The organism is Frigidibacter sp. MR17.24 (assembly GCF_037095655.1).
GTDB lineage: Bacteria > Pseudomonadota > Alphaproteobacteria > Rhodobacterales > Rhodobacteraceae > Frigidibacter.
The window spans coordinates 56474-101299 of sequence record NZ_JBAWKE010000011.1 but is presented as its reverse complement, the minus strand read 5'-3'; the positions used below and the strand labels follow the sequence as shown (position 1 = coordinate 101299).

The 44826-nt window shown below is 70.9% G+C and carries 39 protein-coding genes (1 of these 39 running past the window's edge); 23 read left to right on the top strand and 16 right to left on the bottom strand.

All coding sequences use genetic code 11. The features are described from left to right. Window positions 1–78 precede the first annotated feature (78 nt). Genes V8J39_RS21280 through V8J39_RS21255 form a run of 6 tightly spaced genes read right to left on the bottom strand, consistent with a single transcriptional unit; the run spans window position 79 to window position 6594 of the window. Window positions 79–477 (bottom strand): nuclear transport factor 2 family protein, encoded by a 399-nt coding sequence (locus V8J39_RS21280; protein WP_336462987.1) that lies wholly within the window; start codon window positions 475–477, stop codon window positions 79–81. A gap of 3 nt (window positions 478–480) precedes the next feature. Further along, window positions 481–1953, bottom strand: coding sequence for a 4-hydroxyphenylacetate 3-hydroxylase N-terminal domain-containing protein (locus V8J39_RS21275; protein ID WP_336462986.1), 1473 nt, complete (start codon window positions 1951–1953; stop codon window positions 481–483). A 9-nt stretch (window positions 1954–1962) separates the two neighbouring features. Then, window positions 1963–2895: an ABC transporter permease gene (locus tag V8J39_RS21270; protein WP_336462985.1), complete on the bottom strand. Its 933-nt coding sequence runs from the start codon at window positions 2893–2895 to the stop codon at window positions 1963–1965. 2 nt (window positions 2896–2897) lie between these two features. Continuing rightward, window positions 2898–3980 (bottom strand): putative B6 ABC transporter permease subunit 2, encoded by a 1083-nt coding sequence (locus V8J39_RS21265; RefSeq protein WP_336462984.1) that lies wholly within the window; start codon window positions 3978–3980, stop codon window positions 2898–2900. Then, the gene (locus V8J39_RS21260) at window positions 3977–5569 is read right to left on the bottom strand and encodes a putative B6 ABC transporter ATP-binding protein (protein ID WP_336462983.1); all 1593 of its coding nucleotides are present in this window, start codon (window positions 5567–5569) and stop codon (window positions 3977–3979) included. Before V8J39_RS21260 ends, V8J39_RS21265 begins: the two co-directional genes overlap by 4 nt. After that, window positions 5569–6594, bottom strand: coding sequence for a putative B6 ABC transporter substrate-binding protein (locus V8J39_RS21255; RefSeq protein ID WP_336462982.1), 1026 nt, complete (start codon window positions 6592–6594; stop codon window positions 5569–5571). Before V8J39_RS21255 ends, V8J39_RS21260 begins: the two co-directional genes overlap by 1 nt. Before the next feature lie 321 nt (window positions 6595–6915). Here V8J39_RS21255 and V8J39_RS21250 point away from each other — a divergent pair, with 321 nt between their 5' ends. Next, complete coding sequence (locus V8J39_RS21250; RefSeq protein WP_336462981.1) at window positions 6916–7599, top strand: FadR/GntR family transcriptional regulator; 684 nt, start codon at window positions 6916–6918, stop codon at window positions 7597–7599. Window positions 7600–7655: 56 nt separating this feature from the next. On the opposite strand, the gene V8J39_RS21245 is transcribed toward V8J39_RS21250, so the two are convergent. After that, entirely contained in the window at window positions 7656–8180 is a 525-nt protein-coding gene (locus V8J39_RS21245; protein ID WP_336462980.1) for a flavin reductase family protein, read from the bottom strand. 31 nt (window positions 8181–8211) lie between these two features. Beyond that, the gene (locus V8J39_RS21240) at window positions 8212–8868 is read right to left on the bottom strand and encodes a FadR/GntR family transcriptional regulator (RefSeq protein WP_336462979.1); all 657 of its coding nucleotides are present in this window, start codon (window positions 8866–8868) and stop codon (window positions 8212–8214) included. 463 nt (window positions 8869–9331) lie between these two features. On the opposite strand from V8J39_RS21240, the gene V8J39_RS21235 reads away from it, so the two are divergent. From V8J39_RS21235 to V8J39_RS21180, 12 genes are all read left to right on the top strand, one after another. After that, entirely contained in the window at window positions 9332–10807 is a 1476-nt protein-coding gene (locus V8J39_RS21235) for a 4-hydroxyphenylacetate 3-hydroxylase N-terminal domain-containing protein (RefSeq protein ID WP_336462978.1), read from the top strand. 13 nt (window positions 10808–10820) lie between these two features. After that, on the top strand, window positions 10821–11855 hold the full coding sequence (locus V8J39_RS21230) for a leucyl aminopeptidase (RefSeq protein WP_336462977.1): 1035 nt from the start codon (window positions 10821–10823) through the stop codon (window positions 11853–11855). 9 nt (window positions 11856–11864) lie between these two features. Beyond that, window positions 11865–12779, top strand: coding sequence for an ABC transporter permease (locus V8J39_RS21225; protein WP_336462976.1), 915 nt, complete (start codon window positions 11865–11867; stop codon window positions 12777–12779). Window position 12780: 1 nt separating this feature from the next. Beyond that, entirely contained in the window at window positions 12781–14811 is a 2031-nt protein-coding gene (locus tag V8J39_RS21220) for an ATP-binding cassette domain-containing protein (protein ID WP_336462975.1), read from the top strand. 71 nt (window positions 14812–14882) lie between these two features. Next, window positions 14883–15953, top strand: a complete 1071-nt coding sequence (locus V8J39_RS21215; protein ID WP_336462974.1) for an extracellular solute-binding protein — start codon at window positions 14883–14885, stop codon at window positions 15951–15953. 117 nt (window positions 15954–16070) lie between these two features. Then, window positions 16071–17171 carry an extracellular solute-binding protein gene (locus tag V8J39_RS21210; protein WP_336462973.1) on the top strand — a complete coding sequence of 367 codons (1101 nt, stop codon included), beginning with the start codon at window positions 16071–16073 and terminating at the stop codon, window positions 17169–17171. 51 nt (window positions 17172–17222) lie between these two features. Continuing rightward, window positions 17223–17882, top strand: coding sequence for an isochorismatase family protein (locus V8J39_RS21205; protein ID WP_336462972.1), 660 nt, complete (start codon window positions 17223–17225; stop codon window positions 17880–17882). Continuing rightward, on the top strand, window positions 17875–18714 hold the full coding sequence (locus V8J39_RS21200) for a hypothetical protein (protein ID WP_336462971.1): 840 nt from the start codon (window positions 17875–17877) through the stop codon (window positions 18712–18714). Before V8J39_RS21205 ends, V8J39_RS21200 begins: the two co-directional genes overlap by 8 nt. Further along, window positions 18711–20138: an amidase gene (locus V8J39_RS21195; RefSeq protein ID WP_336462970.1), complete on the top strand. Its 1428-nt coding sequence runs from the start codon at window positions 18711–18713 to the stop codon at window positions 20136–20138. The genes V8J39_RS21200 and V8J39_RS21195 overlap by 4 nt, the downstream gene beginning before the upstream one ends. Continuing rightward, window positions 20135–21424 carry an amidase gene (locus V8J39_RS21190; protein ID WP_336462969.1) on the top strand — a complete coding sequence of 430 codons (1290 nt, stop codon included), beginning with the start codon at window positions 20135–20137 and terminating at the stop codon, window positions 21422–21424. The genes V8J39_RS21195 and V8J39_RS21190 overlap by 4 nt, the downstream gene beginning before the upstream one ends. A 5-nt stretch (window positions 21425–21429) precedes the next feature. Next, on the top strand, window positions 21430–22509 hold the full coding sequence (locus tag V8J39_RS21185; RefSeq protein WP_336462968.1) for an AbrB family transcriptional regulator: 1080 nt from the start codon (window positions 21430–21432) through the stop codon (window positions 22507–22509). Window positions 22510–22614: 105 nt separating this feature from the next. Next, complete coding sequence (locus V8J39_RS21180; RefSeq protein ID WP_336462967.1) at window positions 22615–23709, top strand: NAD(P)-binding domain-containing protein; 1095 nt, start codon at window positions 22615–22617, stop codon at window positions 23707–23709. 5 nt (window positions 23710–23714) lie between these two features. On the opposite strand, the gene V8J39_RS21175 is transcribed toward V8J39_RS21180, so the two are convergent. Genes V8J39_RS21175 through V8J39_RS21155 form a run of 5 tightly spaced genes read right to left on the bottom strand, consistent with a single transcriptional unit; the run spans window position 23715 to window position 27996 of the window. Next, window positions 23715–24461: a maleate cis-trans isomerase family protein gene (locus V8J39_RS21175; RefSeq protein ID WP_336462966.1), complete on the bottom strand. Its 747-nt coding sequence runs from the start codon at window positions 24459–24461 to the stop codon at window positions 23715–23717. A gap of 8 nt (window positions 24462–24469) precedes the next feature. Further along, window positions 24470–25285: an SDR family NAD(P)-dependent oxidoreductase gene (locus tag V8J39_RS21170; protein ID WP_336462965.1), complete on the bottom strand. Its 816-nt coding sequence runs from the start codon at window positions 25283–25285 to the stop codon at window positions 24470–24472. Further along, a complete protein-coding gene (locus tag V8J39_RS21165) occupies window positions 25282–25995 on the bottom strand; it encodes a GntR family transcriptional regulator (RefSeq protein ID WP_336462964.1) in 714 nt (237 codons plus the stop codon). Before V8J39_RS21165 ends, V8J39_RS21170 begins: the two co-directional genes overlap by 4 nt. Before the next feature lie 26 nt (window positions 25996–26021). Next, window positions 26022–26768 (bottom strand): maleate cis-trans isomerase family protein, encoded by a 747-nt coding sequence (locus V8J39_RS21160; protein ID WP_336462963.1) that lies wholly within the window; start codon window positions 26766–26768, stop codon window positions 26022–26024. 25 nt (window positions 26769–26793) lie between these two features. Next, a complete protein-coding gene (locus V8J39_RS21155; protein WP_336462962.1) occupies window positions 26794–27996 on the bottom strand; it encodes an FAD-dependent oxidoreductase in 1203 nt (400 codons plus the stop codon). A 281-nt stretch (window positions 27997–28277) separates the two neighbouring features. Between V8J39_RS21155 and V8J39_RS21150 the strand changes: the two genes are divergently transcribed. From V8J39_RS21150 to V8J39_RS21140, 3 genes are all read left to right on the top strand, one after another. After that, entirely contained in the window at window positions 28278–29228 is a 951-nt protein-coding gene (locus tag V8J39_RS21150; RefSeq protein WP_336462961.1) for a TAXI family TRAP transporter solute-binding subunit, read from the top strand. A gap of 190 nt (window positions 29229–29418) precedes the next feature. After that, window positions 29419–31329, top strand: coding sequence for a TRAP transporter permease (locus V8J39_RS21145; protein ID WP_336462960.1), 1911 nt, complete (start codon window positions 29419–29421; stop codon window positions 31327–31329). Continuing rightward, the gene (locus V8J39_RS21140; RefSeq protein ID WP_336462959.1) at window positions 31326–32393 is read left to right on the top strand and encodes an AbrB family transcriptional regulator; all 1068 of its coding nucleotides are present in this window, start codon (window positions 31326–31328) and stop codon (window positions 32391–32393) included. The genes V8J39_RS21145 and V8J39_RS21140 overlap by 4 nt, the downstream gene beginning before the upstream one ends. Window positions 32394–32434: 41 nt before the next feature. On the opposite strand, the gene V8J39_RS21135 is transcribed toward V8J39_RS21140, so the two are convergent. Together V8J39_RS21135 and V8J39_RS21130 are read right to left on the bottom strand one after the other, a co-directional pair. Next, a complete protein-coding gene (locus V8J39_RS21135) occupies window positions 32435–33316 on the bottom strand; it encodes an MBL fold metallo-hydrolase (RefSeq protein ID WP_336462958.1) in 882 nt (293 codons plus the stop codon). Between the two features lie 153 nt (window positions 33317–33469). Then, window positions 33470–34396 (bottom strand): LysR substrate-binding domain-containing protein, encoded by a 927-nt coding sequence (locus tag V8J39_RS21130; RefSeq protein ID WP_336462957.1) that lies wholly within the window; start codon window positions 34394–34396, stop codon window positions 33470–33472. Between the two features lie 298 nt (window positions 34397–34694). On the opposite strand from V8J39_RS21130, the gene V8J39_RS21125 reads away from it, so the two are divergent. After that, window positions 34695–35375, top strand: coding sequence for an isochorismatase family protein (locus V8J39_RS21125; protein WP_336462956.1), 681 nt, complete (start codon window positions 34695–34697; stop codon window positions 35373–35375). An 18-nt stretch (window positions 35376–35393) separates the two neighbouring features. On the opposite strand, the gene V8J39_RS21120 is transcribed toward V8J39_RS21125, so the two are convergent. After that, a complete protein-coding gene (locus tag V8J39_RS21120; protein ID WP_336462955.1) occupies window positions 35394–36869 on the bottom strand; it encodes an amidase in 1476 nt (491 codons plus the stop codon). Window positions 36870–37128: 259 nt separating this feature from the next. On the opposite strand from V8J39_RS21120, the gene V8J39_RS21115 reads away from it, so the two are divergent. The 6 genes from V8J39_RS21115 to V8J39_RS21090 all read left to right on the top strand — a co-directional run. Then, a complete protein-coding gene (locus V8J39_RS21115; protein WP_336462954.1) occupies window positions 37129–38265 on the top strand; it encodes a M20/M25/M40 family metallo-hydrolase in 1137 nt (378 codons plus the stop codon). A 102-nt stretch (window positions 38266–38367) separates the two neighbouring features. Further along, window positions 38368–39417: a phosphotransferase gene (locus V8J39_RS21110; protein ID WP_336462953.1), complete on the top strand. Its 1050-nt coding sequence runs from the start codon at window positions 38368–38370 to the stop codon at window positions 39415–39417. Then, window positions 39414–40766 carry an aspartate aminotransferase family protein gene (locus V8J39_RS21105; protein ID WP_336462952.1) on the top strand — a complete coding sequence of 451 codons (1353 nt, stop codon included), beginning with the start codon at window positions 39414–39416 and terminating at the stop codon, window positions 40764–40766. Before V8J39_RS21110 ends, V8J39_RS21105 begins: the two co-directional genes overlap by 4 nt. 16 nt (window positions 40767–40782) lie before the next feature. Further along, window positions 40783–42066: an ArgE/DapE family deacylase gene (locus V8J39_RS21100; RefSeq protein ID WP_336462951.1), complete on the top strand. Its 1284-nt coding sequence runs from the start codon at window positions 40783–40785 to the stop codon at window positions 42064–42066. A 300-nt stretch (window positions 42067–42366) separates the two neighbouring features. Continuing rightward, entirely contained in the window at window positions 42367–43953 is a 1587-nt protein-coding gene (locus tag V8J39_RS21095; protein ID WP_336462950.1) for an ABC transporter substrate-binding protein, read from the top strand. A gap of 7 nt (window positions 43954–43960) precedes the next feature. Beyond that, window positions 43961–44826, top strand: the 5' portion of a protein-coding gene (locus V8J39_RS21090) for an ABC transporter permease (protein WP_336462949.1). 76 nt of this gene lie beyond the right edge of the window; the window shows 866 of its 942 coding nt (coding positions 1–866); the start codon lies at window positions 43961–43963; the stop codon falls past the right edge of the window.

Below are 44826 nucleotides of genomic sequence, written 5' to 3'. Positions count from 1 at the left end.
CGGTCGCCGCGCGCCCCGGGGGCGCGGCGACCGCGACCAGCGCGACCGCCAGCGTCAGCCCGGGCGCGAGGGCCGCCCTCATGCCGCCACCTGCGCGCGGAAATCGTCCATGTCCCAGAAATCGGTGGTGCGGCGGATCGCGCCGTCCTCGATCTCGAACAGGTGGACGCCGCGCAGCGCCACGGCCTTGCCGCGTGCGGGCAGCGGCCCGAGGTCGCGATTGACGGTGCCGTGCATCACATAGGTCACCACCGCCTTCGACCCCGCCCGCACCGGCGGCTGGGTGTCGAAGCGCAGCCCGTCGAACATGCCCAGAAAGCCCGCAAGCCCCTTCTGAAGCGCCGCCGCCCCGGTGCGCGACTGGCCCGAGGCGGCCTCGACATGCGCGCCGTCGCCCGCGTACAGCGCGACGGCCGCCGCGGCGTCGCCGCTGTTATAGGCGCGGTAGAAGGCCGCGATCAGCTCTGCCTGCCCCACCGGTCACACCCCGGCTAGCTTGCGGGCGAGGGCCACATGCTCGGACCGGTCGTATTCCGAGAACAGGCGCATCCGCAGCATCGGCGCGGCCCCGGCATTCACGTTCTCGAACAGCGCGACGCGGCCGGCATGGGACGAGGTGGTCAGGTCCCAGACGAAGTTCATCACCCGCTCTTTTTCCATCCCCGTGACGCCGTGGCCGGGCAGCAGATCCGCCAGGTGGTGGCCGATGTCGGGGCTGTCGAACGCCTTGCGGCCGAAGCGCATCACCAGCCCTTGCCCGCACAGCTCCTGCAGGGTGTGGATGATGTTCGGGTAGTGCTGGATCGAATACATCCGGCCCGCCGTCAGCAGCGGGATGTCGGGCGCCATCACCCCGTTCTCGGTCGGGCGGGCCTGCGCCTCGGCGGCGAGGACGAAGGCCCGCAGGGTCTGGGCATACTGGATGATGTCGGCCATCAGCGCCTGCACGGGCTGGATCTTGCCGGTGCCGAGAATGTCGAGCACCACCTGCGCGGTGCCCACGAACAGCTGCGCCTTGACCATCAGCCGGGTCAGGATGTGCCAGTGCGCCCAGTTGCAGGTCTTGCCGTACATCGTCACCAGCTGCGGGTCGCCAAGGTTGAAGATCCGGTCCTTCGGCACGAAGACGTTGTCGAAGATGCACAGCTGGTCCGCCTCTTCGCCCTTGTGGTTCAGCGGGTGGTCGAACGGGTCGGCGCCCGGGTTCGACAGGCATTCGCGGCTGACCAGCTTCAGCCCCTCGGTCGCGATCGGGACCGAGCCCCAGATGCAGGCCTCGGGCGGGGTGCCCTCGTAGGCGAGGTTGGTGAAGAACAGCTCGTTGGTCTGGGCCGCGATCGAGCCCACGGATTTCGCGCCCGAGATGTAGACGCCATCCTTCGTGGCCTTCTTCACCCGCAGCAGCGAGGCCGCCTGTGCCATCGGCTGCGAACGGTCGTTCTGCGGGCCGGTCAGGCTTTCGGCGCAGGTGATGTTGTTGAGCCGCCCGTATTCCATGTAGCGCTCGATGTTCTCGGCGAAATCGGGCTGGCATTCGGCGAAGGCCGAGCTGCGCGTCCTGAAGGTCGGCAGGTAGGCCCAGAGCCCCATCGCGATCGTCGGCCCGAGATCGGGCGGCCGGCCGTAGGTGCCCGCGGTCTTCCGCGCGGTGTATTCGATCATCATCCGCCGCTCGACCAGCTCCTCGGGCGACATCGGCGCCTGCCACGACCGGGTGACGACCTTGCCGACCTTGGGTTCGTAATAGGTGGTGGCGGCCTCGTGCTCGGGTGAGAACTGGTCGTCGAACATCTCGGCAAGCAGGTCGATGCCGGCGGCCAGGTGCGGCGCCTCGAAGACGTCGCCCAGCAGCTCGCCGTCCAGCCAGACCTTGCGGCCGTCCTTCAGCGAGGCCTTGTATTCGGCGCCGGTGCGCAGCTGGCGTTCGGCGCGGGGTCGGGTCATGTCGTTCATGGCGATCTCCTATCGTTGGCCGCGGTGGTAGGGCTGGCCGAGGGCCGAGGGCAGGCGCGCGCTGCGCCCGAACAGGACCAGCACCGCCATCACCGCGAGGAAGGGCAGCATCTGGATGAAATCGGTGGGCACCTCGATGCCGGCGACCTGCAGCGCGGTCGTGGCGGCAAGGCACAGGCCGAACAGCACGCCGCCGCCCACCACCCAGGTGGCGCGGTCGCGGGCGAGCATGGCCAGCACGATGGCGATGTAGCCCGCGCCGCCGGTCATGTGCGGCACGAAGATGCCCGAGCCGACGACGGCCATGTAGGCGCCGCCCAGGCCCGCCATCGCCCCCGCCACCAGCACCGCGGCCGAGCGGGTGCGCACCACGTCGATGCCCGCGACATCGAGCGCGTCGGGCTTTTCGCCCGCGGCGGCCAGGTTGAGCCCGAGGAAGCTGTGCCGGTAGACCGCCGCGAAGGCCAGCGCGAGCGCGAGCGCCGCCCAGGTCGCCGGGTGGTGGGTGAAGAGGCCGGGCCCGATCACCGGGATCTGCGACAGGCCGGGCAGCGCGATGCGCTCGGCCGCGTCGAGCCGGGGGTAGCTGCGCGCGAACCAGGCATTGTGCATCAGCGAGGTGACGCCGGTCGCGCCGAGCGTGATCGCGATGCCGGTGATGATCTGGTTCATCCCCTGCCGGACACAGAAGATCACCATGATCACCGCGACCGCCGCCCCGGTCAGCGCGCCGGCGCCAAGCCCGCCCCAGATGCCCCAGCCCGCGAGCGTGGCCGAGAAGCCGCCGAAGGCGCCGGCCAGCATCATCCCCTCGAGCCCGATGTTCATCACGCCCGCGCGCTCCGACATCTGCTCGCCCAGGCCCGCCAGGATCAGCGGCACCGCGGCGATGAGCGCGCCCGACAGCAGGGCCGCAAGGAAGGCCTCGTTGAAGATCGCCATGCTCACAGCCTCCGGGTGCGCAGGCGCTCGCCGGCATATTCCGACAGCGCGAGGAACAGCAGCAGGAAGCCCACCAGCACCAGGGTGAAGTCCTGCGGCACGCCCAGCCGCGTCGCGGCCGAGGCCGAGCCGATCTGAAGCACCGAGAAGGCGAAGACGAACAGGATCAGCGCCCAGCCGTTCATCCGCGCCAGGAACACCAGCGGCACGATCGCGAAGCCGTAGCCGGGGTGCCAGCTGGCCTGCATCTTGCCCAGCACGCCCGTGACCTCGACCGCGCCGGCAAGCCCGCCGAGCGCGCCCGACAGGCACAGCACCGACAGCGTCAGCCGCGGCACGCCGAAGCCCGCGTGGGTCGCGGCCAGCGGATTGAGCCCGAGGATGCGGAACCGCAGCCCCGGCGCGGTGCGCAGCATCACCAGGTGGCAGGCGACCAGCACCGCAAGCGCGATGACGAGGCCGATGTTGACGTCGGTCGCGCCGATCAGCGGCAGCCGGTCCTCGACCGGCAGGGTCAGGGTCTGCGGTTCCAGCGAGGCCGGGTCCTTCAGCCACAGCTTGATCGCCGCAGCGGCAAGCGAGCTTGCGATCAGCGACATCATCAGACCCGAGATCACCTCGTTGATGCCGGCGGTGGCGCGCAGGATCGCGGGCGGCAGCGCCCAGGCGGCGCCGACCGCGGCGCCCGCCGCCATCGCCAGCGGCAGCGCGACCAGCGGCGGGACCGCCTGCACCAGCAGCGGCGCCGTCGCGCCCGCGGTCAGCGTGCCCAGAAGGTACTGCCCGTCGATCCCGAGGTTCCACAGACCCGAGCGGAAGCTGACGATCAGCGCCCCGCCAAGGATCAGCAGCGGCACCATGTTGACAAAGGTCGCCTGCAGCCCGCGCCAGCGCAGCAGCCCGCGCTCGATCACGTAGGCATAGTAGTGCAGCGGGTCCGAGCCGAGGACCAGCAGCACCAGCCCCGCCGCGACCAGTGCGGCCAGGACCGGCAGCAGCGCCAGCGCCAGCGGCACCAGCGCCGCCAGGCGCGCCGGGGTCGCCGGGGTCCGGGCCGGGGTTGCGATCGTGGTGCTGTCGGTCATGCCGCCTCTCCTTCGGTGACGCCGGCCATCATCCGACCGACCGCCAGCCGCGCGCCGGGCCCGTTCTCGACGATGCCGACCATGCGGCCGCGCACCATCACGCCGATGCGGTCCGACAGCGCCAGCACCTCGCCGAGGTCGGTCGAGATCAGCACGGTCGCGACGCCCTTGGCCGCGGTCTCGCGGATGCGGGTGCGCGTGGTCTCGATGTTGCGCAGGTCGAGGCCGTGGGTGGGTTTGGAATAGACGATGACCCTGGGGCTGCCCGACAGCTCGCGCGCCAGCAGCACCTTCTGGATGTTGCCGCCCGACAGCCGCCCGACCGGGGTCGCGATCGAGGGGGCCCGGACGTCGAAGTCGCGAAACAGCGTGCGGGCATGGGCGTCGATCGCGGCCCGCCGCTCGATCCCGCGGCGCCAGAACGGGGCCGCGCCGATCTCTTTCAGCACCATGTTGGTCGCGATCGGCAGCTGGCCCACCATGCCCTCGCCGTTGCGGTCGTCGGTGGCATAGCGCAGGCCGAGCGCGTAGCGGCGCGCGACGCTGGCCCCCGCAAGCTCGCGCCCGTCAAGCACCACGGCGCCGGTGGCGGGGATCTGCCCCGCGAGCGCCTCGGCCAGCGGGGTCTGGCCGTTGCCGTCGACGCCGGCGATGCCGAAGACCTCGCCCCGGCGGACGGTGAAGCTGACATCGGCGAAGCTGGCGCCCGAGCGCGGCGAGCGGCCGGAGAGCCCGATGACCTCGAGCATCCTCGGCCCCCGCGCGGCGCGTGGCGCGGCCGGCGCCACGGGACCCGCAGCGGGAAGATCGGCCGCGGGAAGATCGGCGGCGGCGAGGTCCGCCCCGGCAAGGCCCGTGCCGAACATCAGCCGCACGACCTCGGCCATGGCGGCGGGGCGGTCCATCGCGGCGAGCGCGGTGGGATCGATGCCGCCGACGGACCGGCCGCCGCGCAGCACCGAGACCCGGTCGCCGAACTCGAGCGCCTCGGTCAGGTGGTGGGTGATGAAGACGATGCCGATGCCCTGCGCCTTCATGCGCGCCATCATCGCGCCCAGCTCCTCGACCCCGCGGGGCGAGAGCATCGCGGTGGGTTCGTCCAGCACCAGCAGGCGACCGCCGCGCCAGAGCGCGCGGATGATCTCGACCTGCTGCTGTTCGCCCAGCGACAGGTCGCGCACCACGGCATCGGGATCGACCTGCACGCCGAAGGCCCCGGCCGCCTGGCGGAAGCGCGCACGCAGGCCCGCCAGCGCCGGGCGCCGCCACCAGGGCGCGCCGAGCGCGAGGTTCTGCGCCACCGTCAGCGTCGGCACCAGCATCCGGTGCTGGTAGACCGTGCCGATCCCCAGCCCCAGCGCGTGGCGCGGCGAGGCGATCGCCACCGGCGCGCCCGCCACCTCGATCGCGCCCTCGTCGGGGCGCTGCACACCGGCGAGCATCGAGATCAGCGTCGACTTGCCCGCGCCGTTCTCTCCCAGCAGGGCATGCACCTCGCCGGGGAAGAAATCGAGCGTGACCCGGTCGTTGGCCACCACGCCCGGAAAGCGCTTGGTGACCCCCGACAGCGAGACAATCGGCGCGGCCATCACTCGGCCGCGGCCAGGGTGGTCGACATCATCGCCCGGGTGTCGGCGGGCTCGGTCACCACCGTCACCTCGATCGTGCCGTCGATGATCTGCTGCTTGACCGTTTCGATCTCGTCCCAGACCTCGGCGGGGATGTGGTCGGTCTTCAGCAGGCGCTGGCTGCCATCTTCAAGCCGCAGCGCGTATTCCTTGGTGCCGAAGCTGTCGTCGCGCACGTCGGCGACCATCTGCTCGAACACCGGGGCCATGTCCCAGATCACCGAGGACAGCAGGTGCCCCTTGTCGATCGAGGTCTTGTCGCCGATCACGTCGATGAACCAGACCTTCTCGCCCGAGGGCGGGGTCACCGTCTCGACCGCCTGGATCATGCCGAAGGACGAGCCGTTGCCCTGGCCGAAGATGATGTCGGCATCCGAGGCGATCACGCTTTCGGTCACGCGCCGGGCGCCGGCGACGTCGGCATAGGCGGCGGGGCCGATGATGGCATAGCGCAGCTCGATCTCGGGCGAGACGTGGCGCACGCCCTGGGCAAAGCCTGCGGACTGCGCGTTCCAGTTCGGGCTTTCGGACGACACGACGATGCCGATGACCTTGGTCCTGGTCATCTTCGCCGCCAGCACCCCGGCGAGGAACGCGCCCTTTTCGCCCATCAGCTCGTACTTGCCGATCAGCGGCGGCTCGGAGGGATTGCCGGTGGCGACATGCACGCCCATCTCGCGGCCGACCTCGATCGCCTCGGTGGCATAGCCCGAGGCATGGGCGATGATCAGCTGGGCCCCGTCCTCGGCCAGTTCGCGCAAGGTGGGCCGCACGTTGCCGTAGCCAAGCCCCTGGGCGACGATCGCCTCGGTGCCGGTCGCCTCGGCCGCGGCCTCGAGCCCCTCGATCCCCTGCTGGTTCCAGCCGAAGTCGGTGCCCTGTTCGGGCGTGACGATGGCGATCGTGTCGACATCGGCGGCAAGCGCGGGGGCGAGCGGGGCCATGAGGGCGAGGACCGCGGCAGAGGTGCGGAGCAGCTGAGGCATGGTGGGAGTTCCCTGTCTGGAGACCAGTGGCTGGCGATCGGCGCGATCGTTGGCTGTCGCGGCCGTTGCGCCGATTGCGGGCCAGCCCGGCGATCAGGTCAACGGGATGCAAAACCAGAATTTTGGTTGAACCAGTGGTTGAGCGCCGCGCCCACCGGAGATGCCCACATAACAGGCGCGATGCCCGCCCGATTGACGCCTGTGGCGGCACTGCGCACCCCGGCGCGAATCGCGCGCCAACCAGACAACCAAATCGGCTATCTGGTTGAAACCCCGCCGCCGGCGGGCCAGACTGGCGGCAGCACAGGCGAAGGAGTGCAGATGACAGCCGATCGGGACGAGACCGGAGGCAGGGACGGGACCGGCGGGCCGGAGGTGGCGGATCCCTGGATCGCGCATCTCTCGGCCGAGATCCTGCACGTGGCCGGAGCCGAGGGCCGGCTGCCGGCCGAGCGGGCGCTGGCCGACCGGCTGGGGGTCAGGCGCCACCAGCTGCGCCGCGCGCTGCAGGCGCTGCGCGACCGCGGCGCCCTGCCCCGGCCGGCGCCACGGGCCGCCGCACGGGCCGCGCCCGACGCGGCGCGGGCCGATGCGCTGGCCGGCGACACCAACCCGGTCGAGGTCATCGAGATGCGGCTGATGATCGAGCCGGCGCTGGCGCGGCTTGCGGCGCTGCGCGCGACGCCCAACCAGATCGCCGAGATGCGCGCGGCCTTCGGCGGGACCGGGCGCGGCCCGCAGGCGGCGCGCCCGGCCGACCTGCACCGGATGATCGCCGCCGCCGCCGGAAACGGCCTGGCCCGGCGGCTGCACGACCTGCTGCGCGCGATCGACCGCGAGGTGAGGGTCAGCTCGCAGGTCGCGCACATGCACCCCGAACATGACGCCGAGGAGCATCACGCCATCGTCGCCGCGATCGCCCGGCGCGACGCCGACGCCGCCGAGACCGCGATGCGGCTGCACCTGCAGTCGATCCACCGCATCCTGTCGGCCGTGCTGGCCTGACCCGGCGCCGGGCGCGGTCGCAGCACCGCAGTCGGGGCCGCAGTCGGGGGGGGCCGTCAGGGCGCGAGCGCCGCGGGAAAGGCGAAGCGGCCGGCGGAATAGACCAGGCTGCGCCGCGCGTCGTCATGCAGGATGCCAAGAACGCGCCCGACGAGGATCGCATGGGTGGGGCTGTCGTGCTCCTGCTCCAGCGCGCAGTCGAAGATGGCGAGCGCGTCGCGCAGCACCGGGGCGCCCGAGGCGAGCGTGCCCCAGTCCCCCTCGTCGAAGCGTTCGGCGCCGTAGATGCGGGTGCGCCCGGCAAACCGCTCGGCCACCGCGGCCTGGGCGTCGGTCAGGAAGTTCGCGCTGAAGCAGCCGGTCTCGCGGATCACGGCAAGGGCCGGGGAGGACTGGTTCACGCAGGCCAGGATCATCGGCGGGCTGTCCGACAGCGAACAGACCGCCGAGGCGGTGAGGCCCGAGCGGGCGGCCCCGGTGCCGGCGGCGATCACCGTGACCGAGGTCGCGGGCAGCCGCATCGCGGCGCGGAAGCCGCCGGCATCGGGCGGCAGGACGGGGGTGGGGCTGAGGTCGGTCATCCGGGCCTCCGGTCTTGTGCTGGGGGATGGGTCACTTCAGGGCATAGCGCCCGGGATCGGCGCCGCCGTTCAGCCATTGCAGGATCGCGGTCAGGTGCAGGCGCATCGCCTCCTCGGCCTCGGTCGCGTGGCGGGTGCGGATCGCGTCGACCAGCATCTGGTGGTGGCGCCAGCCGGTTTCGGCGGTGAAGGCGGGGAATTTCTGCCGGAACGCCGGATCGCGGGTCACGTCCATCACCTGCTCCATCAGGTGCAGCGCCAGCGCGTTGTGGCTGGCGACGGCGATGGCGCGGTGGAAGGCGATGTCGATCTCGAGATCGAAGACCGCCGCCTGCGACCGCGCATGGGCGGCCGCGATCGCCTCGATCTCGGCCGTGGTGCCGCGCACCGCGGCCAGCCGCGCAAGCTCGGGCTCGAGCGAGAGGCGCACCTCCCACAGCTCGGCCGGGCTGGTCAGCTCGGCGATGTCATGCGCCGCGATCCCGGCGGCGCGGCGCTTGCCGCGGTTGCGCGGCTGGCTTGCCGGGATCTCGTCGCCGGCGCGCAGCTGGCCAAGCGCCTTGCGCAGCACGTAGCGGTTCACCCCCAGCCGGTCTGCCAGCGCGCGTTCGGCCGGCAGCCGCCCCTCTCCCGACAGCGCGCGGATCCGCTCTGCCACCTCGTCGATCATCGCCTGGGGGTCGTTCATCTGCGCCGTCCGTTCCGTCAGGGGCCCCGGGATCGCGGCACCGGCGGGTCTGCCGGCCGGATCGCGGGGGTCTTGCCCAAGCTTCGACCAACCGCGGGCCAAAAGGCAAACCAAATTGAGCCATTCGACCTTCATCTTTGGTCGATGACCCGGAACCACTTTGGTTGCGATTTTGGTTGATGCGTTTTCCCGCCGCTGCCAGATCCGGCACGCCCTAAATTCAGGCGAAAGATGAACGGATAAAATACCTTACAAACAGCAATTTATTGATATTCGGCGCGGACTTTCAGGCCGTCATTTTCCCGTCATCGTTGCGATCTGCGAAAACTCTCCGCTTTTTTGCAATCAACAACCAGACCTATGGTTGGGCATCAGGACGATTTGGTTGACGCCGAATCGCTCGACCAACCAACCTCCGGCCAACCGCGACCTCTGCCGATGCCGGACCGATGGACACCCTCGCATGAACAGTCTCGCCCCCCAGACCAAGCCCGCCCATGCGCTGAAGACCGGCGCCCAGTTCAAGGCCTCGCTCGACGACGGCCGCCAGCTTTGGGTGAATGGCCGCAAGCTTGCCCGCGTCACCGACGAGCCGGCGCTGGAAGCCGGCATCGACCTGATGGCGTCGATCTTCGACGACCAGTTCGACCCGGCCTTCGAGGAGGCGACCACGACGATCGACCGCAAGACCGGCCTGCGCGTCGGCCGGTCGTGGCAGGTGCCCGAGACGATCGAGGACATCCGCGGCCGCCGCGAGATGATGGAGCACACCGCGCTGCGCTCGGTCGGGACCTTCGGACGGCCGATGGACCTTGGCCCGACGCTCGCCGTCGGCATCCTTGCCCATCTGCACATGTTCCAGGGCTTCAAGTCGGCCTTCGACGCCTGCCAGCCGGACTTCGCGCAGAACGTGCAGGACTATGTCGAGTTCGGGCGCATGAACTCGATCACCTGCGCCGAGAGCCTGACCGGCCCGCAGAACGACCGCTCGTCGCCGATGGCGCAGGCGGCATCGCTGCTGCGCGTGAAGTCGGTCGAGAAGGACGGGATCCGCATCTCGGGCGCGAAGTCCGTCGGCTCGATCGCGGCGCAGACCAACGAGATCTTCTTCTCGAACCTCGGCTATCCGGGCACCCCGCCCGAGGCCTGCGTCTGGGGCGCGGTGCCGATCAATTCGGACGGCATCAAGCTGGTGTCGCGCGAGATGCTGTCGAACCCGGGCGCCGACCCGTTCGACCATCCGCTGACCCACAAGGGCGAGGAAGCCGACCAGCTGGTGATCTTCGACAACGTCTGGGTGCCCAAGAACCGGATCTTCAATCTGGGGTCGGAACACGGGCTTGCGATTTCGGGCAAGGCCACGATCTTCGCGCACTGGCACGTGCTGACCCGGCTGAAGGTGAAATCCGAGATCTTCGTCGGCTGCGCGCAGATGGTGACCGAGATCCTCGGGACCGACCAGATCCCCGCCGTCCGCTCGATGCTGGCCGAGATCATCGAGTACAACCGCACGCTCGAGGCCTTCGTGCTGGCGGCCGAGGCCGGCGCCTTCGTCAACGACTCGGGCGTGATGGTGCCGGACGTGATGATGCTGACCACCGGCCGGCTCTATGCGATCCGCAACTATCCCCACATCATCCACGTCCTGCAGGAGATGTGCGGCCAAGGCCTGGTGATGCGTTTCGGCCGCGCTGCGTTCGAGAACCCCGACATCGGTCACCACCTGGCCGAGCTGCTGCCGGGCAAGGGCGTGAGCGGCATGCAGAAAGAGCAGCTGATGAACTTCATCTGGGACCTGACCTGCTCGTCGCTCGCCGGCCGGGTGGCGCTGTTCGAGAACGTCAACGCCAGCCCCGCCCCGCGGATGCGCGAGCGCCTGGTCAACGAATTCGACCGCTCGGGCCTTGTCGGCAAGGCCCGCATCGCGGCCGGTCTGTAAGGAGGAACCTGCCATGGCAAGCCAGGTCGAGATGGTGCGGCTGTTCACCGAACAGCTGAAACTGTGCAAGCTGCAGCCGCACGAGACGGTGATCGTGCTGTGCGAGGACGACATCCGCGCCGATTACGCGCAGGCGTTCCTGATCGCCGCGCGCGAGCTGGGGGCGACGCCGTTCCAGGTCACGGTGCCGCTGCGCGAGCGGCGCACCGACCGCCAGACCACGGGCAAGAACGCGCTTGCCGGCAACCGCCCGGCGATCGAGGCGCTGAAGAAGGCCGACCTGATCGTCGACGTGATGGGCACCCTGTTCTCGCCCGAGCAGGACGAGATCACCGCCGCCGGCGCGCGGATGCTGTTCGTGCGCGAGCCCTTCGACATCCTCGTGCAGAACTTCCCCAACCCCGACCTGCGCCGGCGGATCGAGTTCGGCGAGGGCCTGCTGAAGACGGCCGAGGTGCTGCGCATCTGGTCCGACGCCGGCACCGACTGCACCTTCGAGATGGGCGGCTACCGGGTGATGACCCAGTACGGCTATACCGACACCCCCGGCCGCTGGGACCACATGGGTACCGGCCAGGTGCTGAGCCAGGCGCATGACGGCCGCGTCAACGGCACGGTCATGGTGATGCCGGGCGACACGGTCACCGCCTTCCAGCGGATGATCGAGAGCCCGGTGAAGCTGACGATCACCGACGGCTTCGTCACCGGGATCGACGGCGACGGCATGGATGCGGCGCTGCTGTCGGACTACATGGCCAGCTTCAACGACCCGCGCGCCTATGCGATCAGCCACATCGGCTGGGGCCTGCTGGACAGCGCCACCTGGTATCACCGCGCGATCACCCGCACGCGGCCGGCCGAGATCTCGGTCAACTCGCTGAGCTATTACGGCAACGTGCTGTTCTCGACCGGGCCGAACACCGAGCTTGGCGGCAAGAACGACACGATGTGCCACATGGACATCCCGCTGCGGAAGACCTCGCTGTCGCTCGACGGGGTGACCATCGTCGACCGGGGCCGCATCGCGATCCCCGAGATGGCGGTCTGAGGAGGCTTCATGGCGCAGGCAGACCTCAACCCCGGGCTCGGCACGCTGCGCCCCTCGGCGCCGGTGGGCATGACCGCCTGGGACCGGCAGCGGCGGGGGCTGACGCTTTCGCTGATGGCGGTGCCGATGATCGCGATGGTGGTGCTGTTCGTGGCGCCGATCCTCGTGCTGGTGTGGATGAGCTTCGGCGGCGGGTCGTCGAACCCGCCGCTGGCGGGCTACGAGGCGCTGCTGCAGCCGGTCTACCTGCGGCTTCTGGGCTTCACGCTGCAGCTGGCGGTGATCACCACCGTCATCTGCGCGGTGATGGCCTACCCGATCGCCTACCTGATGGTGAACATCCCGTCGCGCTTCAACCAGTGGATGGCGGTGACGCTGTTCGTGGCGCTGTGGCTGTCGTTCCTGGCGCGCACCTTCAGCTGGATCATCATCCTGCAGCGCCGGGGCATCGTGAACAACTTCCTGGTCGGCACCGGCCTGACCGACCAGCCGCTGGAACTGGTCTACAACCAGTTCGGGGTTTATGTCGGCATGATCCACATCCTGCTGCCGTTCATGGTCGTGACGCTGATCCCGGCGATGAAGGCGATCGACCCGGCCTATGTCCGCGCCGCGCTGAGCCTTGGCGCGACGCCGGCGATGGTGTTCCGCCAGATCTACCTGCCGCTGTCGCTGCCGGGGCTGGTGGCGGGGTCGATGCTGGTCTTCACGCTGGCCTTCGGCTTCTTCATCACGCCCGCGATCCTCGGCGGCGGCCGCGCGCCGACCATCGTGCTGGCGATCCGCGACCAGATCCAGCAGCTGGGCAACCTGCAGCTGGCCGCCGCGACCTCGATGGTGCTGCTGGTGATCTGCCTCGCGCTGCTGGTGATCTACGACCGCATCGCCGGCGTCGACCGGCTTTATGACCGCGGAGGGCGCTGAGATGGAGCTTCTGGCCAAGGGGCGCACCCTGACCGCGATGAAGATCTACGGCTGGGTGGCGCTGGTGCTGCTGGCGCTGCCGGTGCTGTTCCTGGTGCCGATCTCGTTCGGGCAGGGACAGGCGATCACCTTCCCGCCGCGCGAGCTGTCGTTCGAATGGTACACCGAGCTGGTGGACGACCCGCGCTGGGGCCGCACCGCGTGGCTGTCGCTGCAGGTCGCGGGGCTGGCGACGCTGCTGGCCACGGCGATCGGCACCGCCGCCGCCGTCGGCATCCACCGCATCGAGGACAAGCGCGTGGCCAAGGTGATGAAGATGTTCTTCATCGCGCCGATGATCGTGCCGCTGATGGTGATCGGCGTCGGGCTCTATATCGTCTTCGCCAAGATGAAGCTTCTGGGCGCGGTCTGGCCGCTGGCCATGGCGCATGCGATCGTCGTGCTGCCCTTCGTGGTGATGCCGGTGATGAGCCGCCTCGCCTCGCTCGATGCGGCGCTGGAACGCGCCTCGGCCTCGCTTGGGGCGGGGCAGTGGCGCACGCTGGTCTTCGTGACGCTGCCGCTGCTGCTGCCCGCGATCCTGGCCGCCGCCGTCTTCGCCTTCGTCTTCTCCTTCGACGAGGTGGTGCTGGCACAGCTGCTGGCGGGCCCGCGGTTCGAGACGCTGCCGCGCAAGATCTACGAAAGCCTGACGCAGAACGGGCTCGACAAGACCATCACCTCGATCGCCTCGATCCAGCTTTACCTCGTGCTGGGCTTCCTTGCGCTGCACGCGCTGTGGCAGCGCCGCCGGCGCCGCGCCGCGCCGCGCTCTCTCTCGGCCGCGGCGACGGCCGAGCGCTTCGCCCCCGACACCACGGGCCTGCCCGGCACGCCCCCCCGCCCTTCCCCGTCCCCCCGCCCTTCCCCGACCGGACCTTCCCCGACCGGAAAGATGCCCCCGATGAAAGACACGATCTCCCCTCCGCCGCCCGCCCGGACCGAGACCCAGCGCGGCTTCGGCATCCAGTTCCAGCGCCTGACGAAGTTCTACGGCGACAAGGCTGCCGTGGCCGAGGCCGACTTCGCCGTGCAGCCCGGCGAGTTCCTGACCATCCTCGGCCCCTCGGGCTCGGGCAAGACGACGCTGCTGATGCTGATCGCGGGCTTCATCTCGCCCGATGCGGGCCGGCTGATGCTGGGCGAGCGCGACATCTCGCGCACGCCGCCGCACCAGCGCGACATCGGCGTCGTGTTCCAAAGCTATGCGCTGTTCCCGCACATGACTGTGGCGCAGAACGTGGCCTATCCGCTGAAGGCGCGCGGCGTGCCGAAGGCCGAGCAGGCGCGGCTGGTGGCCTGGGCGCTCGACCGGGTGCACATGGGCGATTTCGCCGACCGGCGTATCCCGCAGCTGTCGGGCGGCCAGCAGCAGCGCATCGCGCTGGCGCGCGCCATCGCCTTCTCGCCCCGGGCGCTGTTGATGGACGAGCCGCTCTCGGCGCTGGACCGCAACCTGCGCGTCGACATGCAGCGCGAGATCCGCAGCCTGCAGCGCGAGCTTGGCCAGACGGTGATTTTCGTCACCCACGACCAGGAAGAGGCGCTGAACATGTCCGACCGGGTCGCGGTGATGAACCACGGCCGGATCCAGCAGGTGGCGACGCCCAAGGACCTGTACCTGGCGCCCGCGAACAGCTTCGTCGCCGACTTCTTCGGCGAATCCAACCTGTTCCGCGGAACGGCGCTTGGCGGCGCGCTGTCGCTGGGCGGTCGGTCGCTGCCGCTGCCGGCACCGCGCAGCGGCGGGGCGGTGCTGTGCGTGCGCCCCGAGGTGATCCGCATGGACGATCCCGAGGCCCCGGGCTGGGCGCTGACCGGCACCGTCACCGACGCGCGCTTCCTCGGGTCGCTGCTGCGCATCCAGTTCGACACCGAGCTTGGACCCGTCATCGTCACCCGCCAGACCGACGGGCTGTCGGTGGCCCCGGTCCCCGGCGATGTCCGGCGCCTGTCCTGGGCCCCGGCAATGAGCCACGCGATGGCCAGCTGAGCCGCCGCGACCCGCCTTCCCGATACGAGGCCGGAAAACCGGCCCGCTTCCCCCGACAGGAGAACCCACACATGACCAAGCTTCGAGCCGCGCTCGCGCTCGCCACGGCCCTCGGCCTCGCCTCGCCCGCGCTGGCCCAGGACAGCATCCCCGACACGTTCAAGGGCTCGGGCACGCTGATCGTCAACAACTGGGGCGGCCCGACCGTCGAGAAGATGCACGAGGCCTGGTACGGGGACTTCCCCGAGGCGACCGGCATCGACATCTCGTTCACCTCGGTCCCCGACGTCGCCAAGCTGAAGATCATGGCCCAGGTCGGCAATGTCGAATGGGACATGGTCGATTTCGAGGGCAACCAGATGCTGATGGCGATGCAGGACGACCTGCTCGAGCCCATCGACTACGACCTGCTGCTCTCGCTGGTGCCGAAAGAGGATCTCGACCAGGCGGTGCTGACCAAGTACGGCGTCGGTTCGGTGTCGTTCTCGACCGTCATCGCCTGGAACAAGACGCTGTTCCCCGACGGCGGGCCGCAGACCTGGACCGAGTTCTTCGACACCGACACCTACCCCGGCCGCCGCGCGCTTTACGCCAATCCCAAGCCCGCGCTCGAGATCGCGATGATGGCCGCGGGCCACGCGCCCAACACCCTTTACCCGATGGACATCGACGAGGCCTTCGCGGCGCTCGACGCGATCGGGCCGAAGGTGGATCTGTGGGTCGAGAAGACCTCGCAGTGGGACGTGCTGATCCAGAACCGCGAGGTCGACCTGATGGGCTCGTCGCTGGCGCGCACCATGGCCCAGATCATCGCGGGCGAGCCCTATGACCTGACCTACAGCCAGTCGATCTCGGAGCAGTCCTACTGGACGATCCCGAAGGGGGCGCCGAATGTCGAGGACGCGCAGAAGCTGGTCGCCTGGACGGTGCGCGAGCAGGGCGCGAAGGCCGCGCTGGAGCTGCTGCCCTATTACGGCATGACCAACGTCGCGGTCTATGACGACCTCGCACCCGAGCTGAAGGCCAAGCTGCCCGGCGCGCCCGACAACGCCAAGACCGCCCACAAGATCGACGCCCAGTGGTGGCTCGACAACGGAGAAGAGGTGCGCACGCGCTGGCTCGACTGGCTGAGCCGTCAGTAACCGCCCGCCCGGGATCCCGGTCGCCCCCCTCGGGCGGACCGGACGACGCCGGCCGGTGACCCCTTTCACACCGGCCGGCGGTTTCGAGGCTTCCCCTTGCCACACGGAGTTTCGCCCATGATCCGCACGCCTTCCCGTCGCCAGATCCTTGCCGGTCTCGGCGCCACCGCCGGGCTTGGCCTGGCCGGCCTGCCGCCGCGCCGCGCCCTGGCGCAATCCGCCGCCCTCGACGCGCTGAAGGGCGACGGCTCGGTCGTCGTCTGCACCTGGGGCGGCGGCTATTCCGACACGATGCAGCGCGTCTGGTTCGATCCCTTCGCCGCGGCGACCGGCATCGACGTCTCGACCACCTCGATCCCCGACATGGCCAAGCTCGAGGTCATGGAGGGCGTCGGCAACGTCGAATGGGACCTGATCGACACCGAAGGCGTGCAGATGCAGATCGCCATCCAGAAGGGCCTGCTGCAGCCGATCGACTACGACCTCGTGTTCTCGGTCGTCCCGCGCGAGCAGATCGACCCGAAGGTGATCACCGAATACGGCATCGGCTCGGTCGCCTTCTCGACCGTGATCGCGTGGAACACCGATCTGTTCGGCACCGAGGGCCCGCAAAGCTGGGCCGAGTGGATGGACACCGGGCGCTTCAAGGGCCGCCGCGCGCTTTATGCCCAGCCGCGCCCCAGCTTCGAGATCGCGCTGATGGCCGCCGGCGTCGCGCCCGAGGACATCTATCCGATCAAGATCGACGAGGCCTTCGAGGCGCTGGACGCGATCCGGCCGAAGATCGACCTCTGGGTCGAGAAGACCTCGCAATGGGCGGTGCTGATGCAGAACGGCGAGGTCGACCTGATGGGCTCGTCGCTCGCCCGCACGCTGGAAGAGAAGAAGCGCGAGGGCGGCAAGGTCGACTTCACCTTCAATCAGTCGATCGTCGAGCAGTCCTATTGGACGATCCCGAAATCGGCGCCCTCGGCCGAACAGGCGCAGAAGCTGATCGCGTGGATGATGCAGCCCGAGGGGATGCTGGACTACGCCTCGGCCCTGCCGTTCAATGTCGCCAACACCTCGATCTACGGCGCGATCCCGCCCGAGATGCAGAGCCAGCTTCCCGGCTTCCCCGAGAACGCCGCCAAGAACATGCACATCGACGAGGCCTGGTGGGCCGAGAACACCGTTGCCGTCCAGCCCAGGTGGCTGGAGTGGATGTCGCGCAGCTGACCGAAGTCCGCCCGGGCGGCACCCGCCCGGGCATCACGCCCCGGAGACGACATGGAACTGTCCAACATGACCGCGCGCCAGATGTTCGAGGCCCTCGCCGCGAACCCGCGCCCCCGCTACGGCTTCGGCACCCGCCCGATGCTGATCAACGTCGACATGCAGTGCGCCTATACGCAGCCCGCCGTCTACAAGACCGCCTACGAGACCGATCCCCGCCAGATCGAATACACCAACAGGCTGGCCACCCACGTGCGGGCGATGGGGCTGCCGGTGATCTGGACCTATGTCGCCTTCTCGCCCTCGGGCGACGACTGCGGCGTCTTCGGCACCCGCGGCGACGATGTCGACGCGCTGAAGATGATCAAGATCGGCTCGGACCGCGCCGCGATCGACCCGCGCGCCGAGATCGGGCCCGAGGACGTGCTGCTGAACAAGAAGATGCCCTCGGCCTTCTTCGAGACCCATGTCGACAGCCTCGCGCGGTTCCACAAGATCGACACCGTGATCGTCACCGGCGGCTCGACCTCGGGCTGCGTGCGCGCGACGGTGGTGGACGCGCTGTCGCGCAGCTTCCGCACCATCGTGCCGATCGAATGCGTGGCCGACCTGCACGAAAGCCCCCATTTCGCCAACCTCTACGACATGCACAAGAAATACGCCGACTGCATCGCGGTGCAGGAGGTGTTCGACTGGCTGGAAACCCTTGCGTGACCTGCAAGACCCCCTGCACGACCCGGTGACCGCACCGCCGTTCGAGACCGACGGCACCCTGCCCCTGCCCGACCACCTGGCGGGGGCGGTGATGCTTCTGGGCAGTTTCGACGGGATGCATCGCGGCCACGCGGCGCTGGTCGCCGTGGCCCGCGCCGAGGCGGCGCGCCGGGCGGTGCCGCTGGCGATCCTGCAGTGCGATCCGCATCCGCGGCTGTATTTCGCCGGCCCGTCGCGGTTCCGGATCGCGGCCGGCAGCGCCCGCGACCGGCTGCTGGCCGCGGCGGGGATCGGGCTTGTCTATGCCCCGCGCTTCGACGCGGCCTTCGCGGCGACCCCCGCCGATGCCTTCGTCGACCGCATCCTGCACGACCGGCTGCGCCTTGGCGCCGTCGTCGTCGGCCCCGATTTCCGCTTTGGCCGCGGGCGCGAAGGCACGGTGGCGGGCCTTGTCGCCCGCGCCGGGCGCCACGGCATCGCGGTGCGGGTGCTGGACGAGCAGCGCGCCTGCGGCCGGCGCATCTCGTCCTCGGCGATCCGCGCGGCGATCCGCGACGGCCGGCTGGCCGAGGCGATCGCGCTTCTGGGCCACGGCTGGTCCACCCCGCTGCGCGCCGCGGCGCCCGGCGAGGGCACGCGCTGGCACTTCGCCCCCGACCAGCTGCTGCCGCCCGCCGGGCGCTGGCCGGTCACCGCCCGCGACGGCGCCGGCCGGACGCTGGCACGCACCACGATCGATCTTTGCCCCGACGGCAGCGCCCGCGCCGCGCTGCCGCGCGCGACCGACAGCCTCGACTGGCACGCGCCCCCATCCGACGGAGACCCGAAATGACCGACTACGATGCGCTCGACGCGCTAGGCATGGCCGCGCTGGTGCGCGCGCGCGAGGTCGCGCCCGACCATTTCGTCGCCGAGGCGCGCCGCCGCGCCGCCGCGGTGAACCCGGCGCTGAACGCCGTCGTGCACGACTTCGCGCCGATGGCCGCCCCGGCCGAGGGGACCTTTGCCGGCGTGCCGCTGTGGCTCAAGGACACCGGCGTCGCCATCGCGGGCGAGCCGATCACCTCGGGCACCCGCCTGCACGAGGGGCTGCGCGCCCCGGCCGACAGCACCACCGGCGCGCGCCTGCGCCGGGCGGGCTTCGTGTTCATGGGCCGCACCAACACGCCCGAACTGGCGCTGTCCTTCACCACCGAGGGCGATTTCCACGGACCCTGCCGCAATCCCTGGGACCTGTCGCGCACGCCTGGCGGCTCGTCCGGCGGGGCGGCGGCGCTGGTGGCGGCCGGGGTGGCGCCGCTGACGCAGGCCTCGGACGGGGCCGGGTCGATCCGGGTGCCCTGCGCCCATACCGGCACCTTCGGGTTCAAGCCCACGCGGCTGCGCACCCCCGCCGGCCCGGCGCAGGCCGAGGGCATGGCCGGGATGGCCACGCTGCACGGCATCTCGCGCTCGGTGCGCGACAGCGCGGCGCTTCTCGACGCCGTGCACGGGCCCGACATCGGCGATCCCTGGGCCTGCCCGGGAAGCAACCCGGCGCCGGCGGGGCGGTTTCTCGCCGCCGTCGCGCGCCCGCCGGGGCGGCTCAGGATCGGGATGCAGACGACCGGCCCCGACGGCTTCCCGCTGGCGCCCGAGGTCGTCGCCGCGACCGAGGAGGCCGCGCGGCTGCTGGCCGATCTCGGCCACGAGGTCGAGCCCGCCACCCCCGCCTATGACACCGAGGCGCTGCGCGCGGCCTGGTTCACCGTCGCCGCCGTCAACGTCGCCCGGGGCGTGAAGGGCCTGGCCGCCGCGCGCGGCATCGCCGACCCGCTGGCGCTGCTCGAGCCGGTGAACGCGGACTGGGTCCGCCGCTCGGCCGCGATCTCGGGCGAGGACTACCTTGGCGCGGTGCAGGCGCTGCACGCGACCTCGCGCGCGATGGGGGCCTTCTTCGCGCGCCACGACATCTACCTGTCGCCGGTCACCGCCGAGGTGGCGCCGCCGCTTGGCACGCTGGCCGGCGCCGGCATGGGGCCCGAACAGTTCTTCCACCGGTTCTGGTCGCATGCGCCGCTGACGGCGGTGTTCAACGCCTCGGGCTGCCCGGCGATGTCGGTGCCGCTGCACTGGACCCCGGCCGGGCTGCCGGTCGGCATCCATTTCGGCGCCGCGCAGGGCGCCGAGGACCTTCTGTTCTCGCTCGCGGGTCAGCTCGAGGCCGCGCGCCCCTGGGCCGCCCGCCGTCCCGCCCTGGAAAGTCTTGCCGCATGACCCGCTTCGATCCCGCCACCGCCACCGCCCGGGCCATCGCCGCCGCGGTCCGTGCCGGAACCCTCGCCCCCGAGACGGTCTGCGAGGCCTATCTCGACCGGATCGCGGCGCGCGAGCCCGACCTGCGGGCCTTCGCCCATCTCGACCCCGCCCGCGCCCGGGCCGAGGCCGCGACCCGGCGCGACGGCCTGCTGGCCGGGGTGCCGATCGGCGTGAAGGACGTGCTCGACACCGGCGACATGCCCACCGGCTACGGGTCGCGCGCCTATGGCGGCGTGCGGCCGGCGCGCGACGCGGGCGTGGTCCACATCGTGCGCCGCGCGGGCGCGGTCGCGATCGGCAAGACGGTGACCACAGAATTCGCCACCGCCGCGCCGGGCGCGACGACGAACCCGTTCGATGCCGCGCGCACGCCGGGCGGATCGTCCTCGGGCTCGGCCGCGGGGCTGGGCGCGGGGCTGTTCCCGCTCGCCTTCGGCACCCAGACCTCGGGCTCGACGGTGCGGCCGGCCTCGTTCTGCGGGGTCGTGGGCTACAAGGCGTCGCGCGGGGTGATCGACCGCACCGGGGTCAAGCCGCTGGCCGAAAGCCTCGACGTGGTCGGCCTGATGGCCCGCGACAGCCGCGACTGCGCGCTGCTCGCCGCGGCGGCGATGCGCCGGCCCGAGCTGCTGCCTGCCGATGACGCGCCGGCGCTGCCCCGGATCGGGCTGTTCGCGCCGCCGGACCCGGACGTGCCGTCCGATGTGGCGATCGCGGTGCTGGACCGGGCGGCGGGCCTCCTCGGCCGGGTCGAGACCCGCACCGCGCCGGCCTGGTGGCAGGGCCTCGGCCCCGCGCAGTCCGACGTCTTCGCCTGGGAGGGTTCGGCCTGCCTCGCGCCCGAGCGCGACCTGCACTGGGACAGCCTGCACCCGGCGACCCATGTCTTCCTGCGCGCGCAGGACGGCATCACCTTCGCCCGCTGGCAGGCCGGGATCGCGGCGCGCGACGCGGCGCTCGCCGATCTCGACGCGCTGTTCGGCGGGTGCGACCTGCTGATCACCCAGGCCGCCCCGGGCGAGGCGCCGCGCGGCCTCGGCTCGACCGGGCAGGCCGCCTACAACATCCGCTGGACGCTGCTCGGGACCCCGTCTCTCAGCCTGCCGGCGGGCCTCGGGCCCGAAGGGATGCCGGTCGGGATCCAGGTCGTGGCCCGCCCGGGGGCGGATGCGCAGCTTCTCGCGCTTGCCCCCGCCCTCGAGGACGCGCTACGGAGGGCCGGGCTGCCGTCGCGGCCGGAATGACATCCATGATCCAGACTGCCTTCCTGCCCTGGCCTCGGATCGGTCAGTGGGCGATGCTGCTTGGCGGCGGCGCCGCGCTGGCGCGGGTGTTCGAGATCGCCCATGTCCCGGCCGCGCTGATGCTGGGCCCGATCCTGTTCGGCGCGGTGATGGCGCTGCGCGGCGCCACGATCCGCATCGGCCGGGCGCCGCACCAGTTCGGGCAGGCGATCGCCGGCGTGCTGATCGCGCTGAACCTCGACCCCGCCGTGCTGGGCCGCACGCTCGAGATCTGGCCGACGGTCATCGCCTTCGTGGTGCTGACGCTGACCCTGGCCTGTGTCGTCGGGCTGGTCGCGGCGCGGCTGACGCGGCTTGACCGCGACGTGACGGTCTGGGGCTTCCTGCCCGGGATGGCGGGCACGATGATCGCCATGGCGCACGAGCGCGGCGTCGACAGCCGCATGGTGGCCTTCATCCAGATCCTGCGCCTGCTGATGGTGATCGCGACGATGATCGGCGTCGGCGCGGTGCTGGTGGGCGGGGCGCAGCCGCACGACGCGGGCGCCCCGCCGCCCGATGTCGTCTCGACCCTGATCGCGGCGGCGATGGGCGCGGTCGGGATCCTGACGGCGCGGTTCGCGCCGATGATCCCCGCCGGCGCCTCGCTGGTGCCGCTGCTGGTGGCAAGCCTGCTGTGGCTGAACGGCATCAACATCGCCGCGCCGCACTGGCTGGTGGCCCTGGCCTACCTGTTCCTCGGCGCGCAGGTCGGGCTGCGCTTCACGCCCGACCTGATGCGCAGCGGGGCGCGGGCGGTGCCGATGCTGGTGGTTTCGGTCGTGCTGCTGCTGGTGCTGTGCGCGGCCTCGGGCGCGGCGCTGTCGCTGATCGCCGGGGTCGACCTGATGAGCGGGATGCTTGCCACGGTGCCGGGATCGATCGACTCGATCGCGCTGATCGCGCTGTCGACCGGCAGCGACATCTCGTTCATCATGTCGCTGCAGACGGTGCGGCTGTTCGCGGTGGTGCTGCTGGGACCGCCGATGGCGCGGGCGCTGCTGCACCTGTGCCGCCGGCTGCAGCCGGCCACCGCGCGCCCCTGAGCCTCCCACCGGCGCTCCCCCGGTCTTCCCCCGGTCAGGCACTCTTGCGCCGGCGGGGGCGCGCGCCTACCTCGACCGGGCAGCCGCCAGACAGGATGCCCGACCGTGACGGCCCCGCGCGCAATTCCCAAGCTGAAGGTCGTCGTGATCGGCGGCGGACAGGCCGGCCTGTCGGCGGGGCACTACCTGCAGGCGGCGGGGCTGGCGGGCGATCGCGACTTCACCATCCTCGACCGTGCGCCGGGCCCCGGCGGCGCCTGGCAGTTCCGCTGGCCCTCGCTGACGCTGAGCACCGTGAACGGCGTGCACGACCTGCCGGGCGGGCTGTCGCTGGCCGAGGTCGCCCCGCCCGCGGCCGCGGGCGAGGTCCGCGCCTCCGAGGCGATCCCGCGCTATTTCGGCGCCTACGAGGATCGCCACCGCCTGCCGGTGCACCGCCCGGTCACGGTGCGGTCGGTCACCCGCCAGGGCCGCCGCTTCCGGCTTGAGACCGATCGCGGGCCGCTGGCCGCCGAGGGCATCATCAACGCGACCGGCACCTGGGACGCGCCGAACCGGCCCGCCTATCCCGGCGCCGGGCGGTTCCGCGGCCGCCAGATCCACGCCCGCGACTACCGCACCGCCGACAGCTTCGCCGGGCAGGCGGTGATCGTGGTCGGGGCCGGGATCTCGGCGGTGCAGATCCTCGAGGAGATCTCGCGCGTGGCGCAGGTGACCTGGGTCAGCCGCAGCCAGCCACTGTTCCACGAGGGGCCGTTCACCCCGGCGCATGGCCGCGCCGCGGTCGCGCGGGTCGAGCGGCGGGTGCGCGCGGGGCTGCCGCCGGGATCGCTCGTCTCGGCCACCGGGCTGCCACCCTCGCCCGCGATCGCGGCGGCGCGGGCGCGCGGGATCCTCGTGCCGCAGCCGATGTTCGAGCGGCTGACCGAAGACGGGGTGGCCTGGCCCGACGGTCGCCGCCAGCGCGCCGATGCGATCGTCTGGGCCACGGGCTTTGGCAATGCGCTCGACCATCTCGCGCCGCTGGGGCTGGTCAACGACCGCGGTGGGATCGAGATGACCGGGCGGCTCGCGACGCAGGTCGCGGCCGAGCCGCGGCTGCATCTGGTGGGATACGGCCCCTCGGCCTCGACGATCGGCGCGACCCGCGCCGGGCGCGCGGCGGTCGAGGAGCTTTTGCGCAGGCTGGCCGCGGACTGATCCCGTCAGGCGCCGCGCAGCAGCCGACCGCCGATGCCGATCCCCGCCCGGCCGCCCGGCGTATGGCCAAGGCAGGCCCAGAGCGTCGCGGTGTTCGAGCTGATCACCGGCACGCCCAGATCCTGCTCGAGCGTGTCGATCAGCGGCAGGCTGGGGAAATCGGTGCAGGTGATCAGCAGTGCCTCGCTGCCTGGCACGAAGGTGTCGGCCACCAGCGCGCGGATGCGCTCGATCGGGGTCTGCGCGATCAGCGGGAATTCCGACGCGCCGCCGGCGCCGATCCCGAGGCCGGCGATGGCCAGCACCTCGATCCCGTGCGCGGCCAGGAATTCGACCTCGTGGGCGTTGGTCTTCCGCGCATAGGGCGTGACGACCGAGATCCGCGCCGCGCCCAGCGCGCGCAGGGCGCGCACGATGGAATCGGCCGTCGTCACCACCGGCAGGCCGCAGCGCGCGGTCATCTCGGCGCCGAGCGTCTCGGACGGCACCAGCATCGAGCCCGCGGTGCAGGCATAGGCGACGACGTCGGGCTTCATCGGCGCCAGCATCGCCACCGTCGCGTCGAGGTCGTCCTTCAGCGCGGCGCGGCCCGCGGGGCTGGTGGTGTCGGTGTGCAGCGCCATGCGCTGGCTGTGCGCCGTCGCGCCCTCGGGCAGGATCCGCGCCCATTCGGCCTCGTTCACCGTGTTGGTCGGCGGCACGATCAGCCCGATGCGGGCACGGGTGGAATAGGTCGACAGCGGGCGGGTCATGGCGGGTCTCACAGGATCGCGGGGCGGGGAACGGGCGGGCAGGCGGCCGCGGGCGGGGGATCGCCGGGATCGGGCCAGAACCGGCCGATGAACCGCCGCCCCGTGGTCCCGTCGGACCATGGGCCGCACAGCCACACGATCCCGGCCGCCATCACCGCGGGCGACAGCAGGTTGCCATCGGCCCCGCGCCGGTCGGGCCCCGGCGGCAGCAGGTCGGTATCGGCGGCGCCGCCCGGCAGGAAGACGTTGCAGGTCACGCCGGTGCCCTGAAGATCCTGCGCCCAGATGCGGCTCGCCGCCTCGAGCGCGGCCTTCGACGGGCCGTAGGGCGCATAACCCCGCCGCACCATCGTCACGTCCGAGGTCGAGATGTTGACGATCTTGCCCGCGCCGCGCGCCACCATGCCGGGTGCCGCGGCCCGCGCCATGTGGAAGGCGCCGTTGACATTGGTCGCGACGATGCGCTGCCAGGCGGCCGGGTCGGCCTGCCAGAAGGGCGCGGGCTCGGTGGTGAACCGCTCCGAGATCAGGCGCATCCCGAGGCCCGCGTTGTTGACCAGCGCCGTCAGCGGCCCGAGCGCGGCCTCGGCCGCCGCCACCGCTGCGGCGCAGGCGGCGGCATCGGCGACATCGAAGCCATGGGTCGAGACCGCGCCCGCCCCCGCCGCCCGGGCCTCGGCCGCCACGGCGTCGAGCGTGGCGCCGCCGGTCGCGCCGCAGAGCGCGAGCCGCGCGCCCTGCCCCGCCAGTGCCAGCGCCATCGCCCGGCCCAGCCCGCGGCTGGCGCCGGTCAGCATCACCACGCCCTGCGACAGCGCGCTCACGGTCGCGGCCCGGGGGCGGCGGGCAGCGGGCAGACGCGGGGCCGCGTCGACAGGATGTGCCCGCGCATCGCCATCTCGGCCCAGTCGGGATTGCCGGCGGCCACCGCGCGCAGGATCTCGCGGTGCTGGTCGTTCGACGCGCGGATGCTCAGCGGCTGGCCCATGACGAAGCGCTTGATCATCGCCACCGGCGCCGCCACCACCGGGCGCATCATGATCCGGATCTGGGTCGAGTGGCAGGCCTCGATCAGCACGTCGTGGAACTGGCCGTTCAGCCGCAGGAACTGCTCGGTCGCGGCGTCGTGGTCGGCAAGGTCGATCGCGTCCATCGCCGCGATCAGCCCGGCCAGGCGGTCGATCTCGGGCGCGGTGATGCGCTCGGCCGCGACGCGGGCGGCATAACCCTCGATCCGGGCGCGCATGTCGAACATCACCATGATCTCGGAGATCGAGAAATCGGCGACGTAGCGGTGGCGGTTCTCTTCGGTCGCCAGCCCCTCGGCCACCAGCCGCCGCAGCGCCTCGCGCACCGGGGTGCGCGAGGTGCCGGTCATCTCGCACAGGGTCTCCTCGCGCAGGTGGCTGCGCGGGGGCAGGTCGTGCGACAGGATCGCGGCGCGGATCCCCAGGTAGGCGCGCACCGCCGCCCGGGCCGAGGGGTCGGCCTCGGCGCCCGGATCCGCCGGCGGCGTCATCGCGTCACGTGTCATGGCTTCCCCTCCCCCGCCGGCCGCGCTCAGAAGTGCGACATCAGCTTGCCGAAGCCCTGCACCTTGTCGGTGATCCCGGCGGTGCGCAACGCGTGCCAGTAGGTCGCCGTGTTGATCGCGATCACCGGCTTGTCGAGCCAGAACTCGGCCATCGCCGCGACGCGGGCCATGGCAAGGTTGGTGCCGGCCTGGATCACGGCATCGACGCCAAGCTCGTTCATCTCGATGATCGCGTCGCGCAGGGTCTGCGGCGTCTCGTGCGCGATCAGCATCGGGCCCTTGCACTTCAGGCCCTTCACGCCCGCGACCTCGTAGCCGCAGTCCTCGAAGAACTTCGTCACCATGTCGTCGCCGATCGGCATGTAGGGGGTGACAATGCCGATGCGCCGGATGTTGCCATAGGCCTCGAGCGCGGCGCGGCAGGCGTCGGAGCCCATGGTCACCGGCACGCCGGCGCGGTCCTCGACCTGGCCCTTGAGCGTGTCGGCGCGGCTCTTGCCGTCCCAGAACGTCTCGGCCGACATGCCCATGATCACCGCCTGCGGCTCGCAGGTCATGACGCTGTCGATCGCTTCCATGGTCTTGGCGCGGATGCGCATCACCAGCTCGTTGAAATCGGCGTCGCTAGCGACGGGATCGTTCGGGATCACGATGCGCGAGAAGTGGTTGGTCACGCCCACCGGGCGCAGATCGTCGAATTCGGGCTGCACGGACGTGTTGGTCGAGGGGGCGATCACCCCGAACTTCATGCGGTAGCCGAGCGAGTCGGTCATCGGGTCTTCTCCGGTTCAGAAAGGGTCAGGCGACGGCGTCGAGGTCGCGCAGCGACTGGATCATCGAGGCCTTCAGCAGGTGGGCGCGATGCTTGGCGCGGTCGGCGACGATGCCGCGCAGCTCGTCGTGATAGGCGGCGCGGGCGGCGGGGTCCTTTTCCGACATCATCTTGCGGTTGCGCAGGGTCGTGGCCTGCACCGTGTCGAGCGCGACCTTGCGGCGCTGCCGCTCGTAGCGGCCCAGCGTCTCGGCCGGCGCGCCGGCCAGCACGGCGATCAGCTTGTCGGTGAGGTTGAGCGCATCGTGGATGCCGCCGTTCATCCCCATCCCGCCCAGCGGATTGTTGAGATGCGCGGCATCCCCCGCCAGGAAGACCCGGCCGTGGACATAGGCCTCGGCCACGCGCTCGTGCACGCGGTAGGCGGTGGCGTGGACGATCTCGTAGCGGCCGGGCTTGGCCTGGATGCCCTGCAGCCGGCGCTCGATCGTCTCGGGATCGCGGATCTGCTCGTCCGACAGCGTGGCGTCGGTCGGCAGCAGCACCCGCCACAGGCTTGGCGTGCGCAGCAGCACGTTCCATTCGTCGGGATCCGAGACATAGGCGATCGGCGCAAGGTCGGGGATCACCGTCCCGAAGTCGAAGGTGGTCGAGACCGACAGGAAGATCTCGGGGATGGTCTGGCCGTCGAACTTCACGCCCAGCTGCTTGCGGATCGGGCTGTGCGCGCCGTCGGCCGCGATCAGGTAGCGGCCGCGGATCTCGCCCGGCGCGCCCGCGGGATCGGCGAAGGTGACGGTCACACCGGTCTCGTCCTGGACGAAGCCAGTCACCGTGTGGCCATAGCGCAGGTCGATGCCGCCGGCCTGCGCGAAATCCTCGCGCAGCATGTCCGACATCTTCCACTGCTCGCATTGCAGGCGGAACGGATAGGCGGTGTCGTCCGACAGCACGCCCAGATCGAAGGTCGCGACGACCCCGGTGTCGCGGTCGCGATACTGCCAGTGCGGGCAGACGAGGCCCTTTTCCACCAGCCGGTCGGCGATGCCGAACTTGGCCAGCATGTCGAGCGTCGGCGGGTGGAAGGTCGAGGCGCGCAGGTCGCGCGGCACGTCGGTCGTGCGTTCAAGCATCACCACGGGCACGCCGGCCCTGGAAAGGTTGGCCGCGGCGATCAGGCCGACGGGCCCGGCGCCGGAAATGATGACTGGAGCCTCGGGGCTGCCCATCTGCTGTCCTCGCAGTTTGTATCCAAGTCTGTTTGTGCCCAACGCCGGGATGGCAGAGCAATCAAGTTTTCCTCACCCTGTCCGCCACCACCCACCAGCCCGGCCCGGCATCGATTTCCCGAATTTTTCCCAGCGCACACAGCAAATCCGGCAAAGCGGAGGGGCCGATACACCTTGCCAGAGAAAAACTCATGGCAGGATCGGTGCGGAACTGTGCCAATGTTCAAGCACAAGAGATGTATACAAATATCGCCCAAAACAACGGCAACCGGGAGTAAAAGATGATCAACTTGACCAGGCTTGCACTGGCGGGCGCCGTGGCGTTCGGGCTGGCCGGGGCCGCCGGCGCGCAGACCGTCGCGCTGGGCACCACCTCGGGCGGCTCGACCGGCCAGGTCGGCACCGCGATCGCCAATGTCGCGACCCAGGCGGGCGAGATCCGCGTGATCCCGCAGGAAACCGCCAACACCGCCCAGTACATCCCGATGGTGGACCAGGGCCGGACCGAGTTCGGGATCGCGAACTATCCGCAGACCTATTTCGCCGTCACCGGCACCGGCATGTCGGCGGGCATGCCCGCGCCGAACCTGATGATGGTCGCCTCGCTGATGGACTTCACGTCGGGGATGCTGGTGCTGAAGGCATCGGGGATCGCTTCGGTCGCCGACCTCAAGGGCCACAAGGTGCCGCGCTTCCCCGACAACTCGCTGGGCGATCTGGTGATCCGCGCGGTCCTGGCCACCGCCGACCTGACCTATGACGACGTGACCCAGGTGCCGACCGCGAATTTTCCGGCGATGTTCGACGGGCTCAAGGACGGCTCGCTCGACACCTCGATCGCCACGGCCGGCGCGGCGCATGTGATGGACATCAAGGCCTCGGCCGGCGACGTGACGTTCCTGTCGCTCGACGGCCCCGAGGACGAGGCGAAGATGGACGCGGTGCTGCCCGGCACGCGGCTGTTCGACATCACCGGCATGCAGGCCGAGGGCGTCGAGGGGCCGACGAAGATCTTCGGCTACGACTACATGCTGTTCACCAACAAGGACACGCCCGACGCGGTGGTGACCGCGATGGTCAAGGCCCTGTACGAGGGCAAGGCCGCGCTCGATGCCACCGGCCCGCTGTGGGAAAGCTTCGCGCCCGAGCGCATGGGCCGCTCGAAGGGGCTGCCCTATCACCCCGCGGCGATCGCCTTCTACCAGGCGCAGGGCGTGCCGGTCGCGGAGTGACGCGCTGACAGGGTCGCGCGCGGGCCGCCTCTCCCCGGGCCCGCGCGCGGCCGCCTTTTCCCGACGACCCCGAAGATGATGGCTCAGGAGCTCCCCATGAGACTGTCCGCCGACAGCNCCGCCTCTCCCCGGGCCCCCCCGCGGCCGCCTTTTCCCGACGACCCCGAAGATGATGGCTCAGGAGCTCCCCATGAGACTGTCCGCCGACAGCCCCGCGATCACCGCCACCACCGCGCTGTTCGGCGCCGCGATCCCCGCCCTCGCGCTGGCCTGGGTGCTGAAGCTGCCGATGCGGATGGGGCTTCTGGTCTTTCCCGAACAGGTGGCCGCGCTGATGCTGGCGCTGTCGCTGGCGGCGGTCTACCTCAAGACGCTGGGGCGCGCGCAGCTGCCGGCGCTGGCCGACCTGCTGGGCGCGGCGCTGTCGCTGGTGCTGGGGGTCTGGGTCTTCGCCCGCTTCCAGGTGCTGTCAGAACAGGCCATGTTCCACCAGGCCGAGGCGCTGTGGCTGGGCGTGCTGGTCGTGGCGCTGGTGCTGGACGGGCTGCGCCGGGTGATCGGCTGGACGCTGATCGGCATCTTCGCGCTGTTCATCGCCTATGCGCTCTGGGGCGATCACCTGCCCGGCGCGATCGCGGGGCGGGCGATGTCGCTGACCGAGGTGCTGCAGTACCTGTCCTCGGACAGCTCGGCCACCTGGGGCAGCTCGCTGCAGGTCGCGGCCTATGTCGTGGTGATCTTCGTGCTGTTCGGCGGCTTCCTCCTGGCCGTCGGCGGCGGCGAGTTCTTCACCCAGCTGTCGATGCGCGTCTCGGGCAAGGGTCCGGGCGCCACCGCCAAGATCGCCGTCACCGCCTCGGGCCTCTTCGGCTCGATCTCGGGCTCGGCGGTGTCGAACGTGATGTCGACCGGCGTGATGACGATCCCGATGATGATCCGCTCGGGCATCAGGCCCGCGCAGGCCGGCGCGATCGAGGCCGTGGCCTCGACCGGGGGCCAGCTGATGCCGCCGGTGATGGGCGCGGCCGCCTTCCTGATGGCCGAGATCCTGCAGGTCTCGTACCGCGAGATCCTGGTCGCGGCGCTGCTGCCGGCGCTGATCTACTATCTGTCGGTCTACATCCAGATCGACTTCCTGTCGCGTCGCGACGGCACCGGCTCGCTGGTGGGCGAGCGGCGCGAGGTGATGGGGCGGATCCTGCTGCACGGCTGGCCGACGCTGCTGGGCTTCGTGGTGCTGCTGGGCGGGATCTTCGGGCTGAACCTGCAGGCCGAGGTCGCGGCGACCTGGACGATCTTCGCGCTGGTCGCAGCCGCGGTGGCGGCCCATGCCCTGCGCCCGGGCATGCCGGGGGCGCTGTCGCCCGCGGCGGTGTGGCGCACCTTCTGGCAGGTGGGGTCGAGCACGGCCGACGTGCTGCTGGTCACCGCCGCCGCCGGCATGATCGTGGGCATCCTGTCGGTGACGGGGCTTGGCTTCTCGATGTCGATCCTGCTGCTGGACCTTGGCGGGACCTCGATGTTCGGTATGCTGGTGGTGACGGCGCTGGTCGCGGTGGTGCTGGGGCTCGGGCTGCCGACGACGGCGGTCTACCTGCTGCTGGCCTCGCTCGCGGCGCCGGCGCTGGTGCAGGCCGGGATCCAGCCGATCGCGGCGCACATGTTCGTCTTCTACTACGGCATGCTGTCGATGATCACGCCGCCGATCGCGCTTGCGGCCTTCGCCGCCGCGACGATCTCGGGCGCGGGGCAGGTGCGCACCGGGCTCGAGGCCTTCCGCGTCGGCTGGGTCGCCTATTTCCTGCCGTTCCTGTTCATCTACAAGCCCGGCCTGCTGATGGAGGGCGGCGCGCTCGACATCGCCTATGTCGCCGTCAGCTCGACCGCCTCGCTGGTGCTGGTCGCGGGCGGGATCATCGGCTTCGGCTTCCGCCCGATCCGCGGACCGCTGCGGCTGCTGTGGGCCGCGACCGGGATGCTGACGATCGCGCCGCTGTCCGAGGCGTCGATGGCGCTTGAACTCGCGGTCACGGCCTTCGGGCTGGCGCTTCTGGCGCAGCACTTCCTGCTGCGGCCGCGCGACGGGCGGGTGCCTGCGTGAGCCTTCGCCGACCGGGCCGCCGACCGGGCCGCCGGCCCGCGCATTGGCTGGCGCTGGCGGCGCTCGGGCTTGCCTGCACCGCCGCGCTCGGGGCGGTGGGCGCGCCCTCGGCGCTGCTGCTGGGGCCGATCGCGGCCGGGATGGCCTTCGGGCTGCGCGGGATCGCGCTGCGCTTCGCGCCGGTGCCGCGCGCCGCGGCGCAGGGCGTCACCGGCGTGCTGATCGCGCAAAGCCTGCGACCCGACACCTTCGCCCAGCTCTCGACGCTCTGGCCCGCCGCGGTCTCGGTCGTGGGGGTGACGCTGCTGTCGGCGATCGCCGCGGGGGTGATGATCGGGCGGATGGGCGCGATCGACCGCGAGGAGGCGATCTGGGGCTTCCTGCCCGGGATGGCCGGCGCGGTGATCGCGATGAGCGAGGCGCGCAATCTCGATGCCCGCGCCGTCGCCATCGTGCAGGTGATCCGGCTGATCGTGGTGATCCTTGGCATGTCCGGGCTGGCCGCCGTGCTGGGCGGCGCCGGGGCCACGGGCGGCGCGGCCGCGGCGGCGCCGCCGCTGGCGGCGATGCTGGTCGCGCTGGGGCTGGTGGCGCTGGCGCCGCTGGCCGACCGCTTCGCCCGGATGATCCCCGCCGCCTCGATGATGGTGCCGATGATGGCGGGCGTCGCGCTGAAGACCGCGGGCCTGCCGATCGCGCTGCCCCATGGCGTGATCGCGCTCGCGTATTTCGTGATCGGTGCCGGTGTCGGCCTGGGGTTCGACCGCGCGCTGCTGGCGCGGGCGGGCCGCGCGCTGCCGGCGCTGGTGGCGGCGGCGGCGGCGCTGGTCACCTTGGGCGCGACGATGGGCGCGGGGCTGGGGATGCTGTTCGGGCTCGACCCGCTGAGCGGCGTGCTGTCGGCGGTGCCGGGCAGCATCGACGCTGTGGCCGCCATCGGCTATTCCAGCCATGTCGACCTGTCCTTCGTGATGACGCTGCAGGTGTTCCGTCTGTTCGCCGTCGTCCTGTTCGGCCCCCCCCTTGCCAGCTTCGCCGCGCGGCGCTTCGCCCGCCCCGCCTGAGCCCGCCCCGCCTGACACGGAAGCGGCGCCGGGGGGCGGACCTAGAGCCAGTCGGGCACGAACCCCTCGTCCGCCCGCGTGACCCGCGCGCCGAGCGCGCCGCGGAAATGGCCCGGGAACAGCATCAGCCCAAGATCCGCCGCCCGCGACAGCAGCGCCCGCCGCGTCGCCACCGCCTGCGCCGGATCATGACAGAAGCGGCTGGTCCAGTCCGGCAGCAGCATCTGCACCGGCGAATGGATCGCGTCGCCGCAGAACACCGCGCCACCCTCGGCGCAGGTGATCTCCAGCCCGATCTGCCCCGGCGAGTGCCCGGCAAGGTCTCGGATCACCAGCCCCTCGATCGCCGCCTCGCCGGGCGAGAGGCGCTCGAGGCAGCCGGCCTCGAGCAGCGGCGCCACGCTGTCGGCCCAGGCGCCGTGGTTGGCCGCGCCCGGCGCCGCGGCCTCCTGCGCCTGCCAGTGCGCGAATTCCGCCGCGCCGCAGATGTAGCGCGCCTTGGGGAAGGTCGGCACCCAGCGCCCGTCGACCAGCCGCGTGTTCCAGCCGACGTGATCGGCATGCAGGTGGGTGCACAGGACGATGTCGACATCCTCGGGCCGCAGCCCCTCGCGCGCCAGCGCCTCGAGATAGCCCGAGGCCTTGCGGTTGTGCCAGTCCGCCCGGCGCGGACGCGGCTTGCACTCGCCCACGCAGGTGTCGATCAGGATCACGAGGCCGTCGCGGCGCACCAGCAGGCTGTGGACGCCCAACAGCACCTCGGCGGTGTCGAAATCGACATGGTCGCCCGCCAGCAGCGCCCGGTGCGGCGCGAGCATGCCCGCGTCGGCGCCCGGGAACAGGAAATCCAGCGCCAGCGCGAATCGCGGCAGGTCGGTGATCCGCGTCACCGTCATCCCGCCCGCCTCGAAATGGTCCGTCATCGCCCTGCCCCGTGCCTGCCCGTGCAATCCTCGATCAGGTGTCGCATGGGCCGGCCCCGGGCGCGAGCCGGGGCGGTGCGACGGGGCCAGAGAAAATCTCATGCCGCACCACCGGCCCGCGGGCACGGCAGCGCGGCGGCCAAGCAGCGGACATCAGGCGTCGGCAGGTTCCGGGGCGGGCGCGGCCAGCCGGATCAGCCAGTCGCGGAAGCTTTGCAGCAGCGGCCCGTTGCCCGGGCGGTGCGGGGTCATCAGGTAATAGGGGCTGCGGCGCGGATGCGCCTCGCCCACGCGCACCAGCTCTCCGGCCGCGAGCGCCTGCGCCACCAGCAGCGAGCGCCCGAGGATCACCCCCACCCCCGCCCGCGCCGCGTCGATCGCGGTGCTGGCCTGGTTGAAGCGCGGCCCGTGCATCACGCCGCGCCGCGCGATCCCGCAATCGCCAAGGTATTCCTCCCAGTCGCACTGGTTCGGCTCGAACCCGGTGGCGCGACGGTCGACATGGACCAGCGGCGCCCGCGCCAGGATCTGCCCGGCATCGCCGTCGAACCGCGCCGCCAGCGCGGGCGCGCAGACCGGGAAGATGTCCTCTTCCACCCAGGGCTCGATCCGGCAGTCGAGGTCGCTTTTCCAGTTGCAGATCCGCACGTCGCAGTCGCGCGCCTCGGCCTCGGCCCGGGTGACGAAGGTCGTCAGGTCCAGGTCCACGTCCGGCTCGATCTCGAGAAACCGCGAGATCCGCGGCACCAGCCACAGCGAGGCGACCGAGGCCGAGCTGGCGATCGACAGCCGGCGATGGGTCTCGGGCGGGACGGCCTCGCCGAAGGCCTGCACCGCCTCGTCGATCAGGTCGAGCGCGCGGGTGAAGCACGACATGTGTGCCGCCGCCGCCTCGGTCGGCACGATGCGGTTGTTGCGCCGCGCGAACAGCTCGACCTGCAGGAAGTCCTCGAGGATGCGGATCTGGTGGCTGACCGCCGTCGGGGTCACGCACAGCTCGTCGGCGGCCTTGACCACCGAGGCGTTGCGCGCGGCGGCCTCGAAGGCCCGGATGGCGTTCAGCGGAACGCGTCTGCGCATCGCGGAATACTCCTCACTCCTCCCGGAACGGCTCCCCTGCCCGCAGTCCTGCCAGCCCGCGCCGGCCGCGCCCATGCCCCGCGCGACAGCGCCCGCAGGCCGCCGCCGCAGGCGGTGAAATCTGTGCAGCGCGCGGGCGCTGCGGCGCTTTTCCGGGCAGTTCGCGCACCCGTGCCCCGGCGCGATTCGACACGATCGCGCGCGCCGGGCTGACGTTTTCTCAGCCCCGCCCGGATGGCGCGCGCGCGCCCGCGCAGGCAAGGTCCGCCCCAGGCATTTCCCCCGGAAGGACGAGACGATGACGACCCGCGCTTGGGACAGGTTCATGACCGAGGACGACCGCAAGGTCTTCGCCAATGGCGCGCTTCGCAGCCCGCGCGGGCCGGGCCGGGTCAACGCGCTTCTGGTCATCGACATGCAGGTCACCGCCTGCGGCGAGGACCGCCCGATCGCCGAGCAGCTCGACCGCTTCCCCGGGTCTTGCGGGCCCCATGCCTGGGCGGCGATCCCGGTTCAGCAGCGGCTTCTGGCCGCGGCGCGGGCCGCGGGCGTGCCGGTGATCTATTCCAAGCATGTCTTCCACGGCTACACCGGCCTTGCGAAAGCCGGATCGGGCGTCTTCGCCGCGACCGACCCGCGGTCCGAGATCGAGGCCGCGGTGGCGATGCAGCCCGGCGACATCCTGATCGAGAAGCAGACGCCCTCGTGCTTCGTCGCGACGAACCTGCCGCTGATCCTGGCCGAGCTTGGCGTCGACGGGCTGGTGGTGGTCGGCAACTCGACCTCGGGCTGCGTGCGCGCGACCTGCGTCGACGGCGAGGCGATGGGCTACCGGATGAGCGTCGTCGAACAGGGCGTGTTCGACCGCATCGAGATGAGCCACGCCGCCTCGCTCTTCGACATGCAGTTCAAGATCTGCGACGTGATCGACGAGGCGGCGGCGCTGGCGATCCTGGCCCGGCGGGCGCAGGCGGCCTGACGGCCGCCCGGGCCGGCGTCAGTCGCGAGTGACGTGGACGGCGGGCAGCGCGCCGCCGTTCCAGCGCCCGCCCAGCGCGCGCTCGACCTGCGCGGCAAGCTGCAGCAGCAGCCCGTCGCCGCCCTGCGCGGCATGGGCCTGGATCCCCAGCGGCAGGCCGTTGGCGTGTTTGGCCAGCGGCATCGACAGGCCCGGCGTGCCGCAGAGGTTGTCGAGCGGGGTATAGGCGAAGAACCCCCACAGGTTGCCGAACCAGTCCAGCGCCGAGGGATTGTCGGTCGTCGTGAGGTATTCCGTCGTGCCGATCGGCGGCGTCTCGCGCGCGGTGGTGGGCGTCAGGATGATGTCCCAGTCCTGATAGAAGGCACCGAAGGCCCGGGCGGTGGCGTTGAAGTCCAGCTGCATGTCGGCGCGCTGGGAATAGCCCGCGTCCAGCCCCTGCTCCCAGATCCGGATGTTCATCGGCTCGACCAGGTCGGCGGGCGGCGCGTCGAGCCCCTTGGCGGCCAGCAGCCCGCGCACGGTCTGGGCGAAGTTGGTGATGTAGCAGGTGGTCTGCGCGGCATAGGCGCGCGCGAAGTCGACGGGGGGCACCACCGCCTCGACATGGTGGCCAAGCGATTGCAGGAACTCGCCCGCGCGCACCAGTTCCGCCGCGATGTGCGGCGTGGCGCTGTAGGGGCCCCATTCGTGCGACAGCGCGATTTTGAGCGGCTTCGGGTCGCGCTCGACCAGCGACAGGTAGGGCTCGTCGGGCTGCCAGAACGGCATGAACTCGCCCGGCGCGCCGCCGCGGCAGGCGTCGAAGAAGGCCGCGCTGTCGCGCACGCTGCGCGTCAGGCAGCCCTGCGACGAGACGACCGAGGCGAAGTCGGACCCGTAGGGCGAGATCGAGAACACCCCGCGCGACGGCTTCAGGCCCAGCACGCCGCAGCAGCCCGCGGGAATGCGGATCGAGCCGCCGCCGTCGGACCCATGCGCCATCGGCACGGCGCCCGCGCCCGTCATCACCCCCGCCCCGGCCGACGAGCCGCAGCTGGTGAAGCCGGTGTCCCAGGGGTTGCGGGTGACGTACATCGTCGGGTTCTCGGCCGAGGAGCAGCAGCCGAACTCGGGCGTGGTGCTGCGCCCGATGATGTTCAGCCCGGCGGCCTTCATCTTCGACACGAGGAAGCTGTCCGCGGCTGGCCGGTTGCCCTTCATCAGGTGCGAGCCCTGCTCCTGCAGCCGCCCGCCCAGCGTCGGCCCGAGGTCCTTGAGCAGGAACGGCAGCCCGGCGAAGATCCCGGCCGGATCGGCGCCGTTCACGCCCGGGTCGGCCACGGCATCGTCAAAGACCTCGACCACGCCGCACAGCGCGGGGTTCACCTTCGCGATCGCCGCCGCGGCCTGCGCGGCGACCTCGGCCGCGGTGATCTCTCCCGCGCGCATCAGCCCCGCAAGGCCGACGCCGTCCTGCGCCGCCCAGTCTTCCCAGCTCATCACTTGCGACATGTTCTTTCCGTCCCGTGTTGCGGCCAGCCGTCCGTGCGCGGCGGGCCTGCCCCGATCCTAGGCCCGACGCTAGGCCCGCCCCTCCCGCTGTCAATCGCACCGCCCGCCGTCGCGCCGCGATGCCCAATCGCGCGGCAGTTTTCCGCAATCGCGCCGGAAGCTGCCCGAGTCCTGCGCGCAGGATTGACGCCAATCGTCATTTTGACTTCTCTGGCAGGGCGCCGACGGCGCCCCCTGCCCGAACCGGAGCGCTGACCGCATGACCCTGCCCGACCTGCCCTTCGACGCCACCGCCATCCTCGCGGGCCTGCGCCCGTGGATCGAATGCGAAAGCCCCACCTACGACCCGGCGGCGGTCGCGCGGATGATGGAGCTGGTGGCCTTCGACTGCGCAGCGCTCGGCGCCACGGTCGAGATGATCCCGGGCCGGATGGGCTGCGGCCCCTCGGTGCGCGCGCGTGTCCCCCACCCCGACATGGGCAAGCCCGGCATCCTCGTGTCGGGGCACATGGACACGGTGCACCCGGTCGGAACGCTTGCCCGCAACCCGTTCCGCATCGAGGGCGAGCGCGCCTTCGGCCCCGGCATCCAGGACATGAAATCGGGCAACTACATCGCGCTCGAGGCGATGCGGCAGATCCTGCGCGCGGGCCTGCGGACCCCGCTGCCGGTGACCTTCCTCTTCACCCCCGACGAAGAGATCGGCTCTCCCGCCACCCGCGCGCTGATCGAGGCCGAGGCGCTGGCGAACCGCTATTTCCTGTGCCCCGAGCCCGCGCATGCCAACAACGCGGTGACCACCGGCCGCTTCGCCATCGCGCGCTACGAGATCACGGCCTCGGGCCGCCCCAGCCACGCGGGCGCCGACGTGAAGGGGGGCGTCTCGGCCGTGCGCGAACTTGCGCACCGGATCATCGAGATCGAGGCGATGACCTCGGACAGCTGCACCTTCTCGTGCAACGACGTCACCTCGGGCAAGTGGGTGAACTGCGTGCCCAGCTTCGCGCGCGCTCAGGTGCTGTCGATGGCCAAGGAACAGGCCGACCTCGACGCCGGCACCGCGAAGATGCTCGCGCTTGCGGGCACCCGCAACGGCGTCGCCTTCACCGTCGAGACCACGGTGGTGCGCCCGGTGTGGAACAACGGCCAGCCCGAGACCATGGCGCTTTACGAGATCGCGAAGGGCCTCGCGGCCGAGATCGGGATGGAGCTTCCCTGCGTGTCGTCGGGCGGCGGGTCGGACGCGAATTTCTCGGGCGCGCTGCGGGTGCCGTCGCTGTGCTCGCTCGGCGTCGCGGGCGCGGGGCTGCACACGCTTGACGAACATGTCGACATTCCCAGCATCGTGCCGCGCACCCGGCTGCTGGCGGGGCTGTTCATGACCCTGTCCGCCTGATCCACACGACCACGCGCCCGCGGCCCGCGCCGCGCGCCCGACCACCAGCAAGGACCACCGACCATTCCGCTTCCCACGCCCCCCATCGCCCCTGCCGTCGACATGGGCTCGCTCTCGACACCCTTCACCTCGGTCACGGCCGACGAGGCGGCCGCGATCGCGCGCGACCTCTATGGCGTGACCGGCGACTTCCGCCGCTTTGCCAGCGAACAGGACGACACCTTCCGCATCCTGTCGCCCGACGGCGCAGGCTATGTCCTGAAGATCGCCAACCCCGGCGAGCGGGCCGACGAGCTGGACCTGCAGGTCCGCACCCTGCGCCACATCGCCGCCGCCGACCCCGCGCTGCCGGTGCCGCGGGTCTTCGACACCCGCGACGGCCAGCTGCTGCCGGTGATCGCCGCGGGGCCCGGCGCGGGCCGCTTCGTGCGGCTCTACAGCTTCCTCGACGGCACCGTGCTCGACACCACCGCGACCCTGCCCGACGAACTGCCCGAGATCGGCACCACGCTGGCGCGGCTGCGCCTCGCGCTCGCGGGGTTCGAGCATCGCGGCGCCGACCGGGTGCTGGCCTGGGACATCCGCCGCCTGCCCGGTCTCGCCGGGCTTCTGGCGGATGTCGAGGACCCGGCGCACCGCCGCCGGCTCGAGGCCGCCTTCGACCGCTTCAGCGATCTCTTCCCGCGGATCGAGGCGCTGCCGCGGCAGGTGCTGCACAACGATTTCAGCCGCTCGAACCTCGTCGTGGACCGCACGGGGCCGGCGCGGCTGTCGGGGATCATCGACTTCGGCGACGTGGTGAAGACCGCGATCGCCATCGACGTCTCGACGGCGATGCTGAACTGGCTGCCGCGCGACCAGGCGACGAACCCGCGCGACGACATCCTCGACGACGGCAAGCGCATCCTCGCGGCCTATCTGCGCACGGCCAGCCTCGGCGACGACGAGATGGCCCTGTTGCCGCATCTGGTGATGGGGCGGGCGGTGACGCGCGGGCTGATCTCGCTCTGGCGCGCGCGGACCTTCCCCGACAACCGCACCTACATCCTTCGCAACACCGAGCAGGGCTGGGCCCAGCTCGACTGGTTCCTCGCCCGCAGCGCCGACGCGCTGTCCGAGGACTTCCTGACCTTCAAGGAGACGACCCGATGACCGCCCCGATCGCCACGCGCGGCAAGATGGTGAACGCCTTCAACCCCGACAGCCTCGCCGCGCTCGACCCCGGCCGCCGCGCCGCGATCGAGCGCCGCCAGCGCCTGCTCGGGCCCGCCTACCGGCTGTTCTACCAGGACCCGGTCGAAGTGCGCGAGGGTCGCGGCACCCGGCTGTTCGACAGCCAGGGCAACGAATATCTCGACGCCTACAACAACGTCGTCTCGATCGGGCATTGCCACCCGAAGGTGATCGAGGCGGTGACCCGGCAGATGTCGACGCTGTGCACCCATACCCGCTACATCCAGGACGGCATCCTCGACTATGCCGCGGCGATGCTGCCGACCTATGGCGGCCGGATCGCGGCCGGCGGGCACATGATGTTCACCTGCACCGGCTCCGAGGCGAACGACCTCGCGATGCGGATCGCCAAGCACGCGACCGGCCGGCACGGGATCATCATCACCGAGGAGGCCTATCACGGCAACTCGGACCTGACCGCCAGCTTCTCGGCCTCGCTGGGCGAGGCCTCGCCGCTCGGGCAGTGGGTGCGCACCGTGCCCGCGCCCGACAGCTATCGCCGCGACCCCGACGCGCTGGGCCAGCAGATGGCCGAGGCGGTGACGAAACAGGCCTGGCATCTGAAGCGCAACGGCGACGGCCTTGCCGCCTTCATCGTCGACAGCCTGTTCTCGTCGGACGGGATCTATGCCACCCCGGGCGTGCTGAAACCGGTGATCGAGGCGGTGCACGCCGCCGGCGGCCTCTTCGTCGCCGACGAGGTGCAGTCGGGCTTCGGGCGGTCGGGCGACGCCTTCTGGGGCTTCCAGCGCCACGGCATCGACCCCGACATCGTCACCATGGGCAAGCCGATGGGCAACGGCTATCCGGTCGCAGGCCTCGCCGTCGTGCCCGAGATCGTCGAACGCTTCGGCCGCGACACCCGCTATTTCAACACCTTCGGCGGCAACGGCGTCGCGATGGCCGCGGCGATGGCGGTGCTGAACGTGATCCGGGACGAGGATCTTCAGGCCAATGCCAAAGCGATGGGCGCGCAGATCCAGGCCGGGATCGCGGCCATGGCCGAGCGCTTCCCCGCCATCGGCGACGTGCGCGGCGCAGGGCTCTACATCGGGGTCGAGATGGTCGCCGACCGCGCGGCGCGGACGCCGGACGCGGCCCTCGCCACCGCCATCGTCAACGGGCTGCGCGCGCGGCGCGTGCTGATCTCGGCCACCGGCCCCGCGGGCAACGTGCTGAAGATCCGCCCGCCGATCACCTTCACCCAGCCCGATGTCGACTGGCTGCTCGCGGCCCTGGCCGAGGTCCTCGCCGACACCTGCCCCTGACCCCCGGAGACTGCCCATGACGCTGACGCCAGAACTTCGCGACCGCATCCTCGCCTCGGTCGAGGCGGGATTCGACGACCAGATCGCCTATCTGCAACGGCTCGTGGGCTTCGCCTCGCAGCGCGGCGAGGAATTCGCGATCCAGGACTTCATCTTCCGCGACTATGCCGCGCGCGGGCTGAAGATGGACCGGTTCGAGATGGACGAGGCCGCGCTGACCGCGCACGAGGGCGGCGCGCCGTTCTCGGCGCGCCATTCCCGCGCGCCGATCGTCGTGGGCCTGCACCATCCCCGCGACGAGACCGGGCGCTCGCTGATCCTGCAGCACCATCTCGACGTGGTCCCGGTCGGCCCGCGCGAGATGTGGGAGCATGACCCCTACGGCGGCGAGATCGAGGGCGACTGGATGTACGGGCGCGGCGCGGGCGACATGAAGGCCGGCGCCGCGGCCAATGTCTTCGCGCTCGAGGCGCTGCGCCGCATCGGGCTGCAGCCGGCCGCCACCGTCTGCCTGCAGTCGGTGGTGGAAGAGGAATCGACCGGCAACGGCGCGTTGCAGACCTTCCTGCGCGGCTATACCGCCGACGCCGCGCTGATCCCCGAACCCGAGGACGAGAAGCTCGCCCGCGCCAATCTGGGCGTGCTGTGGTTCGAGGTCATGGTCCGCGGCATCCCCGTGCACGTGCGCGAGATGGGCGAGGGCGCGAACGCGATCGACGCCGCCTACCGCCTGATCGGCGCCCTGCGCGAGATCGAGACGAAATGGAACGCCGAGGCCTCCGCCCATCCCGAATGCGACGGCATCGACCACCCGGTGAACCTCAACATCGGGCTGATCGAGGGCGGCGACTGGGGGTCGTCGGTGCCGGCCTGGTGCCGGTTCCAGGTGCGGATCTCGATCTATGCCGCCGACAAGGCGCAGGCGAAGCTGGCCGAGATCATCGACCACGCCATGGCCTTCGCCCGCGCCGACAGCTTCCTGAACCAGAACCCGCCGGTCTTCACCCAGAACGGCTTCAATTCGGAAGGCTACATCCTCGCCCCCGGCTCGGAGGCCGAGCAGACGCTGGAACGCGCGCACGAGACCGCCTTCGCGGCGCCGCTCGAAAGCTTCACCACCGCTGCCTATCTCGATGCCCGGGTCTACGCGCTCTACAACCGGATCCCGACGCTCTGCTACGGGCCGAAGGCGCGCGGCATCCACGGATTCGACGAGGCGGTCAGCCTGTCGTCGCTGAAGAAGGTCACGCAATCTATGGCGCTGTTCATCGCCGATTGGTGCGGAACCGAGAACATTTGAACGCAAACGGCCCTCACCGCCAGGCAGAGGGCCCGCCCCCGGGCGGGTCCGGCCCGCCCCGGGGCGCCGGCTCAGCATAAAGTTTGTATTGCGCTTAGTTAATAAGCATGCCGAACCATCTTCAACTGACTGATAAATAACGACGAATATCAATTTCTAGGCAGGGTGGACCGAAAGGTCGAAAAATCCCCCGCCGTGCCGACTGCGGCGTTGCCATGCGAAAAATCCGGCGCGTATCCTCGCGGAAGATGATTGACGTCAATCGTCCTTGTCTTCCCCACCAGACCGAGGATCCGAAGAATGTTTCCCAGACGTTTCGCTTCCAGCCTGCTGAAGACCACGCTGCTTTCGCTCGCTCTGGGCACCTCGGGCCTGGCGGCCCAGGCCCAGACGATCACCGCCGTGATGCACGCGCCGCTGCGCGCCGTCGATGTCCAGATCTCGACCGCCTACATCCTGCGCAACTACGGCTACATGGTCTATGACACGCTGCTGGCGCGCAACGCCTCGGGCGAGGTCAAGCCGCAGATGGCCGACTGGACCGTCTCGGACGACGGCAAGACCTATACCTTCACCCTGCGCGACGGGCTGAAGTTTCACGACGGCAAGCCGGTGACCACCGCCGATGCCATCGCCTCGATCAAGCGATGGGCCCAGGTCGACAAGACCGGCCAGGTGATGATGACGCTGACCTCCGAGATCGCGGCCGTCGACGACAAGTCGTTCACGATGACCTTCTCGGAACCGACGGGCATCGCGCTGCTGGCGCTGTCCAAGCCCTCGGGCCTGCCGCCGTTCATCCTGCCCGCCGACGTCGCCGCGACCCCGGTCGCCACCCCGATCACCTCGACCATCGGCTCGGGCCCGTTCCGGCTGGTGCCCGAGTCGTTCCAGCCCGGCGTCTCGGCCACCTTCGAGAAGTTCGCCGATTACGTGCCGCGCGACGAACCCGCCGACGGGCTTGCCGGCGGCAAGGTCGTGAAGGTCGACAAGGTCGTCTGGACCTCGATGCCCGACCCGATGACCGGCATCAACGCGCTGATGTCGGGCGAGATCGACTATATCGAGCAGACCGCGCAGGACCTGCTGCCGCTGATCGAGGGCAATCCCGACATCAAGACCGGCACCTATGCCAAGCAGGGCAGCCAGAACCTCGCGCGGATGAACCACAAGCTGCCGCCCTTCGACAATCCGAAGATCCGCCAGGCGGTGATCCTCGCGCTCGGCCAGCAGCCGATGCTGGATGCCCAGGTCGGCGCGGGCTCGCCCAATGCCTCGACCTGCGCCGCGGTCTACGGCTGCACCTCGCTCTACAAGACCGATTACGCCGCCGACAAGATCATCGAGTCGCACCCGGCCGAGGCGAAGGCCCTGCTGGACGAGGCCGGCTATGACGGCAGCCCGATCTTCCTGATGCACGCGACCGACATCCCCAGCCTGAACGCGCAGGGGCCGGTGCTGGCGCAGCAGCTGCGCGACGCGGGCTTCAACGTCAACATGGTGTCGATGGACTGGGCGAGCGTCGTGGCCCGTCGTGCCTCGAAGGCGCCGGTGGCCGACGGCGGCTGGAACATGTTCTCGACCACCAACGTGCTGCCCGACGTCGGCGACGCGATCGGCTTCATCGGCGCGGCCGCCGGCGGCGACGCGGCCTGGTTCGGCTGGCCCGACGTCCCGGCGATCGAGGAGCGGCGCATGGCGATCGCCCGCACCGCCGACCTTGACGAGCAGAAGAAGCTTGCGCTGGAGATCGACCAGCTGGTGATCGACAACGGCGTCATGGTGCCGATGGGCGAGTTCTACAACGTCGCCGCCTGGTCCTCGGCGGTCACGCCGCAGATGGACGCCGAGGCGCCGATCTTCTGGAACATGGAAAAGGCCGAGTGATCCGACCATGATGGGCTTCGTCACCAAGAGGGTGCTCTCGGCCGTGCCGGTGCTGCTGATGGTGGTGGTCATCGTCTTCCTGGTGCTGCGGCTGTCGCCCGGCGACCCGGCGGCGATGATCGCGGGCCCGAACGCGTCCGGCGACCAGCTGGCCGAACTGCGCGAGAGCATGGGGCTGAACCGGCCCCTGCTCGAACAGTTCTTCCTGTGGTTCGGCGGCCTGCTTCAGGGCGATTTCGGCACCTCGCTGATCTCGGGCAAGCCGGTGGCCGAGCTGATCGGCGACCGCATCGGCCCCACGCTCTGGCTCAGCCTGGTGACCATCGTCATCGCGGTGGCGGTCGCCCTGCCCGTCGGCGTGATCGCCGCCTGGCAGCAGGGCAAGTGGGTCGACCGGCTGGTGATGGCGGCCTCGGTGCTCGGGTTCTCGGTGCCGGTGTTCATCATCGGCTACGTGATGATCCTGGTCTTCGCCCGGATCCTCGGCTGGTTCCCGGTGCAGGGCTACAAGCCGCCCTCGGCGGGGCTGTGGGAATTCTTCTCGCGCCTGGTGCTGCCGGCGGTCGCGCTCAGCTTCCCCTACATCGCGCTGATCGCGCGCATCGTGCGCACCAACGTGATCGAGGTGATGGGCGAGGACTACATCCGCACCGCCCGCGCCAAGGGACAGACCGAGCGCGGGGTGCTGACCCAGCACGCGCTGCGCAACGCCGCCGTGCCGATCGTGACCATCATCGGCGTGTCGATCGCGATGCTGATCTCGGGCGTGGTGGTCACCGAAAGCGTCTTCAACATCCCCGGCCTCGGGCGGCTGATGCTCGAGGCGGTGCTGGCGCGCGACTATACCGTGATCCAGGCGGTGATCCTGCTGTT

Bases quoted from the DNA above. Each gene is read 5' to 3' on its own strand.
- V8J39_RS21095 (WP_336462950.1), top strand. From the start codon at position 42,367: ATGTTTCCCAGACGTTTCGCTTCCAGCCTGCTGAAGACCACGCTGCTT.
- V8J39_RS21255 (WP_336462982.1), bottom strand. From the start codon at position 6,594: ATGCCTCAGCTGCTCCGCACCTCTGCCGCGGTCCTCGCCCTCATGGCC.
- V8J39_RS21150 (WP_336462961.1), top strand. From the start codon at position 28,278: ATGATCAACTTGACCAGGCTTGCACTGGCGGGCGCCGTGGCGTTCGGG.
- V8J39_RS21265 (WP_336462984.1), bottom strand. From the start codon at position 3,980: ATGACCGACAGCACCACGATCGCAACCCCGGCCCGGACCCCGGCGACC.
- V8J39_RS21130 (WP_336462957.1), bottom strand. From the start codon at position 34,396: ATGCGCAGACGCGTTCCGCTGAACGCCATCCGGGCCTTCGAGGCCGCC.
- V8J39_RS21250 (WP_336462981.1), top strand. From the start codon at position 6,916: ATGACAGCCGATCGGGACGAGACCGGAGGCAGGGACGGGACCGGCGGG.
- V8J39_RS21125 (WP_336462956.1), top strand. From the start codon at position 34,695: ATGACGACCCGCGCTTGGGACAGGTTCATGACCGAGGACGACCGCAAG.
- V8J39_RS21155 (WP_336462962.1), bottom strand. From the start codon at position 27,996: ATGGGCAGCCCCGAGGCTCCAGTCATCATTTCCGGCGCCGGGCCCGTC.
- V8J39_RS21235 (WP_336462978.1), top strand. From the start codon at position 9,332: ATGAACAGTCTCGCCCCCCAGACCAAGCCCGCCCATGCGCTGAAGACC.
- V8J39_RS21215 (WP_336462974.1), top strand. From the start codon at position 14,883: ATGACCAAGCTTCGAGCCGCGCTCGCGCTCGCCACGGCCCTCGGCCTC.
- V8J39_RS21190 (WP_336462969.1), top strand. From the start codon at position 20,135: ATGACCCGCTTCGATCCCGCCACCGCCACCGCCCGGGCCATCGCCGCC.
- V8J39_RS21245 (WP_336462980.1), bottom strand. From the start codon at position 8,180: ATGACCGACCTCAGCCCCACCCCCGTCCTGCCGCCCGATGCCGGCGGC.
- V8J39_RS21195 (WP_336462970.1), top strand. From the start codon at position 18,711: ATGACCGACTACGATGCGCTCGACGCGCTAGGCATGGCCGCGCTGGTG.
- V8J39_RS21145 (WP_336462960.1), top strand. From the start codon at position 29,419: ATGAGACTGTCCGCCGACAGCCCCGCGATCACCGCCACCACCGCGCTG.
- V8J39_RS21210 (WP_336462973.1), top strand. From the start codon at position 16,071: ATGATCCGCACGCCTTCCCGTCGCCAGATCCTTGCCGGTCTCGGCGCC.
- V8J39_RS21205 (WP_336462972.1), top strand. From the start codon at position 17,223: ATGGAACTGTCCAACATGACCGCGCGCCAGATGTTCGAGGCCCTCGCC.
- V8J39_RS21100 (WP_336462951.1), top strand. From the start codon at position 40,783: ATGACGCTGACGCCAGAACTTCGCGACCGCATCCTCGCCTCGGTCGAG.
- V8J39_RS21260 (WP_336462983.1), bottom strand. From the start codon at position 5,569: ATGGCCGCGCCGATTGTCTCGCTGTCGGGGGTCACCAAGCGCTTTCCG.
- V8J39_RS21110 (WP_336462953.1), top strand. From the start codon at position 38,368: ATGGGCTCGCTCTCGACACCCTTCACCTCGGTCACGGCCGACGAGGCG.
- V8J39_RS21230 (WP_336462977.1), top strand. From the start codon at position 10,821: ATGGCAAGCCAGGTCGAGATGGTGCGGCTGTTCACCGAACAGCTGAAA.
- V8J39_RS21165 (WP_336462964.1), bottom strand. From the start codon at position 25,995: ATGACACGTGACGCGATGACGCCGCCGGCGGATCCGGGCGCCGAGGCC.
- V8J39_RS21120 (WP_336462955.1), bottom strand. From the start codon at position 36,869: ATGTCGCAAGTGATGAGCTGGGAAGACTGGGCGGCGCAGGACGGCGTC.
- V8J39_RS21275 (WP_336462986.1), bottom strand. From the start codon at position 1,953: ATGAACGACATGACCCGACCCCGCGCCGAACGCCAGCTGCGCACCGGC.
- V8J39_RS21115 (WP_336462954.1), top strand. From the start codon at position 37,129: ATGACCCTGCCCGACCTGCCCTTCGACGCCACCGCCATCCTCGCGGGC.
- V8J39_RS21270 (WP_336462985.1), bottom strand. From the start codon at position 2,895: ATGGCGATCTTCAACGAGGCCTTCCTTGCGGCCCTGCTGTCGGGCGCG.
- V8J39_RS21135 (WP_336462958.1), bottom strand. From the start codon at position 33,316: ATGACGGACCATTTCGAGGCGGGCGGGATGACGGTGACGCGGATCACC.
- V8J39_RS21160 (WP_336462963.1), bottom strand. From the start codon at position 26,768: ATGACCGACTCGCTCGGCTACCGCATGAAGTTCGGGGTGATCGCCCCC.
- V8J39_RS21175 (WP_336462966.1), bottom strand. From the start codon at position 24,461: ATGACCCGCCCGCTGTCGACCTATTCCACCCGTGCCCGCATCGGGCTG.
- V8J39_RS21185 (WP_336462968.1), top strand. From the start codon at position 21,430: ATGATCCAGACTGCCTTCCTGCCCTGGCCTCGGATCGGTCAGTGGGCG.
- V8J39_RS21220 (WP_336462975.1), top strand. From the start codon at position 12,781: ATGGAGCTTCTGGCCAAGGGGCGCACCCTGACCGCGATGAAGATCTAC.
- V8J39_RS21225 (WP_336462976.1), top strand. From the start codon at position 11,865: ATGGCGCAGGCAGACCTCAACCCCGGGCTCGGCACGCTGCGCCCCTCG.
- V8J39_RS21105 (WP_336462952.1), top strand. From the start codon at position 39,414: ATGACCGCCCCGATCGCCACGCGCGGCAAGATGGTGAACGCCTTCAAC.
- V8J39_RS21240 (WP_336462979.1), bottom strand. From the start codon at position 8,868: ATGAACGACCCCCAGGCGATGATCGACGAGGTGGCAGAGCGGATCCGC.